The following is a 57,671-nucleotide window of genomic DNA, read 5'->3' as shown; positions in this document are numbered from 1 at the left end:
CTACGATCTTGTTCGCTGCGATCCATGGCATCATAGAACGTAGTTTCTCACCAGTTTGTTCGATTGGGTGAGCTGCGTTGTTACGACGACGTGCAGTCATTGATGGGTAGTTAGTCGCACCTTCAGAGATGAACATCTTAGCGTATTCACCGTCTTGGATACGTTTTAGAGCGTTACGCATTGCTGCACGAGACTGCTCGTTGATTACCTCTGGGCCAGTTACGTATTCACCGTACTCAGCGTTGTTAGAGATAGAGTAGTTCATGTTCGCGATGCCGCCTTCGTACATTAGGTCTACGATTAGCTTAAGCTCGTGTAGACACTCGAAGTACGCCATTTCTGGAGCGTAACCCGCTTCAGTAAGCGTTTCGAAGCCCATTTTAACAAGTTCAACTGCACCACCACAAAGAACTGCTTGCTCACCGAATAGGTCAGTTTCAGTTTCTTCACGGAAAGTTGTTTCGATGATACCAGAACGACCACCACCAACGCCCATCGCGTAAGAAAGTGCAACATCTTTAGCATTACCAGAAACATCACGGTAAACAGCGATTAGATCAGGAATACCGCCGCCTTTAACGAATTCAGAACGTACCGTGTGACCAGGAGCTTTAGGCGCAATCATGATTACGTCTAGGTCAGCGCGTGGTTCAACTTGGTTGTAGTGAATAGAGAAACCGTGTGCGAATGCAAGCGTTTTACCTTGCTGAATGTTTGGCTCGATTTCTTCTTTGTATAGTTGACCTTGGAACTCGTCTGGAGTCAGGATCATAACAACGTCTGCTTGAGCAACGGCATCAGCAACGTCAGCTACTTTAAGACCGTGAGCTTCCGCTTTAGCGCGTGAAGAAGAACCAGCACGAAGGCCTACAGTCACATCAACGCCAGAGTCTTTAAGGTTACAAGCGTGCGCGTGACCTTGTGAACCGTAACCGATGATAGAAACTTTTTTGCCTTGGATGATAGAAAGATTACAGTCTTTATCGTAGTAAACTTGCATGGTAATTCTCCATTAGAAAACTTGTTGTTTTGTGCTGATCATTCAGCTTGTGGATACAATAAAACAAACATCTCATTGCGTAAAATGATATATTTGCAAAACAGTATCCCAAAAAGTGAAACATCAACAAGATTGGTTAAGTTATGGACACTAAGAGTCTCAGAGTTTTCTTACATTTAAGTGAAAGCCTGCACTTCAGCCGCACCAGTGAGGCTCTACACATGAGCGCTTCAACCTTAAGCCGACACATTAAACAGATTGAAGAAGAACTTGGCCAAATCCTCTTTATTCGCGACAACCGCTCTGTTGCACTGACCCAAGACGGCCTAAAATTTCAACGCTATGCACGGGAAACCTTAGCCGGATGGGATGTGTTTAAACAATCCCTTGGCAGCAGCGCCGAGCAACTTAAGGGAGAGTTAAGCCTTTACTGTTCGGTCACCGCCAGTTATAGCTTCCTCTATAGTATCCTGAGTAAATTTCGAGGGCGCTATCCGCAGATTGAAATCAAAATCCACACTGGCGATCCGGTACCCGCCATAGCCCGAGTTCAAAATAAACACGAAGACATCAGCATTGCCGCTCGCCCTAATTCGATTCCTTCGGTTATGGAATTTAAGCGTATTGCCATATCACCACTAGTGTTTATCGCGCCAAATGATGATGCAGTGCTACATAAGCTGGGCATGAATCAATTGGATATGATTGATTGGCAAACGGTGCCGATGATCGTGTCAGAGGAAGGTATTGGCCGCACACGCATTGATCAATGGTTTCGCCACAAAGGCATCAAACCGTCTATTTATGCGCAAGTGTCAGGTAACGAGGCCATTGTCAGCATGGTGTCGCTCGGTTTTGGTGTGGGCGTCGTACCACAACTGGTACTCGATAACAGCCCGTTGGCTGATAGCGTGAAAGTGATTGATGTTCACCCTGAGCTAGAACCTTTCGATGTGGGATTATTTACCTTGAAGAAAAGCTTGAGCAACCCGATTGTCAAAGCCTTTTGGGATCAGGTTAGCGTTTAATCTTACTGCCTAGACACAAATAAAAACGGCCACCCTAGGGCAGCCGTCTCTCTAAATACACTTCAACTTATGATTCGTTGATACCTAGTTTTTCTTTCAATGCAGCAACTGAACGCTGGTAAGACTCACTGATTTCTTCCATGGTTTCGTCATAAGTTTCTTCCGCTTCGGCAAGAGCTTCGTCAGTATCAGCACTTTCTTTTGCTTCTTCATAAGCATCTTTTGCGTTGTCTACTTGGTCTTGGAACTCTTCATGCAGGTCTGCCATTCCCTCTTGGAAACCCTCTTTGATTTCTTCCCAGTTATCCTCTGCATTATCAGCCGTTAAATGCTTATCGATAAAGCATTCCGTCTTAGAGTAAGCAAGCTTAGCTTCAGATGTAAAAATCTCACTCCAATCTTCCTGCGCCTTAGCAATCTCTACTGCAGCCTCATTACCAGCTACTCGAGCACACGCCAAGTCGTCTGCGTAAGCGGAAGTCCCTACCAAGGTTGCGGCAGCAATAGCTGATGCCAAGGCGCCTTTCTTAACCATTGTCGCTGTATTCTTAAGTGCTGTTGAAGTGTTCATAGTATCGTCCTGTTTCAATGAATGTGTAATATCATTGTGGCTACTATTGAGAAAAAATAAACCCAGAATCAGTCAGTTACGCAATTACTCCCAGTAAGAACTAAATGCTATTCGAGATGACAATTCACTCAACAATTGTCAGAAAAATGTTAAAAGACATCAAAAAAATGCAGGTGATAAATCGAATATTGCACGCATAAAAAAACGCGCCTAATGGCGCGTTTTTTAAAGTCAGATGTAGACAAACCTTATAATGACAAGGTTTTCTCGCCACGAGCAATACCCGATACACCAGTACGCACCACTTCGAGAATGTGCATGCCACCTAGCGCTTGCAGGAAGCCATCTAGCTTGTCTGACTCACCAACAATCTGCATGGTATAGATAGAAGGCGTCATATCAATGATGTTGCCACGGAAAATATCCACCGTACGCTTCACTTCGGCACGCTGTGCACCAGAGGCACGAACCTTAACCAACATTAACTCACGCTCAATGTGTTGACCTTCCGTCAAATCCACCAGCTTAACTACGTCGATTAGTTTGTTTAGCTGCTTAGTGATTTGCTCAACCACTTGATCAGAACCAAACGTTGTCAGCGTCAGACGTGACAGAGTTGGATCATCCGTTGGGGCAACGTTTAGCGTTTCAATGTTGAAGTTACGCTGCGAGAACAAGCCTACAACACGCGACAATGCACCCGGTTCGTTTTCCATTAAAACTGAGATAATGTGTCGCATATTAAGTTCGCTCCGTTTTGCTTAGGAACATATCACGCATAGAACCGCGTGGTACTTGCATTGGGTATACGTGTTCCTCTGGGTCTACATAACAGTTGATGAATACAAGCTGATCTTTCATCGCGAACGCTTCTTCCATCTTCGCATCTAGCTCGTCTTTAGTACGGATTTCAACGTACTTGTGACGGTAGGCGTCCATCAATGTTTTAAATTCAGGCAGTGAATCTAGGTAAGAGTTTGAGTGACGACCTTCGTAGTTCATGTCTTGCCACTGGCGAACCATGCCTAAGTAGCCGTTGTTCAAACATAGAATCTTCACTGGCAGTCCGTATTGAAGACAAGTCGATAGCTCCTGAATATTCATCTGGATACTACCTTCACCTGTCACACACACAACCGTCTCTTCAGGGAAGTTCATCTTAACGCCCATTGCTGCAGGCAAGCCAAAGCCCATCGTGCCAAGACCGCCAGAGTTGATCCAACGGTAAGGTTTCGCGAACTTGTAGTACTGAGCCGTGAACATCTGGTGCTGACCTACATCTGATGCTACAAACGCATCACCATTGGTTGCACGCCAGCAGGCTTCCACTGCGGCTTGAGGCTTGATCTTTTCACTGGTTGTGTCATAACGACCACCGTGAACCTGACGCCATTCATTAATTTGCTTCCACCAGCTATTAATTGCTTCTTTGTTTGAACGTGCAGGCGCATCGTCAATCAAGGACAACATTTCTTCCAGAACTTGAATCACTGGACCAACAATTGGCACGTCCGCACGAATCGTTTTAGAAATCGACGCAGGATCAATATCTACATGGATGATTTTCGCGCTTGGACAGAACTTATCTGGATCGTTTGTTACACGGTCGTCAAAACGCGCACCAATCGCTAAGATCAAATCACTGTGGTGCATCGCTTGGTTAGCTTCGTAAGAACCGTGCATACCTAACATACCAACGAACTGTTTATCCGTACCAGGATAACCACCAAGACCCATTAGCGTATTCGTTACTGGGTATTCCAGCTGCTGTGCAAGCTTAGTCAGTAGCTCAGAGCCGCCACCCATAATGACACCACCGCCGGCATAGATCATTGGACGCTTAGCCGCCAACAATAGATCCACCGCTTTCTTAATTTGGCCGCTATGGCCTTTCGCTGGCGGAGTGTAAGAACGCAGCGATACCGACTCTGGGTAGCTGTATTCAAATTTTTCATTTGGCATGGTCATGTCTTTTGGAATATCCACAACCACAGGTCCAGGGCGACCGCTGCTCGCAATGTAGAAAGCTTTCTTCAGAATCATAGGAATTTCCGAAGGATGCTTAACACTAAAGCTATGCTTAACGATTGGACGAGACACACCAATCATATCTGTTTCTTGGAACGCATCTTCACCAATCAAGTAACTCATTACCTGACCACAGATGACCACCATAGGGATGGAGTCCATGAAGGCTGTCGCAATACCTGTTACAGTGTTTGTTGCGCCAGGACCAGAGGTGACCAGTACGACCCCAGGTTTGCCTGTCGCACGCGCGTAACCGTCAGCCATGTGCGTTGCCGCTTGCTCGTGACGGACAAGGACGTGCTTGACATCAGATTGGCGATGCAGTGCATCATAAATGTGCAATGCTGCACCACCTGGATAACCATAAATGTATTCTACTCCCTCGTCTTTGAGGAAGCGGGCGATCATTTCACCACCGGATAATAACTCCACCTTGTAAACCTCTATAGTGTTCATCAATCTGCTATTTTGGTGCGTCTATTGTAACCGCATACCAAGGTCAGATAAAAGTTGATAAAACGATGTTTGCAAAACAAATGAGATGCCTATTATCAAGGAACACTCAAACGCAAGAAATCGCAGTTTTGACACTGCCCGCGTCTTTTCGCGAGGAGAAGTATTGCCAGTTAAAATTCTACCTACAATACTTAGTGCAACGACTATACTGAGTCGTATGGAAGGGGCTGTTGGCCACCATCAGAAGAGATAGTCAGCGGGGTATTGCCGACGTAAGCGGACATTTTGTCAGGCACGCCATAGTGTGTCAATGAAAAAGCCGTATTTATCGCCATTCTTCTTGCTCTAATAGGGCTTTCATGGTGTCATACTTATATTATGAATTAAGGAGTTACCATTATGGCTTCAGAACTAAATCAACAACGTATCATCGATGAATTTTTGCGTTGCTTTCGCAAAATGTTGATGGAACCGGAACTATCAGGCGAATTGGTTCGTATTGCAAAACAACACATCAACGAACCGAATGCTTACCAAGTAATTGCCGAAGCAGTTTCTAGTCAAACGACTCTAAAGATCCCTGAAGAACATTCAGACGCAGATCGCTTGTTCATCAAATTGTTGATGGATACAGTTAAAAGCGACAGCAATCTTTACTAAGCAATACCTCAAAGTAGGAGTCACATACTCCTACTTCGCCTTGCCAAACCCGCACTATTAAAGTGCGCATTTAAAAAACGATTCTATTGTGTCTTCTTTCTCTGATTGCGATTTACACCAGCTTACACAGGATATTAAGCAATGGGCCAAGGAATTTGGCTTTAACGAATGTCGTATTGTCGATCCTGAGCTGGAACAATATCGCACAGACTTTAATGCTTGGTTAGAACAAGGCTATCACGGTGAAATGGACTACTTAGCCAATCACGCTGATTTACGCTTTGCCCCCGCCAATTTGCATGAAGGCACACAACGCGTGCTCAGCTTGAGCATGGCTTACCTACCAGAATCCGTAGAAACGGTTAAACGTCTACAAACCAAAGACAAAGGCTATATTGCGCGTTACGCCTTGGGGCGCGATTACCACAAACTGATTCGCAAGCGTTTAACGCAACTTGCTAAAAAAATTGAGCAGACGGTTGGCGATCATGGCTATCGCGCTTTTGTTGATAGCGCTCCGATATTAGAGCGCCAAATTGCAGAGCAAGCAGGCATGGGCTGGATTGGTAAAAACACGCTACTATTATCACCGAAAGCAGGTAGCTGGTTTTTGCTCGGCGAAATATTCACCAACTTACCCTTACCAGTCGATGCCCCTACCTCCAAGCGCCATTGTGGTAGCTGCAGTGCCTGTTTAGACAAATGTCCGACCGATGCATTTGTTGAACCTTGGGTACTAGACGCCAGCAAATGCATCTCTTATCTAACCATTGAATACGACGGCATTATCCCTGAAGAGCTGCGTCCGAAAATGGGCAACCGGATTTTTGGTTGTGATGATTGTCAGCTAGTATGCCCATGGACCAAGTTTGCCAAGCACACTCAAGAGCTGGACTTTCAGCCACGGCACAACCTTGATAATGAAGACTTGCTGACTTTGTTTAATTGGGACGAAGACACTTTCTTAAAAAACACGGAAGGCTCCCCTATTCGCCGAACAGGTTACGAAAACTGGCGCCGTAACATCGCCGTTGCACTGGGTAATGCCGCCACAAGAATCGATATTATTGAAAGCCTAGAACAAGCTAGGATGGGAGCTTCTGAGAAACTCCTGGTACACATTGACTGGGCTCTGACACAGCATCGAAGACCTCAATAAACTCGCCATCTGCTAGATCTAATTGTGTAGGGTTTTGCTCGTAATAAGCGATAATAACTCGGTTTCGACCAGATCCTTTGGCGTCATATAGGGCATCATCTGCACGTTTTAGCAACTGTGATGCTGTTTCAAACTGATTCAACTGAGCCATACCGATGCTGGTGGTCACTTTAATCTCTTGCTCTTCAAAACGTGCTTTAGCTACGCTGGCTCGCAACGACTCAGCCTTAGCCTCAGCTTTCGTTAAATCAAAATAGGGCAACAGCACAGCAAACTCTTCCCCACCCCAACGCGCAACGACACCATCCTCCCCCACCACGGTTTGAATCAACTGGGCAGCATGCTTGAGCACTTGATCTCCCGCTTGATGACCAAAACGATCATTCACTTTTTTAAAATCATCCAGATCCACTAATAAGATCGATAAGGGCGTGCTGCGCCGCTTAGCATGCTCCACATGCTCTTTGAACAACACGTCGAAGCGGGTACGGTTATACACCTGAGTCAAGGAATCAGTATTAGCAATGATTGATAGTTGCTTATTAAGAATCAGCAACTCTTCATTACGCTCAGCCAAGGACGCGGTCTTTTCTTGGATATGTTTTTCAAGACCAAGGTTGATCTCAGTTAACTCTCCCCTAGATTTGGCCAAAGACAAAACCACACGATTCACTCCCGCCAAAACCTGCCGATATTCGCCAAATTGACCTAAGAATGAATCCGCTTGCAGAGGGGATGGATGACGCAGATTCACTAAGCTCAGCTCACGCATAAAGCTGCTGAACGCTCTAGAAATGCCGCGCCTTACTAAGTACTTCATTAAAATAAGGAGTAATGCCAACTGGCAAAGAAACACCACAACAAACAACCAAAGATCTTGGGTAAAGACGTTTTCCAAAAGAGTTTCAGAGAAAGCAATGGCAAGAGTAAAGGGAGAGTCTTTAAGATTTAATACATTGAAGGTGAGAGAATTCGTATCTGCCACTTGTTGCGCGTCCGGCCATGCGAATAGAACATGACCTTCTTCACTGAGTATCGCGATGGCCTGTAACGGAACCTTTTCTGATTGACTCAAATTAGTGCCAATAGCTAACCACTCTAAGGCTTTTGATACATCATCAGGAGATTGCCTTAGAGCAGCTTCGACTGAAGACTTCAATTGTGTTGCGATGTTATCTCGATGCTGCTCAACATGATGGTAAGACCAAACAATAAACACCGACAAAACAATTGCCATCACAGCAAGGTAGCAAGCGATTAACTTGGTTAATATAAACTGAACCGCACTTCTACGAGGCACCACGATAAAACCCTTATATATCCCTGCTAGAGTAAAAGCCCCAGCGCCAATAAGAATTACCACATTGTTAAAAGACGATAAAAGTTAACACAACCGCAACAAAATTGACCTAAAGGTTACATTTAATTACAAATTATTCTTGCTTAGCCTTATGAGACCTTCTTGGGCTGTCGAAGCGACTAAGTTTCCTTGGCGATCAAAGATTTTTCCACGAACAAAACCACGAGCACCTGAGGCTGAAGGGCTATCTGCGACATACAGCAACCACTCGTCTAAACGAAACGGACGATGAAACCAAATGGAATGATCCAAACTGGCGATATTCAAATTAGGATTACCAATTGAAATCCCATGGGGCTGTAATGCAGTCTCCAAAAAACCGTAGTCAGTGGTATAAGCCAGCATAGATTGATGCACTAACTCATTGTCTGGCAAAGGCGATACACTCTTAATCCACATATGGCGAGCAGGCAAACCTGGTCGTGGTCGGAACGGGTTCTGATTTTCTACAATACGATATTCAATCGGGCGCTCAGCCGTTAATAAACTACGAATCTTAACGGGAATTTCTTCCGCATGTTTCTGAAATAAGCTCAGCTCAGACTTAAAGTTTTCTGGCCCTGGCACATTCGGCATGGATTCTTGGTGTGATAAACCGTCTTCGAACTTCTGAAAAGACACGGTCATCACTAGAATCTTGTCGCCATTCTGTGCTGCGATCACTCGACGCACACTAAAGCTTCCGCCATCTCGTATCAGCTCAACATCGTAATCGATCGTTTGCGTCGCATCGCCTGGACGGATAAAGTAGCTATGTAGTGAGTGAGGCATGCGCTCTTCGGGAACCGTTTGCGCAGCCGCACTCAGTGCTTGTCCTACGACTTGCCCACCAAAGACCTTGGGAAACCCTAAATCTTGACTCTTACCGACAAATTTAGTGTCAGATACCCGATTCAAAGTGAGTAAATCTATCAAATTATGTATAACACTACGCACTGCGTTTCCCCTATTCCAATAGTGGCTGTAACTGCAATCAAATATTGCGCTATATGAGCATAACGCAAGTCGCAGTCAGTACAGAGTTTTTGCCTCTGTCGAGTAATTTTGCTTCTATTAGAAAATTGTAGCGAGGCCAATTCAAGTGTCAGATTCCATGCTTATCGATCCATTCGGACGAAAAATAGATTATTTACGGATTTCAGTGACGGATCGCTGTGATTTTCGCTGTACCTACTGCATGGACGAAGACGCTACGTTCTTACCGCGCCGCGATATCCTGTCGTTAGAGGAAATCGTGCAAGTAGCCACATCATTTGTTGCTCTGGGAACACGCAAAATTCGCATTACAGGCGGCGAGCCTTTAGTGCGCAAAGACATTCTTTGGGCACTTGAACAAATTGCCGCTTTGCCAGGGTTAGAGGAACTGACCATCACCACCAATGGCTCCCAGCTTGAAAAGATGGGGCAACAGTTATTTGATGCAGGTGTATCGCGTATCAATGTCAGTTTGGACACTCTTAAACGCGAGCGTTTTGAGGAGTTAACTCGTCGCGATAAGCTCGATCAAGTACTGCGAGGTATCGAGACCGTCTGCGCTTTGCCATTTAAACAACTCAAACTAAACGCGGTCATTTTAGGCGGCCACAATGACGATGAAATTGAAGATCTCGTCGAATACGCGTTGACACACAAGATGGACATCAGCTTTATCGAAGAAATGCCACTTGGGCAAATCTCTCATCACGATCGAGCTAAAGTCTACATTTCGAGTGATGAGCTAAGAGACCGCTTGGGCAAACGCTGGCAACTGAGCGCCAGTGAGCGCTCGACGGGAGGTCCGTCACGCTATTTCGACATCGCTGGTGAATCACAGCAGATCGGTTTTATCTCGCCGCACAGTCACAACTTCTGCAGCACCTGTAACCGTGTTCGCTTGACCGCAGAAGGCCGTCTGCTGATGTGCCTTGGTAACGAACATTCAAAAGATTTAAAAGCCGTGATGCGTGCTCATCCTGAGAACGTTGAGCTATTAAAACAAACTATTATTGATTCTCTGGTCTTAAAACCGGAGAAGCATCATTTTAATCTAGAAGAAGAACCACAAATTTTGCGTTTCATGAGCGCAACAGGTGGTTAATAAAGGATTTCACTATATGGCTAAAACACCTTCTCCTTTTCGTCCACTTAACATAAATGTGTTAACCGTTTCAGACACACGTGGTTTGGCAGAAGACACCTCGGGCGATGCGCTGATCGAGATGCTGAAAGAAGCCGGCCATACCCTGCATGATCGAGCATTGGTAAAAGACGATGTCTATGCCATGCGCGCGGTTGTATCAAACTGGATTACCGATGAAAACGCGCACGTGGTGCTGATCACCGGCGGCACTGGCTTTTATTCACGTGACAGCACGCCTGAAGCCATCATTCCACTGTTAGATAAGCAGGTAGACGGCTTTGGCGAATTGTTCCGTCAAATTTCTCACGAAGAAATTGGCACCTCAACTATCCAGTCTCGTGCCTTGGCAGGCCTTGCCAACAAGACACTGATTTTCTGCCTGCCGGGCTCCACTGGCGCCTGCCGTACAGCATGGAATGGCATCATCAAAGAGCAACTAGACGCTCGCCATCGTCCATGTAACTTTGTCACCATGTTACTTGGCCCTTACCAACCGCCGGTTCATGAGGTGTGATATGGCACCATTATTGCCATTTAAAGAAGCCATTGAACATATTAAGGGTGCGCTTGAGCGAGTTACTCAGATAGAAACTACTCCACTTAATCAAGCCCTTGGTCGAGTACTGGCAGAAGATGTGATATCAAGTATTCAGGTGCCTCCTGCTGATAATAGTGCCATGGATGGCTATGCGCTATGCGCTAGTGATCTGGAGCACACAGACAGCCTGCTGGTCTCACAACGCATTGCCGCAGGCTGTGCCCCAACACCGCTGACAGCTAATTCTTGTGCGCGCATTTTTACAGGTGCAGAGATTCCTGCTGGTGCAAATGCAGTTGTGATGCAGGAAAATACGGAACTAGTAGGTGATTCAGTTCGCTTTCTGAATCCAGTTAGGATCAACGATAACATTCGTCCAGCAGGACAAGACATAGCCCTTGGCGCAACGGTGTTAGAGAAAGGCAAACGCTTATCCGCCATTGATATTGGAGTGCTGGCCAGTATCGGTATAACCGAAATACAAGCCTTTACACCATTGAAAGTAGGTATTTTAACCACAGGTGATGAACTACAAGTCGCTGGACAACCATTGGCGGCAGGTCAGATCTATAACTCCAATGGGCCACTGATCGAATCACTGGTAACGAGTGCGGGGCATCATGTCAGCTTACGGCTACATGCCATGGACTCCGTCGACGCCACTGAGTCTGCATTAAAACAATTAAGTGAATGCTCGGATGTGATTATTTCCTCTGGCGGCGTGTCCGTTGGCGAAGAAGATCATGTAAAAGCCACCATTGAGCAAAATGGTCAGCTGCACTTGTGGAAGATTGCCATCAAACCAGGCAAACCGTTGGTGTTCGCCAATGTCTTTGGTACGCCATTTATTGGACTACCAGGCAATCCCAGCTCGACGCTGGTAACCTTCCACTTATTTGCTCGCCTTGCCTTAGCAACAGCTGCTGGCGAACAATTAGAGCTGCCCGATCCGATACCCGTAATCTGTGCGTTTGAACGTAAGAGCAATAAATCTCGCGATGAGTTTTTGCGTGTCCATGTGAACCATGGTGTGGCAACGCCTCACTCACAACAAAGCTCTGGCGCTTTGCTAGCTGCCAGCCAAACAGATGGCTATTTACATGTTCCAGCACAACAAGATGTTACATTAAATAGTTACTTTGACTTTTACCCTTTCAATGCCTTCTAAACTACACTCTAAGGCAATAATAGAATGAGTAAAGGAGTCCGTTGTGAGAGATAAAAACTGGGAAATCTCATTGTATGAACATCAACACGCGATGATTAAGCGTCTTGATGTTCATCGTCAAAAAGAGCGCTCAACCCCTTTGACACAAGATGAAATCATGGCAGTAGAGCATACCTTTCAATTGCTTATTGCCTCGATGCTCGATCTTGCTATCTATGTGTTGAAACATCATTACGACGTTACGATTGAGCGTCGCGATCAGGTTCTTGAGTCATTGTTACAACATAAAGATGTGACTTTCGAACAAGGCGAGCAAATTAAAGTATTAATTGAGCTGCGCCAAAAAATCTTATTTGACTATTTGGATCAAAACTTCGAAGAGCTATCCTCTGCGCTTTCTTTGCGCCGCTACGGTCTTGTGGAGGTGCTGACCAAAGAGTGGACTGCTCGTCTGGACCATGATGGTTAAACTCAGATAGCAAAAACCCCCAATGGTTATAGATCTCTTGGGGGCTTTTAGAGCGTCTAGCAGAAAAGTTTACGCATTAACGAGTGAGCTTATTTCATCACTGCTTAAGCCAAGCAAGTATAAAACCCCATCCAAACCTAGCTGATTCATTGGGCAAGGGGCTTGCTGGCGTACAATCGGCTTGGCATGTAAGGCCACACCAAGCGCCGCATCATTCAGCATCAACAAGTCATTGGCACCGTCGCCACAGGCGATAGTTTGATTGGCCGGTATCGCATATTTTTGAGATAACTCAGCTAACAAGACTTGTTTACGCTTGGCATCAACAATCGGCCCCACATAGTTACCCGTTAGTTTGCAATCCACAATTTCCAGAACGTTAGCATGCACTTCCGTCATGCCATGGTCGGTTTGAACTCGATCTGCAAAGTAAGTAAATCCACCGGATAAAATAGCGGTTTTCCAACAAAAATGATGTAATACCTGCATCAACGTTCCGATACCATCCATGTGCTCAATACGTTGATAAACGGAATCCATGACATCACTGCTCAAGCCATTTAACAAGGATAAGCGTTGAGTGAAGCTTTGAACAAAATCGATTTCGCCACGCATAGCACTCGCAGTCACGGCTGCGATTTGTTCGCCAATCCCCATCTCAACCGCTAATTCGTCCATAACTTCCGCCTTGATTAAGGTAGAATCCATATCAAACACAGCTAGACCCGTTTGACGAATATTAGGTGTTGATCGCTGCAATATATGATCAATACCCGTTTGATCAGCCAGTGCTAATAGCGCTGCGCGAAGTTCTCCATATTTACCATCTGTAATGGGAGTGCTAAGGTCGTAGCGCTGAACACAAAAGGCATCTTTCTGATTAGTGAGAACTTTTCGGGAAGCCTCTAGTTGTTGTGTAGAAAGCCAAGCCTGAAAACTTGGCTCATATTGTGCGAGATTATCGCCAATAAGGGTGATCGAAGCTGTCATAGAAACTCCTGATAATGGGGATACTTACTATATCAAATCCCCGTGCTGACGCTAACCACCACAAGGTTCTAAAGAAATAGGCATTAGATCCGACAACAGATTAGAACTTGAACTAATTATTGGTATATCAATTAGATACCTCAAAGCAGAACACACTAGGACGTCGATGGACACCTTAAAAAAACTCTCATCCGGATACCACCAGCTGATCAGAAAATGCTCCTCTGCGAGCATTGTAGTGACGTTTTATTTAGTCTTAATCTTAATCACGCTAGCGGTTCTATGGTTTTCTGTTAATTCAGCGGTCAATAAACACTTAAACCAACAAACAGATATTCTAGGCAGCAGCCTTGCTACGCAAGCCGCTTTTAATGCAACCCAGTCCATTCTCACGAATGACTTGCTCAGCCTAAATGTGTTACTAAACCGTCTTGTGGTAAGCGACAATATTCTTAGCGCAAGGGTTTATAACCGCAAAGATGAGCTGTTAGCGGAAGCCAATCGCAACGGCACTCAAAGTACAAATGAGGGTGAAATGCGTCCGAGCGATACGCATCGAATCTTTAGTTCACCGATTCGTTTTCGTGATGATGTGGTTGGGCATGTACTGATTACCCTAGATAGAACCTCAGTACAGTCGACATTAAGCCATATTAGCAACCTAATGATTGGCTTAGGGATCTTTTTAAGCGCAATCACCAGCCTGATACTGCTTTTGATTGTTCGACGTCTTTTTAACCCTATTACTCGTGCCAGTGATGCCCTTCAGGCCTACACCAACGGTACAAATAATGCGCCATTACCAGAACGTAGCTATTTAGAAGCAGATGAATTAATCAGTCATGTACGCCAGTTACAGACACTTGAGTTGACCGCACCTTTGCCACAAGCCGTCGAACCTGAGCAAAATGACGCCCCTCCTGTTGATGAGGAAGGACAGTTTGAAATTAACTTTGAGCAGATTATCAAAGACACTGAACGTGAATCCTGTGCTTTGTTTATTCAGCTAAAACACCTCAACGAATGGCGTGATGAATTGCCACCTTTACAAGTGGCCAATTTATTAACCCCTATCTATCGCACAATATTCTTAGCCAGCGAGCATTACAACGGCCAGGTACACCAATATGAAAAAGATAGCGTCTTAATTCTGTTTCAAGCAAAAGACTGTGACGACAACCTGTATATGAATGCTGCCAGCTGTGCTCAGCTTATCCATGAACTGCTGAAACAGTTGATGGTTAGCAACCTATACGAAGATATTCCTGCTATTACTTATCACATGGGCTTACACAAGGGTGATGAATCACTATCTCGGATGTATGAAGCAAACCAAATTGATGACAGCATCTCAACATTGATTGAAGCAGCAGATGCTCTAGCCATGTCTGAGACTAATAACCAGTTGGTGCTAACAGAAGACATCATTACGGTTCCTGAAATCCAAAACCGCATTGTGTTGAGCTTGCCGGAAATCATCGAGCTTGAACAAGGTGAAGTACTTGCCTACGCGGTCAAAGGGTTGTCCGAGAAATATCGAGCGCGAATCAAAGATCACATGGACGAACTGAATTTAGAACAGACACCTGAGGAAGAGAGTTAATCTTACTCTAGTATTTTGTTCTACAAGCAAACAAAAAAGCCTAGTTGATGAGGCTCATCAACTAGGCTTTATATTTCTGCTCAGCTTATTAGTGATCTAAATCGATCACATCTGCTAAAGAAAGCCCCCGATTCTGTAACATCATGCGCAATTTGCGCAATGCTTCGACTTGTATCTGGCGTACACGCTCTCGCGTTAGACCAATTTCAAAGCCAACATCTTCTAGGGTACTCGGTTCGTAACCACGTAATCCAAAACGACGAGCAATCACTTCACGTTGCTTATCATTCAACTCATCCAACAATTGTTCGATGTTATGCTGTACATCCCCTTCCTGACGTTCACTTTCAGGGCCGGATTGTTGCGTATCGGCCAGCACTTCAACCAAGCTTTTGTCATTATCTAAACCACCAACTGGAGAATCGATTGAGCTAACACGCTCGTTTAGGCTCAACATTCTTTGAACGTCCTCAACAGGACGATCCAGCATCTGCGCGATTTCTTCTGGGCTAGGCTCATGATCTAGCTTTTGTGTTAATTCACGGGCTGCTCTGAGGTAAACATTAAGTTCTTTCACCACATGAATTGGCAGGCGAATGGTACGCGTTTGATTCATGATCGCTCGTTCAATAGTCTGACGAATCCACCAAGTTGCGTAAGTTGAGAAGCGAAAACCCCGCTCTGGGTCGAATTTTTCCACTGCTCGAATTAGGCCTAAATTACCCTCTTCGATCAGATCAAGCAGAGTTAACCCACGGTTTAAGTAGCGCCGAGAGATTTTAACCACTAAACGTAAATTACTTTCAATCATACGCTTGCGAGCTGCTTCATCCCCTTTCAGAGCAAGACGTGCAAAATACACCTCTTCCTCTGCTGTTAAAAGTGGCGAGTAGCCTATTTCACTAAGATAGAGCTGAGTCACATCGAGAGATTTAGTATCACCGTCTGCATAACGTGCATTGACGGCAGACTCAAAATCCTCGTCCGTGCTGTCATCTTCCTCGATGCTATCCAAATCATCGAAGTCAAAATCATCAGCATTTTGAACTATATCTTCTTGTGATTTATCCATTTCTACCGATTTCATATAGCCCTCCTCAATTCCCAAATTATGATTATTATTTTTTGGGTAGCACTTTTAGTGGATCAATTGGCTGACCATCACGCCTCACCTCGAAATGCAGTAAGGGCCGCTCTGTACCTTTACCACCAATGATGGCTAAGGAATCACCCGCTCGAACACTTTGTTTTTCCTTTACTAGGATACGGTCATTGTAAGCGTAAGCACTAAGATACACTTCGTTATGTTTCACTATGACTAAATTACCATAACCAATCAAGCCATTACCTGCATACACAACGACACCATCTGCGGCTGCTTTAACATGCTCAGCATCCTTACCTCGTATATCTATACCTTTACTACTAACGCCTGCGTTTGAAAAGCCCTTTGTAACTGAGCCTACCACTGGCCAATGCCAAGATGACACATTTTTATCAGGCACCTTTACAGTCGACACTGGCTTTATAGGGGAGTTCACTTTCGCTGTGGAGTTTTTTGTCACAGACACTTCAGGTCGTTTAGAGGCAGGACTTGTCGCAGTTTGTATAATAGGTTTTACTGAACCCGTTAAACGAATTTTCTGGTTTGGATAAATCGTATAAGGGGCTGGAATAGCGTTAATGCTCGCCACTTTTCGATAATCTAAGCCATATGAAAAAGCTATAGAAAACAAGGTGTCACCAGACTGTACTCGGTGAATTCCCGAGCCAGGAATCGATTTAGTTTTAGGGCTACTACTGTAGGAACCTAACTCAGAATAATGAAAGCTATCGTAGGCACAACCGGTCACAAATACACACACCAACAGCGCACCACTGATGCTCCTTGTCAGTGATGCTATAGAATTGGTAAATGCTCTCAGTTGACCTACGCTTAACATTCGAGGGAGCCCTTTTTTACACTTCTCTTACTTTGTTGTCAGAACGTATGCTTTTTGTAATGGAGATGTAATGTGCACCATAAACTAACGCTCCTCCTAAAAGAATCAAAGCACAGGGAATGAGTAAACCATTGACCCATTCATAATTTGCCATATTCCACGGCAACAATAAGTGCTCTTCGCTTGGAATTCGCTTATGGCCAACTTCAATATAAGACAGAGCCTCTTTCCAAGGCCACACTTTGACCAAGGCTCCCATCATGATGCCAGTCAAGAATGCTAAGGTGATGGATTTAGCGTGCTGAAGTAGCCAATTTAATAGCTTAGAAAAACTTAATAACCCCAGTAACGCCCCTAGCGCAAACACAGCAATTACGACGATATTCAAGTCTTTTACAGCTGAAATAACAACGCCATACATACCCATCATCAGCAGAATAAAACTGCCAGAAATTCCCGGTAGAATCATTGCGCAGATGGCGATCATACCTGAAACAAATACCATCCATAGCCCCGTATCTACTTGTGTCGGCACCAGCATAGATAGGGCTGAACCAAGCAAGATCCCTATGAACATCACAGCACCGTGAGCTAATCGGAAGCGTTGCATTTCATGGATTAAGATATAAGCGGATGCTAGGATCAAACCAAAGAAAAAACTCCACAACCACACAGGATAGTCTTGAAGCAAAGTAGTGATCAGACTAGCGATTGCAAAAATACTGGTGACAATGCCCAGCAATAATGTCAGAAGAAAAGCCCCATCAAAATGACGCCAGAGCCCTTTTACATCCCCTTTGCAAAGCATCTTTAAACTGTTGGCATTTACACCACTCAGAGCAGCGATCAAACGGTCATAAATCCCTACAATAAATGCCATGGTGCCACCTGAGACTCCAGGCACGACATCCGCGGCACCCATTAGTACACCACTTAAATAGATCTTGAGCCACTTAGGCATCGACTTTTCCTTCTAGTAACGGCACAAATTGAGCTGGGGCAGATTCCAAACGCTTCCATCTATCACCCACCCTACGCCAACAACCAATAGAAGGCACTTCATCGGCAATCGGCATAATCAGTACACCGTTTTCTTTTAACATATCGGTCAAGGCGGACGGGACCTTACTGGCCATAGCAGTAACAATAATGGCATCCATCTGCACTTTCTGCGGCCAACCTAAATGTCCATCACCATGTAAGAATTCAACGTTATTAATCTGCATTTTACGAAGGCGCTCTTGAGCTTGGACATATAAGCTCTGTTGGCGTTCAATGGTATGCACCTTATTAAAAAAGTGCGCCAAAAGGCATGTTTGATAACCCGACCCCGTGCCAATCTCTAAGACTCGCCCTAAGCGCGAGTACTTTAACAACCACGAGGTCATCCTAGCCACAGTCAATGGCTGGCTAATGGTCTGATTACGTCCAATGGGTAGCGGCGTAGGGCTATAGGCAAGGTGAGAAAAAGCAGGCTCAACGAATTCATGACGCGGCAAGCTTGCCATGAGTTCAAGCAATTCTTTATGACTAACCCCTTCACGAATCAAATGCTCTAACATTTGGCTAGAACGAGGTGATGAACGTTTTAATAGGTCATCCAATGCAATGCTCATGGTGTTAAATCATTTACCCATTGATTTAATTGATGTATCGCCGAATGGCAGGTCATATCCGTATGAATCGGTGTAATCGATACATAACCATTGGCGACTGCGTAAAAATCAGTATCGTCTGCGGCATCATTAGGCTCGGCTAAAGCTCCAATCCAATAGCATTCCAAGCCTTTTGGATGGTTAGCAGGGATAGCTGGGTGAGCCTGATGTCGGTATCCCAAACGAGTGACCCTCATACCCTTGAGTTCAGCATAAGGAATATCTGGAACATTGATATTAAGCAGTACCTTAGGAGGTAATGACAGAGTATGTGCATCGCGCAAAAGTTGTCCGACTACCTTTGCAGCGGTATCAAAGTGGCGATTACCAACCAAGGAAACGGCAATCGCTGGCCGCCCTAGATGGCGCGCTTCCATTGCGGCCGCGACCGTACCGGAATAAATCACGTCATCGCCTAAATTAGGGCCGTGATTGATACCAGAGATCACTGCATCAAACTTACCATCAATCACTTCTGACAAGGCTAGGTTCACGCAGTCGGTTGGCGTGCCGTCCACTTTGTACTGTCTTTCACGTACCAACGTTGGACGTAGAGGGCGCGTCAAGGTCAGAGAATTACTGGCGCCACTGCGATCTCGATCCGGTGCGACCAAGGTACATTCAAAGTCATTTTCCAAGTACCGTACTAAAGTTTGAATACCTTGCGCATCCAAACCATCATCATTCGCTAAAAGTAATCTCATTATGCTTTTCTTGGGATTTGTCATTAATATTAAACAGTTCGCGCAATACGCTGGTAGCAAACGCACCTTTTGGCAAATCAAATTGCAATACTAGCTGGTCCGCTTCACCTTGCTTAGATAGCAATTCCCACGCCATATTATTTGGCACAATACGTGTCGCACGGCTATCACGGGAAAAATCAAACGAGATCAAACCTGCCAACAAGGCTTGATGATTTTGGTAAAGCGTCTGCATCGCCTGCGCTCGCTCAGGATTCGTCCCCATCGGCCAGCCATCGCTAATCAACGGCAAAACTGGTGAAATATCACCGTTACGATTTCGGTAGAGTTGTTCAAGTGTTAACTCTTTGATACGAAACGATTGGCTACCATCTCTAGGCTGAGCTATATCACCAATACTCAGTAGATCCCAACTGCCCTGCTGCACAAAGCTTGACAACGCTTCATTAAAGAACCATGAACGAATCGCAGACAGCCAAAAAGACTGTGTTTTATTCAGTTTGTGAGTACCTTTACGCCCTGGCATAACAAACTCGTAGCCATTTACGAGATTATTGCCCTGTATGCCAAAACGTTGTTCGCCGTAGTAATTTGGCACGCCAAATCGCTCAATCAAACTGAGACGTTGCTCGATCTCCGCACGATCTCCCTGCAGATTGCGTAGACGCAAGACAAAGCGGTTACCTTGCAAGCCGCCGGTACGTAGTTTTTTAGAATGGCGAGTTTGGCGTAACACACGAACCACTTCTGGGTCACGAAACACCTGTTCAATGACTGTCAAATCTGGTGCTTGACCAATAATATGTAAACAGAACCATTGACGTGTGCAGGCGTGCCGATCTTTAACACCAGCATAGCTCACTCGGCTTGGCGAAATATCCGCAGCCTGCGCTAAACGCTTGGCCAGATAATCTGTGTTAACCCCTTGTTTTTCGACCCAAAGATAAACGAATTCCCCTTTCCCTTCCGGCTCAAATCCAAGAACCTCTTCGACCAGAAAGTCACTGGCAAACGCTTTTAAATCCGCGCTGGCCTGAGGCTCAGTCCAAGCATACTGCCACTGTGTGTTCATGTATTGTCTCGATAGAGTAATGCCACGGCCTCAACGGCAATGCCTTCTTTACGGCCAGTAAAACCTAACTTTTCCGTCGTCGTCGCTTTGACATTGGTCGCATCCATATCGATCTCTAGATCAGCAGCGATGTTAGCGCGCATGGCATCAATATGTGGACGCATTTTCGGCGCTTGAGCAATAATGGTCACATCCACATTGCCGACGCGCCAACCCAAGTTTTTCACTTCAGCAAACGCTTGACGCAATAAACCACGGCTATCAGCCCCCGCAAAGGCCTCATCCGTATCGGGAAAGTGTTTACCAATATCCCCTAAGGCTACAGCGCCTAACAACGCATCTGTTAACGCGTGCAGTGCCACGTCACCATCAGAATGCGCCACTAAGCCTTTTTCATAAGGAATAGTGACACCACCAATAACAATGTGATCCCCTTCACCAAACTTGTGGACATCAAAGCCATGACCGACTCGAAATGGAAACATGGAGTTCTCCTATTAATTCTGTGCTTGATGAATGCTTAACAGTGCTTGAGCGATGATAAGATCTTCAGGAACGGTAATCTTTAGATTATGGGATTCACCTTCAATCAGATCCGGCTGCCAGCCCATCAACTCCATCGCCGAGCTTTCATCGGTAATGGCAATGCCTTCTTCCATCGCGTTCGCAATACCTTGATAGAGAGCCATCAATGGGAATTTCTGTGGCGTTTGTGCTTGCCAAATGACGCTGCGGTCCACAGTTGCTGTAGCGCGTTGCTCTTCGGCCAACTTTAAAGTGTCCTTGCAAGGTATAGCTAATAAAGCACCTTGCTCTCCGGTGTGAGCCATAATACGCGTTAACGCTGCTTCACTGATCAAAGGGCGAGCCGCATCATGCACCAGCACCGACGCGTCATCAGCGATACCAATTGCCATCAATACTTGTAAGCCATTAAGTACGGTTTCAGAACGCTCAGCACCGCCATCAAACCTCACTACCTGAGGGTTACCGGCCCATTCCGAATGCTGCCAATACTCGTCATCAGGACTCACGCCCACGGCAATCCCAGCAATTTGCGGATGCTCAAGAAATTTCTCAATGGTGGTATCAAGAATGGTCTTGCCATTAAGCAATAGATATTGCTTAGGCTGCGCACTGGCCATACGTTTGCCAACGCCAGCGGCTGGAATAATCACCCAAAACTGTGTCATTACTTTTCTACTATTCGATAAAAGACTTCGCCGTCTTTAATGTATTGGAGTTCGGTCCGAACATGCTCTTCAATAGCATCCTCGCCACGACGTAGATCGTTGATTTGTGCCCGCAGGGCATCATTGCGCACCTTTAAGCGCTTATTAATTTGCTCTTGATATTCAATCTGTTTGGCGAGCTCCTCTTCACGTTTCACACCTTGCTCCCCCCAATAGGCTTGAAAGAAGAAATAGGCAGACGCGCTTACGAAGACGGCAAGGAAAATACGCAACATCATGTTGGAAGATTCAGACTCTGGACAAATGAATGCCCATTATTTCGCGAAATGACGGAAAAAAAAACAGAAAAGGGAGAACGAATGTTCTCCCTTTGATAAAGAGACCGAAAATTATGCTTGGCCTTTGATCTCTGAACGACCTTTGTATGGTGCTTTACCACCCAATTGCTCTTCAATACGTAGCAATTGGTTGTACTTAGACACACGGTCAGAACGACATAGAGAGCCAGTTTTGATTTGGCCCGCTGCTGTACCAACTGCAAGATCCGCAATCGTCGCATCTTCTGTTTCACCAGAACGGTGAGAGATGACAGCAGTGTAACCTGCCGCTTTCGCCATCTTAATCGCTTCAAGGGTTTCCGTTAGGGAACCGATTTGGTTGAATTTGATCAGGATAGAGTTAGCGATACCTTCGTCAATACCGCGCTTCAGAATCTTAGTGTTGGTTACGAATAGATCGTCACCTACAAGCTGAATCTTGTCGCCTAGGATCTTAGTTTGGTACGCAAAGCCCGCCCAGTCAGACTCGTCTTGACCATCTTCGATCGAAACGATTGGGTACTCTTCGCATAGCTCAGCAAGGTAGTCAGAGAATTCTTCTGATGTGAATACTTTACCTTCGCCTTTCATGTTGTACTTGCCGTCTTCGTAGAACTCAGACGATGCACAGTCCATCGCTAGGGTAATGTCTTTACCTAGCTCATAGCCTGCTGCGGCAACCGCTTCTTTGATCACCGCTAGCGCTTCAGCGTTAGATGCTAGGTCTGGTGCGAAACCACCTTCGTCACCTACAGCAGTGTTCAAACCACGCGCACTTAGTACTTTCTTCAGTGCGTGGAAGATTTCCGCACCGTAACGTAGCGCTTCACGGAAGTTAGGCGCGCCAACTGGCTGAATCATGAACTCTTGGATATCAACGTTGTTATCCGCGTGCTCACCACCGTTGATGATGTTCATCATTGGTACAGGCATTGAGTAAACACCTGGAGTGCCGTTGATGTCAGCAATGTGTGCGTACAGAGGTACTTTCTTAGAGACTGCCGCTGCTTTTGCTGCTGCCAAAGAAACCGCAAGAATAGCGTTCGCACCAAATTGAGATTTGTTCTCTGTGCCATCAAGATCGATCATGATCTTGTCTAATTCAGCTTGTGCTGTCGCATCTTTGCCTAGTAGCGCTTCACGGATTGGACCGTTCACCGCAGCAACGGCCTTCAATACGCCCTTGCCTAGGTAACGGCTTTTATCGCCATCACGCAATTCCAACGCTTCACGAGAACCGGTCGAGGCACCAGAAGGTGCACACGCTGTACCAAATGAGCCGTCCGCTAGGATTACGTCAGCTTCCACAGTCGGGTTACCGCGTGAATCCAGAACTTCTCTGGCCTTGATATCAACGATTTGACTCATAACAAACCCCTTTTAGTAGATGAATAATTCACAAACATCTGTTTGTTAAATCTATTTTTCTTTTCCTGCATACTTCAGCGCAGCGTGCACAAACGCGCTGAACAGGCCGTGACCGTATCGAGGTGTTGACGTAAATTCTGGGTGGAACTGACACGCAACGAACCAAGGATGGTCGGCAATCTCCACCATTTCTACTAGTGAGTTGTCAGCAGACAAACCTGAAATGGTCAGACCTGCTTCTTTTAACGCTGGCACGTAGTAGTTGTTTACTTCGTAACGATGACGGTGACGCTCACTGATCACATCTTGACCGTACGCAGCATGTGCTTTTGTACCTGGTACCAAGTTACAGTTTTGCGCGCCTAGACGCATCGTACCACCAAGATCGGATTCCTCTGACCGGATTTCTTTGGAACCTTCAGAGTTGACCCATTCAGTAATTAGGCCAACCACAGGATTCTCTGTTTTTAAGTTAAACTCAGTGCTGTGGGCACCGGTTAGATTTGCTACGTTACGAGCAAATTCGATAACCGCTACTTGCATACCTAGACAGATACCCAAGTAAGGGATTTTGTTTTCACGAGCGTATTGCGCCGTACGAATTTTACCTTCTACACCACGTTCACCAAAGCCGCCAGGTACTAGGATCGCATCCATACCTTCTAGCACGCCTGTGCCTTCTTCTTCGATTTTTTCAGAGTCAATGTAATGCAGTTTTACTTTTGTACGAGCATGGATACCCGCATGGTCCATTGCTTCGATCAAAGATTTGTAGGCATCCAACAACTCCATGTATTTACCCACCATGGCGATGTTTACTTGCTTCTCTGGGTTCAATTTCGCTTGCGCTACTTTATTCCAGATTTCCAAATCTGCCATGTTGCAATCTAGATTGAAGCGCTGAACGATCAGGCTATCCAGACCTTGGTCAGCCAACATCTGTGGGATACGGTAGATAGTGTCCGCATCAGGAAGAGAGATAACCGCACGCTCATCCACGTTAGTGAACAGGGCAATTTTCTTACGCTCTGGCGCTTCAATAGACACTTCAGAACGACAGATAAGGATATCAGGCTGGATACCAATCGAGCGCAGCTCTTTCACAGAGTGTTGCGTCGGTTTGGTTTTCGTCTCACCCGCAGTACGGATGTAAGGAACTAGCGTGAGGTGCATGAACAAAGCACGGTGCGAACCTAGCTCAACTTTTAGCTGACGAATGGCTTCTAGGAATGGTTGTGATTCAATATCACCGACCGTACCACCAATTTCAACTAGCGCAACGTCGGCGCCTTCAGCACCTTTTAATACGCGGCGTTTAATTTCATCAGTGATGTGAGGAATCACTTGAACCGTACCACCTAGGTAATCACCACGACGCTCTCGTTGTAGAACGTGCTGGTAAACGCGGCCGGATGTGAAGTTGTTAAGCTTTGTCATCTTAGTATCGATGAAACGCTCGTAGTGACCTAAGTCTAGGTCAGTCTCAGCACCGTCTTCCGTTACGAAAACTTCACCGTGCTGGAATGGGCTCATTGTGCCTGGGTCAACGTTGATGTATGGATCCAGTTTAAGCATGGTGACTTTCAGACCACGGGATTCAAGGATCGCCGCTAATGAAGCTGAAGCCAATCCTTTACCAAGTGATGAAACCACGCCGCCTGTGACGAAAATATATCGTGTCGCCATGTGTGTTAAGCCCGCCTTAAATTTGTATGATCAAAATGAGAAAAGGCACTTAAAAAAGCACCTTAGGACGGGAGCAAATAATAGCATCAGACCCCCTTTCACTCAACGTAAAAGGGAATAAGAATTGCGTCTTTTACGAGCTATTTCCGTGAACAGGGGGAAAACGTCAGCTAAGACCTTGATCTAGATATCTAACACTAAGCAATCACTGCGTGAGCGTGAGCAACAGGGCATGATTAAATTGTTTGCGCGGCGTTCATCATCGGAGAGAAATGTATCGCGGTGATCCGGGATACCTTCTAACACTCGCGTCATACAAGTGCCACACCACCCTTCCTCACAGGAAATAGGAATTTCAATACCATTTAATTCCAATGTTTGCGTTATGCTAAGCCCCTTCTCCACATCAAACACTTCGCCAGTACTGGCCAATTTGACTTGAAAGGCTTCTCGAGGAGCGCTGTCTATTTCTGGGGAGCGCTGAACTTTAAAGAATTCACGATGGAGCCTTGCTTCTGGCCAGCCAAGCTCCCGGGCTGTATCCAGCACTTCATGTATGTAATCGTTCGGCCCACAAACATAAATGTCACGCTTGTCAGGCAAAGCAGCTAGTAGTGCACGAATATCTGCACGTTGCCCTTGTTCTTGAGTAAAATGAAATGCGACCTTATCCGCAAACGGCGCCGCCTTAAGCGTGTCATAAAACGCTGCCTGCTTAGAGCTTTTGGCCGAGTAATGAAGTTTAAAATCCGCCCCACTTTTGGCCAACATCTGCGCCATTGGAATCAAGGGCGTGATCCCAATGCCTGCCGCCATTAGTAGCGCCGAAGCTTGGGGATTGCTAAGTAAGAAGTGATTTTGAGGAAGTTTAGACTGCAGTGTATCCCCGACTTTTAAACGATGTAATTCATCCGAACCACCGCGTGAACTCGGCTCACGTAACACTGCAATCTCAAACTCTTTGCCAGAAGTTGGCAGGCGACACAAGGAATACTGCCGCAATTTACCACTCGGTAGTTGCAGCTCTATGTGCGCCCCCGCCTGATAAATCGGTAACGCACCGCCATCGGCTTTAACCAATTCAAGTCGAACCACATTATCCGTTTCCTTAGTAATGCGATTTACGATTAAATCCAACATAACAGCCTTCACTCGATATCCTTTCATTTATCTTCGCTTTAGAGACTAATAATATAGTGGACTCCGATCAAGGAAGAAACCTGAGCGGTATGATTGAAGAATCAGTGTTTAAATGGGTCCCCTAGCGGCACTTCCAATACATTGGTTTGCCCCTCAGGTTGGCCCACCATTTCGTCATAGGCGCTCTGATGCCGTAGCACCATTTTTTCAACGCGTTTACCATCAAATATTTGCTGCAAATCGAGTTTGTTATGACTGGTCAAGAAGCGCCCTTTTTGATCAGTAATATAATGCTCTTCTCCTTCGGTAATAATTGAAAGCTGGTATAAGTTGGACTCTAGAGAATGAATACAGACTTTCTCAATAGTCGATATTTTTGCTAGCTCGGACAGGGTCATTTCGCTAATCTCCTATGGTTAACTCTGTGTTATACGTCACCATAACTCAGCTGGATGAATATTTTTGAACATGACTCAAACAGAACTTTTTAATCAACTCGATCAATCAGAGCGCTACCAAGCGGTGCGAGGAAAGATTGAACAACTCATCAGCAAGCATCCCTCTCGCATTATCATTGCCATTGCTGGACTGCCAGGCTCGGGCAAGTCAACCTTAGCGGATTATCTTGCTGATCGTATCAACCAACAACAGCAAGGCTTAGTCGCTAGCGTAAGCATGGACGGCTTTCATTATAGTAAAGAACAGCTCAATAACTTTCCTGACCCAAAAGCAGCATTGGCTCGCCGTGGCGCGCCTTGGACCTTTGATAGCAAAGAGTTTTGCACACGCTTAGCCAAATTCAAGCAACACCCCGAACAAACCCTGTACTGGCCTAGCTTCGATCACGCCCATGGCGATCCCGTCGAAAACGATATAGCAATCCCTGCTTCAATTAAGGTTTTAATAGTCGAAGGACTCTACGTATTACATCAGCAACATGGCTTTGAGAATGCACAAATTTGGCTCGACGAAAGTTGGTTTATTGATTTGAACATTCAGGACGCATTGAAACAACTAGCTAAACGTCATCAGCAAGCTTGGAGCTTTAGTGAAAAACAGGCGTGGCAAAGAATTGAACAAAATGATGCGCTTAATGCGCAAATTGCCGATCAAAGCAAAACATTCGCTAACCATATCATCAAAGTAAGATGATCGATTTTGACAGCAATATCGCAACAATTTTACATGGAATCTCATCAGGGATGGGTCTATCGTCTAAAGACTTTTATGCTATGGCGTAGCGCGCCAAAGTCTATTGCGTCCCAATTATAACAAGAAGGAAGACAACCTATGACCGCGTTTTTACCGTATAAGAGAACCCTCATTGCTGCCTCTATTGCCCTGTCTACCCTGCAACTCCACGCTGCCGGATTTCAGCTCAATGCACAATCAGCTACTGGCTTAGGACGAGCTTTTGCTGGCGATGCAGCCATTGGCGATAACGCCTCAGTAATTGCTCGCAATCCAGCCGCCATGTCCTTATTCGATAAACCCGCGATGTCTATTGGTGTGGAAACGATTACCACAGACATTAAAGTCAAAGACGCCACCTACACCAACAATTTAACTGCCAGCACGGCATCAGCCAATTCTGATGGTATTGGTGATACTTCAATCGTACCGAGCTTTTACTATGTCCACCCTGTGAATGAGAGTTTCGCTTGGGGTATTAACGCTTACTCTAACTTTGGCACCAAAACGGAATTTGAAAATGGCTACGCAGGCTATGAGTACGGCGGCAAGACTGATGTACTCAGTGCAAATTTTGGTGTCGTGGGCTCCTATAAAATGACCGAGCAATTGACACTCGGTGCAGGCATTGATGCCGTCTACGGGGAAGGTACTTTTACTCGCCCAGCAAACCCTGTCATTGCCGGGCTATATGGCACAGATAATTTACTTGAGATCGAAGCTGATGGCTGGGGCTTTGGTTATAACCTTGGCATGCTGTTTGAGGTTGACGAAAACAACCGTTTTGGCTTGGATTACCACTTCAGTCCTGATATCAAAGCGGATGGAGACGTTTATCGCTTTGGCGCTACTCCAACCAAGCAATCTGATACGGTCGTCATGCCACTGCCTGATATTGCCGAGTTCTCTGGTTACCATCGCATAGCACCTGAATACGCAATTCACTACAGCATTCAGTTTATCCGCTGGTCAGAATTTGAAACACTTACCGCTGATAATGCAGGTCTTATCAACACCTATAACTGGCAAGACGCTTGGCACTACTCCATCGGCGGAACTTACTACATGAATGACAGTTGGCAGCTTCGCGCCGGCTATATGTACGACACCAGTGCGCAAGCTCAAAGACGCTCGATTTCCGTGCCAGATTCTGACCGTCAATGGCTGTCTGCGGGGTTCACTTATAAACCGGACACTTTAAGTAGCATTGATTTCGGTGCTACCTATCTTTTAGGCGAAGATGTTTCCGTCTCCGAAAGTAACAGCGCTTCCAGCATTGTTGGCACCACGCACGCGGATGCTCTGCTACTGGGCGTTCAATACAGCCGCTCGTTCTAATCTTTATGCATAGGCAAATGCCCAGTAGTAAGCTGGGCATTTTTATGTGCGCGACGGATCACTCGGCCAAGGCAGCCGATCATTACGCTGCCATATAACCTGACCAGACCAATCAGGATGCTGCCAAAGTCCTCCAATGGCCACTAACTCCCCTTTAGCAAACACATAAGGCAGTTGCTCTCGCCACCAACTGGGTACTTGTTGATCCTGTAGAAACTTCTTTAAAGGCCGATGCTTACCATTGGGCAAACATAATTGAACACCCTCTGGTCTTGGTTTTAATTGGACATCTTGATCACAGTAAACACGATCAAACTCCCGCTCTATCCATGTACCAGCGACCAAGGCCTGCTCCACTGCTCTTTGATCTTTGGGCAGTATATACATAGCCGCTTTAAAGCGAACCAGACGATAATGATGACGTATGTATTCTGGCTGTTTATCTTGCGAACTAAAGAACATGTCCACTAGCGACCTTTGCTGTTGCTGTGTCACAGAGATACCCTGCTGGTTTAGAAAAGCTGACAGCCAAAAACCACGCTCAGACTCAGGCAGTAGCGATAATCGCAAACCACCATCACGATTGATAAAGCCCGCTAATGTTTCCACAAGCAAGCGTTCTAGGACACTACTCTCCGCCTGAATGCGCTCAACGCTTTGGGCGACCTGTTTCGCAATGTCGGCGTTATTTGCCTGCCAAGGCGCCAAGACTTGGTGGCGTAAAAAATTGCGACGAAATTGCAGCTCTAAGTTGGATTCATCTTCCACCCATTCCAGCTGATGGGTCTTAGCGTAAGCCTCAATCATCGATCGCGATGTTTTTAATAACGGTCGAAAGACATTAGCATCACCTATGCGACGACAAGCAGGAATGCCTTGAATACCACGCCAACCGCAACCTCGTTCTAAGCGAAACAGCACCGTCTCAGCTTGATCATTGGCATGATGTCCTTGCAGTAGCACGTCTCCAGCCTGGAGGTGGTTCGCAAACACTTGATAGCGCTTTTGTCGTGCCTGTTCTTCAATTGAACCTGTTTGATCAATCTGTATCCGCTCAAAATAAAACGGCACATCATAACCTTTACAAGTCGTTTGGCAGTGGCTTAACCAATGATCTGCATGCTGACTCAAGCCATGATGCACATGCAGTGCCGTCAGTCGCTGACGTATGGCTACCGGAGCCTGATGCGTGAGTATATGCAGCAACACCATAGAATCCATGCCACCACTGAGGGCAAGCCACACTTTCCCCTGCTCGCCGAGCAAACGTTCTAGCTGTTGCCAATCAATAGTGATCATGGATCGTGATCCTCGCTCAATCTATTTATTTTGATAAGTCATAAAACAGAAAAGGCGCCGAAGCGCCTTTAGAAGCATAAATCGAATGCATTATAGTGCAAACAGGTGGTGCTTTTTCTTACCTAGTTTTACTAGGAAGTATTTGCCGTAGTAACCATTGTCTGCAGTAAAGATGTCCGCCGCAGCCATGTTGTCATCCATACCCTTCGCCACACCGTTTACAAATACAGAATTGCGCTGTAATGCGTCTTTTACTTGCTTACCGCTAGCAGCCAAACCAGCATCCGCCAACAAGGTAGTCAACGGAGTTTCCGAAAGATTAATACCTACTAACGAACTACTTGGTAGACCATCTAGTTGGATTTGCTCTAGATCTTGCTCACTTAGTTGATCCGTTTCACCACTGAACAATGCTTGAGTGATACGTTCCGCCGCTGCTAAACCTTCTTCACCGTGAACAAGGCGAGTCGCTTCACGAGCAAGGATAGCTTGCGCCTGTGGCTTACCACCATTTTCTTGGTCCGCTTTTTCAATGGCATCGATTTCTTCTACAGACATGAACGTGAAGTACTTAAGGAACTTGTACACGTCTGCATCCGCAGTGCCTAACCAAAATTGGTAGAACGAGTACTGGCTGGTTTTCTTCGGATCAAGCCATACTGCACCTGATTCTGTCTTACCAAATTTCGTACCGTCTGCTTTGGTAACCAGAGGCACGGTTAGACCAAACACTTGCGCTTGGTTTTGACGACGGGAAAGGTCAATACCACCAACAATGTTGCCCCATTGGTCACTACCACCTACCTGCAAAGTACAGTCGTATTGACGATTCAGCTCGGCAAAGTCCATCCCTTGCAGCAAGGCATAAGAGAACTCAGTAAAAGAAATACCCGCGCCTTCACGGTTCAGACGCTGCTGTACTGACTCTTTGTTAATCATGGCATTGACGGAGAAGTGCTTACCGATTTCGCGTAGGAAATCGATCACATTCATATTGCCAGTCCAGTCTAGGTTGTTTACTACGCGCGCTGGGTTATCAACACCTTCGAAGGCAATAAACTGGCTTACTTGGCCTTTGATTTTATCCGCCCAGCTCGCCACCACATCGGATGTGTTCAATGAGCGCTCTGCGGCCTTAAAACTAGGATCTCCGATCATGCCAGTAGCACCGCCCACAAGAGCGATTGGATTGTGGCCTGCGTCTTGGCAACGCTTAAGAACCAATAGCGGCACTAGGTGACCTAGGTGTAAACTGTCGGCGGTTGGATCGAAACCACAATACAAAGTACGACGACCGGATGACAAGTGAGCACGTAGCTCTTCTTCTGCTGTCATTTGAGCAATAAGCCCACGAGCCTGTAAGTCAGCTAATAGGTCGATGTTCTGTTGTGTCATTTTACGATCCAAATCCTAATTGAGTGAAAATAAATTGGCGTTCAATTATAGCCACTTAGTTGATAGGATTACACGGCTTTCTATTGAAAATTGGACCTGTATATTGGACAAATCATTGCTTTCTAAAAGCCTGTTAGGGGCTTCTTTTACATTATTGGCTATCGGTACAGGACTATTGCTGTGGCAACCAGCTTCACTGGATAGCTCACCTTTAAGTGACAACACTCCTATTCGCCAATCTGCAGGCCCCATTCCCGAGAAAGCCGAGCTGCCAACGTCCGAATATTTACAAGACCGAAATCAACCGCAAACCTTGCAATCCACCACAGCTGTGTTGCAAGCAGGTGATTCGTTATCTCGAACCCTGAGTCGTTTAGGCGTCAACAATCGCCAAATTGCTGAGTTGTTGCAGAGCGATGAACATCAAGTGTTGAGCAGCTTAAAACCTGGGCAAAAACTCACGACTGAGATTTTGACACCGTCTGATGATTTACAACGGCTGACCTTATCTGAAACCCGTGAACAAACCCATGTTTTTACCAAATCAGCTCAAGGCTTCAGTTACCAACTTGATATTACGCCCATGGAAACCGTATTGGCTTACAAAGAAGCCACTATTCAAAGCTCTTTATTTGTTGATGGGGTCCGTGCCGGCATTAGTGAGAAACTACTTGCGCAAGTGACAGATATCTTTCGCTGGGACATCGACTTCGCTCTGGATGTACGTAAGGGAGATCGCTTTGCCTTACTTTATGAGCAAAAAATGATTGATGGTGAAAAGGTTGCCACTGGCAACATTATTGCTGCGCAATTTGTAAACAATGGCCGTGTGTTCGAGGCCATGCGCTACCAAGCCGGTGAGCGTACTGACTATTTCACCCGCGATGGTTTATCCCTGCGTCGCGCTTTTATTCGCTCACCAGTGGATTTCACCCGAGTTTCCTCTCAATTTAACCCGAATCGGTTACACCCCATTTTCAAAACAACACGTCCACATCAAGGGGTTGATTACTCTGCTCCAATTAATACACCGGTACAGAGTTCGGGAGATGGTAAGGTGTCTTTTGTCGGGGAGATGAAAGGCTATGGCAATACCGTGATCATCGATCACGGCCAAGGCTACACAACCCTATATGCCCACCTTAATGGCTTCGCCGAGAATCTGATTGCAGGTCGCTCGGTCGCACAGGGGGAAACCATCGCCTATGTTGGACAAACTGGCTGGGCCACAGGGCCACACCTACACTATGAGTTTCGCATCAACGGCGTCTATCAAAACCCGGAAACGGTCGATATTCCGTTTGACAGCCCCATGACAAAAGATGAACTCGTGGCTTTTTTACCGTACGCACAGAAACTATCAAAGCGCTTGAAAGGGTCACACTCACAAGACTTTTCCGAGTATTTGGCCCGCTTAGAACGTTAACCCCCTACGCAAAAACAAAAAAGGCCGCAGCTGCGGCCTTTTTAATGTTTCAGAGCTCTAAATTATAGAGCGCCTGCAACGAAGTCTACTAGCTGAGACTTAGAAACAGCGCCAACTTTCGTTGCCGCCACTTCACCACCTTTAATCACAAGCAGTGTTGGAATACCACGTACATTGTATTTCGGTGCAGTTTCAGTGTTTTCATCAACGTTGATTTTAACAACTTTTACACGGCCAGCGAATTCTTGTGCAACATCTTCAAGAACTGGGGCGATCATTTTACAAGGACCACACCATGGCGCCCAAAAGTCTACGATAACTGGTAGATCAGATTTTAGAACTTCTTCTTCAAACTGAGCATCTGTTACGTTGATAATATTTTCGCTCATCGCAATTTCCTTAAATTCGGTTATTCAATTAATGAGGCTAGTGTAACACTAATCTTGCGACTGCAAAATCAGAATACTTAACTAGAACGATAGCAAAAGGCTATAAGTTCATGTTCTCAATTAAGGTAATCAACTCTGGCAAAGAATGCACTTCCGCGTCTGGCGTTACCGCCCATTCCGCGCGCCAACGGCGCGCACCATGACGGTTAAACCATACCGCACGCGCGCCAGCATTGACTGCGCCTTGCACGTCGTCAATCGGATGATCGCCCACATGAATGATACGATCCATTGGTGTCTTAGTACGCTCAGCTAAACGCTGAAAAATCTCTGGATCGGGCTTAGCAATGCCTTCTTTGTCAGCACGAATCACGGTACCAAAGTAGTGTTCAAGCGCAATGTAAGGATGGTAAACATCCGCATTACCATTGGTTAAAGCAGCCAGTTCATAGCGTTGCGCCAACTTGGTCAGCGTTGGATGAACATCAGGATACAAATCAATACGCTGACGCCAATCATAAAATACATTAAACGCCTGTTCCGCTCGCTGCTCAGCTTCCTCTGCGGGCAAACCATAACGCTGAAGAGCCAATTTATATTGCGCCAAACGCACCTTAGTAACATCGTGTTTAATTTCTGGGTAGAGCTCGTAGATCTCGTATTTGATCGGATCCATGGTAGGCGTGTAAAAACGCTCTGCAAAACCTGGAAAGTTATCTTCAAACCACTTTTCCATAGCATGTTCTGCGCGGGTAAGCGTTGGATCGACATCCCACAATGTATTATCTAGATCAAACGAAATAAGGGTTTTCATGGTAATAACCTAAGTAGTAGCGCACTCAGTAAGTCAGCCAAAAAGTCTAGGAATAACAGACCTTTTTCCTTATCAAAATGATTTAAGCGGCTAGAACCAAGCGCCAGCACACCGTGATAAATCACCTGCCCACCTTCTCGTGACACTAATGGCATGATCGCCGAAGACATCACTGAATCACTTTGTGATTGGAATAAGAATTCCGATTCAGCGACCGATAGTACGCCGCAATAGCAGCCAGACTGTGCCAGCATTTCTTTTAAGATTGGCTCAGCTGCTTCCCAGCTGGCCGTGCGAATGGAGGTATCGAGTTCGTGTTCACTGAACAACACCATCGACATGTAGTTGACCGCAAAGTCCTCGCGCATCACTTCCTCTACGACTCCGGCGAAATCGTCTAACGATTCGCAACTGAGGCATTTAAGAACCAATCGACGGCTTTTCTTCATGATGGCTTCGTTTTCTCTGGCAATGGCTACCAGACGCTCGAACTCACCACGATACTCAGCCACCGATTTGCGCAACATAGAAACTTGGCGCTCTATTAACGAGATCGCTCCACCATGCAACGGATGAGGAACACTTAATGTCTCCAGTAACGCAGGATTTCGCTCAAAAAACTCTGGCGTATTTTGCAAATACTGGACTACTTCCTCTTCCGTCATGGGATCCCTCTTATAGGTAGATTTGACCTTCAAACACTTTCTCTGCAGGTCCAGTCATTTGAATGGAATGGCCGGGGCCTTGCCAAGAGATACGTAAATCGCCACCTGGTAGATGCACAAGCACATCTGCAGCAAGCCAGCCTTGCTTAATACCAGCGACTACCGCAGCACAGGCACCTGTACCACAGGCTTGCGTTTCCCCCACTCCACGCTCATAAACTCGCAAGTTCACCTCATCAGAAGACAAGACTTGCAGAAAACCTACGTTAACATTGTTTGGAAAACGTTCGTGATCTTCGACAATCGGACCGACTCGCTCAACAATCGCATCGCTAAGTTCTTCAACACGAATAACAGCATGCGGGTTGCCTACCGATACAGGTGTTAATTCAAACGTTTCGCCTGCCACATCGATTGGGTACAGATCCATCAGACCTTCTGCAACAAACGGTAGATCCGCTGGTACAAAACTTGGCTCGCCCATATCGACACAGACTTGACCATCGTCCAGCACTTTCAGCTGAATTTGTCCACGTTTGGTTTCGACATCAATGATTCTCTTGTGAGTCAGCTCACGATCCAAGACAAACTTTGCAAAGCAACGTGCGCCATTACCGCAATGCTCCACTTCAGAGCCATCACAGTTGTAAATGCGGTAGCGAAAGTCCATGTCAGGATTCGATGGTGGTTCAACCACTAACAACTGATCAAAGCCAATGCCACGGTTACGGTCCCCAAGGCGCTCAATCTGCGCCTTGTTGAAATACACTTTACGAGACACCGCATCGACCACGACAAAGTCGTTGCCAAGACCATGCATCTTAGTAAACTTTAACAACATGCTGATCTCCTCAAGCTGGCAGCAATTGCTCACCAGCCAATTGGTGATCGATGTCTTCACGCTCACGGATCAAATAAACCTTATCGCCGTCAACCATGATCTCTGCGGCACGGCCACGGCTATTATAGTTTGACGCCATGGTAAAACCGTACGCCCCAGCAGAGCGAACCGCTAACAAATCACCAGGCTGGATATCCAATTCACGGTCTTTACCTAGGAAATCACCGGTTTCACAGATAGGACCTACTAGGTCGTAAACGCGTTTGCCTTCTGATGTTGGCTCCAAGCTCACTGGCACGATGTCCATCCAAGCGCCGTACAATGATGGACGAATCATATCGTTCATAGCACCGTCAATGATGGCAAAGTTTTTATGCGCAGTGCATTTTAGGAATTCCACTTTCGTCATTAGAATACCAGCGTTCGCAGCAATAGAACGACCTGGCTCAAAAGCCAATGACAGGTTACGGCCTTTCACTTTTTCTAGTAGCTGATCTGCATAATCTTTTGGCTCTGGTGGCACTTCATCACGGTAACGCACACCTAGACCACCACCCAAATCAAGATGCTTGATGGTCATACCTTGCTCAGCCAGTTGGTCAATCAGACCGATTAAGCGATCAAAGGTATCTAAAAATGGCTGAAGCTCTGTTAACTGCGAGCCAATGTGACAGTCAACGCCCATGACATCTAGATTCTCTAGAGCGTTGGCCACACTGTAAATACGTACCGCATCTTGAATATCGATACCAAACTTATTATCTTTTAGACCCGTTGAAATATAAGGGTGCGTTTTCGCATCCACGTCAGGGTTCACGCGCAGTGATACTGGCGCTACTTTGCCCATTTCACCTGCAACTTTGTTCAGACGGTATAACTCGGATTCAGACTCAACATTGAAACAATGAATGCCCACTTCCAATGCGCGACGCATTTCGTGCTCTTGTTTTGCAACGCCTGAGAACATGACCTTGCTCGGATCACCACCGGCACGCAATACACGTTCAAGTTCGCCAATTGAGACAATATCAAAACCAGAACCTAGACGTGCAAGTACATTAAGAATAGCAATGTTTGAACAGGCTTTTACCGCGTAGCAAATCAACGTCGGATGGGACGCAAACGCATCAGCATACGCTTTGTAGTGACGTTCAAACGTAGCGCGAGAATAAACGTAAGTCGGCGTACCGTATTGCTCAGCAATATCAGTTAATGAAACGTCTTCAGCATGAAGCTGGTGGCCAGAGTAGTTAAAAAAATCCAAGGGGGATACCTCAATATTCTGCGGATGATGACGCTGTCTCAGTTGGCGAAGCTTGATTAGGTAAGTAAAGTGGACCTTTGTTTCCACACCCCGAAAGCATCAGGGTTGTGACCAACAGTAAAACAAGCTTTGACACAGTGACGACCATCCATTAATACAATTTGTTGACAGTATACTGATCCCCTATCTTATTCCCACCCCCACTAACGACTTTGACCAAAAATCTTTACTTTCTGACGGTATTTTAAATTTCTCGATTTGTTATAGTAAGTCCCTGTAAACATGAAGTTTTGCTTAGCTGTTGTTGCTCGAATAAGGTTGTGATCTAAAGAATGAAACGTCTGCTCAAACCATGGATATTTGCTTTGACTGCAGCGTTTTGTCTTCATGCAGGGGTATTTCTATGGTTCAAGGATCGCCACTGGTCGATAAACACCCAAGCGCCAGCACAAGTCCCCAATTTTGAAGTGTCTTTGCTTCCCGCAAATTCAGAGCCAGAAATTGCTCCCGAACCGGCCAGTGAAATCACAAGCGAACCGAGCAATCGCCCTTCGCCTGAGCCTCCTGCTCAAGCCGCCGTCGCTGCGCCAGCAAAAGACCACACTTTATCAGATACCGCCAAGCCATCTGAGACAAAGCCACAAAAAGCGTCCACAGCAACCCCCTCTTCGCCTGCTAAAAACTTTTCTTTAGATGAAATTTCTCAAGCGATCTCGCAGCCGATTTCTGAACATGACTGGAAAAGTAATAGCCTACTTGATATCGGCCCAGTCAATGCCGAACGCCCAAAAGTCGACCCCAGTAAAGATCCTTTTTCACCACAGTTTCGCCAAGCTATTCTTCAAGCTAAGAATTTACAAGATGAGTATTCCAAGGGGATCGTTGAACAAACCGAGTACCCGATTACAGAAGACGCAGACGGCACCCGTTACGTAAACATTAAAGGAATTTGCTGGAAGCTACCGCGTCCCGGCTCAAGGGAGGAGTGGCAAGTAGTCTTGTCGGGCTGCTCAGGGCAAAAACAAACATTCCGTTTTGAGCTGAATATCACTACGGATATTTTGCAGAGCGAATTATTCCAAGACTTACATTTTGGTGCGCGACAATAAAAAAACCCGCATGTTTTATGCGGGCTTATCGGATATCATGTGCAGAGTTTATTAACGAGCTGCTAACTCTGATTTCGCACGTTCAATGGCAGCTTTAACTTGAGCGGGTGCAGTACCACCGATGTGATCACGAGCCGCTACCGAACCTTCCAGTGTGAGCACTTCGAATACGTCTTGCTCGATCATATCGCCAAAGCCTTTTAGCTCTTCTAGAGTCATTTCAGCCAAATCACGGCCTTCCTTAACGCCAAAACCTACCGCTTTACCAACGATTTCGTGAGCATCACGGAACGCCACACCTTTACGTACCAAGTAGTCAGCTAGGTCAGTTGCCGTACTGAAACCGCGACGCGCTGCTTCGTACATATGTTCTTTACGAGCTTCTATCGCAGGAATCATATCGGCGAACGCACGCAATGAACCGCGCAGTGTGTCCACAGTGTCAAACAATGGCTCTTTGTCTTCTTGGTTGTCTTTGTTGTATGCCAAGCACTGAGACTTCATCAGCGTTAGTAGGCCCATTAGGTGACCGTAAACACGACCTGTTTTACCACGTACTAGCTCTGGCACATCTGGGTTTTTCTTCTGCGGCATGATCGATGAACCGGTACAGAAGCGATCCGGTAGGAAAATGAAGTTAAATTGAGCCGACGTCCACATAACCAACTCTTCAGCCCAACGTGACAAGTGCATCATGGTCACAGAGGCTGCCGCAGTGAACTCGATAGCAAAATCACGGTCACTAACAGAATCTAGAGAGTTATACGTAGGACGCTCGAAGCCTAGTAAGTCAGCGGTCATAAAGCGATCAATTGGGTAAGTCGTACCCGCAAGTGCCGCCGCACCTAGTGGCAGAATGTTCACACGCTTACGGCAATCAGCTAGACGCTCGTAATCACGTTGCGCCATTTCGTACCACGCCATTAGGTGGTGACCAAAGGTCACAGGCTGAGCGGTTTGTAAGTGAGTGAAGCCGGGCATAATGGTGTCAGTGTTACGCTCAGCCAGAGACAAGATACCTTGTTGTAGGCGTGTTACTTCTTCTAGCAAGAAATCGATTTCATCACGCATGTACAGACGAATATCGGTTGCTACTTGGTCGTTACGTGAACGGCCTGTATGAAGCTTCTTGCCAGTAATACCAATTTTTTGTGTTAAACGAGCTTCGATGTTCATATGAACGTCTTCTAGCTCAACTGACCATTCAAACTCACCACGAGCGATCTCTTGCTCGATTTCCGTTAGACCTTGGATGATTTGGTCGCGTTCTTCGTCTGTCAATACGCCCACTTTCGCAAGCATAGTCGCGTGTGCGATCGAACCTTGAATGTCCTGTTTCGCCATGCGCTGGTCAAATTCAACAGATGCTGTAAAACGTGCGACAAACGCATCAACAGGCTCAGAAAAACGGCCACCCCATTGCTGGTTAGTGGTTTTGTTGGTATCAGTCATTTCTTCATTTCCCAGTGTGAGATCAATGTTGCGGCAAGATTACCTGATGACGCGTCCTTTATAAAGGGCTCTGGGATGACGCCTACTAGGCAAGCGAGTATGATATAGCGAAATTTTATCGTTATTTTCGTGCTCGATGTCGACTCTAGGAGAGAATGTGAGAAATAAAATCATCATTGCAACCCGTGAAAGCCAGCTGGCCCTTTGGCAAGCCAACAACGTCAAAGCGTCACTGGAAGCCCTCTACCCTGAGATCAAAGTCGAGCTAATGGGTATGACTACTAAAGGTGATCAAATCCTAGACTCGCCCCTGTCGAAAATCGGTGGCAAGGGTCTTTTCGTGAAAGAACTCGAAAAAGCCTTGCTCGATGGCGAAGCCGACATCGCTGTGCATTCCATGAAAGACGTGCCGATGGAGTTCCCTGAAGGTTTAGGCCTAAGCGTTATTTGTGAGCGCGAAGACCCAACCGACGCCTTCGTCTCCAACACATACCACAGCATTGATGAGCTACCGCAAGGAGCCGTAGTGGGCACATCTAGCTTACGTCGTTCTTGCCAATTACAAATGCACCGCCCGGACCTTGTTATCAAAAACCTACGTGGCAATGTGAATACACGCCTTCGCAAACTGGACGACGGTGAATACGATGCGATTATCTTAGCAACGGCGGGCTTGGTACGCCTTGAAATGGCCGATCGCATTAAGGTTCGCATCAGCGATGAGTTCTCTCTCCCTGCAGGTGGTCAAGGCGCCATGGGCATCGAATGTCGCAGTGATGATGCCGAACTCATCCAGTTATTAGCGCCCTTGCAACACCAAGAAACCGCTTACCGAGTGATCGCAGAGCGTGCCGTAAATAAACGCCTTAACGGTGGCTGCCAAGCGCCAATTGCCTGCTTCGCATTACTTGAAGGCGAAGAGCTATTTATTCGTGGCCTAGTAGGCAGCACCGATGGCAAACGCATGGTGCGCGGCGAGATTCGTGGTCATCAAGACCATGCCGAAGCACTGGGCACTCAATTGGCTGAACAATTGCTAGCCGACGGTGCACAAGCTCTTTTGGACGAAGTCTACCAACACTAATCGCTGATCTTTTGGGGATACCATCACCATGCAAGGCGTAAAAGTATTGGTCACCCGACCAGAACCTGAAAATGCTTTGACTTGCCAAGCGCTTATTGCGCTTGGCGCTGCACCAATCTCTTTACCCATGTTAGAGATTAGACCGCTTTCCAGTGATACTGAGCTAGCGGCCCTTCGTTCACAGTTGTACAACCTCGACCTGTATCAATTCGTCATTTTTGTCAGTAAGAATGCCGCTCGGCTTGCAATTGAGCTGATTGACGAGTGCTGGCCGATGATTCCAGTTGGTATCCACTGGTTAGGCATTGGACAAGGCACCACGCAAACTCTGAACGAATTAAATATTCCAGCCCTAAGCAACCCCGGCAACAACACGGAAGCCATGCTAGACTGGCTGAAGCCTGTCAAAATGCGCGATCAAAAAGTCTTAATTGTTCGAGGTGCAGGCGGTCGACCAGATTTAGCTAAGGGCTTGGAAGAGCGCGGGGCGATTGTCGACCATTTAGAACTCTATAAACGACATACGCCGACATATACAGCACAAACTTTTTTATTCTTAGAGCGTCCTGACGTAATATGGGCGACAAGTGGTGAAAGTGTGACAAATCTGACAACTTATGTTGATCAGTTTGACCCAGCTCTAAAAAACACTGCCTTATTTGTTCCAAGCGAAAGAGTGGCGCAACTAGCAAAGTCCCTTCGCTGGAATCAGGTAATCTGTGCACAAGGTGCTGACGACCAACGATTAATCGCAGCCACACAGCAGCATTTAGGACGATAACATGACTGATAAAAACGACAAGGCTTTAACCGACAACACGGAAAACAGCGTAGACACTACGTCCTTAGAGTCCGCTAAAGAAAACTCTTCTGCACCGACTGGTGACGCAGCAAGTGCCTCAGTTACTTCTCAACAGAACACTAACGCTTCCTCCACGAACAGCAAAGCATTACCCGCTGTTGCGTTGTTGTTCGGTGTCGCTGCGCTAGGCTTAAGTGGTTGGCAATTTTATCAGAGCCAATACTCAGGTAGCCAAGCATTAACAGACGCGCAAAATCAAGTGATCGCATTAGAGCAAAAAGTTGAGCGTTTAAACCGCAGTGTCGAAAGCAACTCAACCACAGCGCAACAACTTGGCGACATGAACAGCACATTGAGCGCCGCCAAAGCTCAGTCTGATGAACTGAAAGCGCAAACCGAACAAGCTTTAGTAGATCTCTCTTCAAAAATTAACAAGCTCAATAATGCTGATAAAAACGATTGGTTGCTGGCTGAAGCAGAATACCTCATTCGTTTATCAAACCAACGCTTGTTACTCGAAAAAGACACTAAAAGTAGCCTATCTTTGCTTGAAAGTGCTGACAATATCTTAGCAGGCCTTGAAGACCCGCTAATGTTTGAAACTCGCAAAGCGATTGCGCAAGACATGCAAGCACTGAAGTCCGTGGCTAGCTTCGACTTAGAAGGCCGCTACCTACAGCTGTCGGCCCTGTATGAACAGGTTGCAAAGCTGCCTCAACGGGAGCCGTCGAAACAATGGCAAGAACAGCAAGAGCCTGAAGCAGAAGCCGCACAAACCAGCCGTTCAGCCCTAAAACAATTGTTTAATGAGGCTTGGCAAGGACTGAAATCCTTAGTGGTGATCAACTACAATCACAAGCCAATCAAACCATTGCTACCACCAGCAGAATACCAAGAGCTGGTTACTGGTATCCAAATTCAATTGGATGTGGCACAAGTTGCTCTCTTAAAAGCCGAACCCGCTATTTATGAGAAATCATTGAGCCGTGTGGCGGAAGCGGTAAACCAGCACTTTGACACCACCTCACAGGCAACTATTGCATTTATGACCACGCTGACTTCGTTGCAGCAGGTCAACCCGAATCCAGATGTGCCCATGCCGCGTGCGTCCCTACAAGCCATGCGTAACTTGATGCAAAACTGGAAAGCCACCACCCCCGCGCCTAGCAAGCAAGGAGATAACGCTCTATGAGAAAAGTTCTCCTCTCAATCATCGTCGTACTGCTCATTGGTGGCGCTATTGGCTTGATCATGAAGCAAGACCCAGGCTATGTGATGATCTCCTTTAAGGCTGTCACCATTGAGATGAGCCTTTGGGTTATGCTGCTGTTTGTGGCACTTGGCTATGCGGCCATCATGATTACCCTGCGAGTCATTTGGATTCTGATGCATCCAAACTCCTCATTATCAAAATTGACAGGCACCATGTCCCATAAGCGTGCACTGAAATCGACCATCAAAGGCATGCTAGAACTAGCGGGGGGCAACTGGGGCAAAGCCGAAAAACTTCTCACTACATCCGCTAACAAGGTTTCCTACCCTTTGCTCAACTATATTGGAGCCGCTTACGCAGCCAGCGAGCAAGAGGAACATGAGCGCTCTAAAGAACTGCTGCGTAAAGCACACCAGACATCACCTGATGCAGAGTTTGCTATCAGCTTTGTCCAAAGCCAGCTACAGCTTAAACAAGGCCATTACGAAGGTGCTTTAGCAACGCTAAAACGCCTCCATGATATGAAACCAAAGCACCGTCAAACTTTGAAGATGCTGGTAACGGCGTACACTCAGCTAAAAGACTGGGAAGCGTTGCAAGAACTCACGCCAGCACTTAAGAAACACGGTATTTATAACGAAGCCAACTTGCTCGAACTTGAGAAAAATTCGTTCGTGGCACTGTTAGAGAAACTACGCTTCCGTGAGAAAACCGGTCTAAGCAAAGAGGTTCTACTGGATGAGCTTCAAGGCATTTGGAAAAAACTAGATGGCCTAGCTAAAGACGAAGAAATGCAGGCTCTGTATGCCGCGACCTTAATCGAATTTGGCAGCGAAGCCAAGGCTGAAGCCTTTATACGCACAGCCCTTAATGATCATTGGTCCGACACGCTAGCCGGTGTCTATGGACAACTCACCGAGGTGTCTCTACAGAAGTCCCTTGGCAATGTAGAAACTTGGATTCGTCGTCATCCAGACAGTGCACCACTCTACCTAAGCGCTGGACGCATCTGCCAACGCTTGCAACTATGGGGCAAAGCACGCGATTACTACGAAAAAGCACTGCGTCTAGATTCCTCTTCCGAAGCGATCGTGGAGTTAAGTTTATTACTTGAATCCATGGGAGACTTGGACGAAGCGCAGGACCTGATCATTAAACGCATTCGCCATGACAGTAAGTCTGTTAAAGCATTGCCTCTACCACACTAGAGAAAAGTTGATAAAAAAGCCGAGCTTAGCTCGGCTTTTTTATGCGTTCAGCTATGCTACTTTTTGAAGCGCACCACCAATTCATGCATATCCGATGCAACCCCCCGCAAAGTCACCATACTCTGCATCGCTTGCTCTGCTTCCTCCTTGCTAGCATTTGCCAAGTTCGAAATACGCACTAGCTGCTGGTTGATATCCTCAGAAACATGGGCCTGCTCTTCGACTGCCGCCGCCATTTGCATCGACATCTCAGAAATACTGGTAACCGAGGAAACAATTGCCGTAAGCGATTGCTGCGCATCAGACATTTTATGTAAGCCGACCTTAGCGCTTTGTTGCCCATCACTAGCCACTTTAACGGCGTCTTGAGCGCCATTGCGTAGACGCTCGATGATACTGTGTATTTCTTGAGTGGAGCCCTGAGTACGCTGAGCCAACTGACGCACCTCATCCGCCACCACCGCAAACCCTCGACCATGTTCACCCGCACGCGCCGCTTCAATGGCAGCGTTCAGGGCTAATAAATTGGTCTGCTCCGCAATTTGATCAATCATAACTGCCACTTCGGCAATACTCTCCGACTGGCTAGATAAATTGCTGACAGCTTGACCAATTTGCTCAACTAAGTCAGCTAACCCACTAATCGCATGAGTTGTCTCTTCAATCGTTTGATTACCTCGCTCTGCTAAGGATTTGGACTCTTCAGAGCTGAGAGCTGTCTGTTGCACATGCTTAGATACATCAGAAACGGTGGTAGTCATTTCCTGCATCGCTGCGGCGACTTCTTGGGTTTCATGTAACTGTTGTTGAATCTTATCTACCGCATTTTGGGTCTGCTTTAAACCATAATCGGATTTGTGTGAGACCTCTTTTGACTCCGCCTCAATTCGAGTCAAAATTGTATCGATATGCATATTTTGACTTTTAATCGCCACTTCTAGCTTGGCTAAATCAAGGTTGTGATCGGAATATGTCTTCGCAGCAACAGGATGAGTGAAAGCCCCACCTAATGATTTTTCTAAGCTACGCCGCATGTTACGCTGCTGAATGCTGCAATAACCCACCATCAACAACGAAGCTAGCAACGCTGGTGCTGCGACATACTCTACATTTAATAGATACATCGCCAACGACGCTAACCAAGCAGCAATAACCAATGCAGGTACAATTGTTTGCATAGGGATATTGAAAGATTTTCGGCCATCGCGAAGCCCTTTATAGAGCTTTTCCGCACGCGCCACCGCTGCGCGATCTGGTGCAGAGCGCACCGACTCATAGCCAACTACTTGCCCCTTTTCCGTAATTGGCGTGACATAAGCGTCAACCCAATAATAATCACCGTTTTTACTGCGATTTTTGACTAACCCCATCCACGGTTTGCCTGCCTTTAGGTGTGACCACATAATATCAAATGCTTCAGGCGGCATATCAGGATGCCGAACCAAGTTATGAGGCGCCCCCAACAGTTCGTCATAATTGAAGCCACTGATATCAATAAAGGCTTGATTGCAGTAAGTAATTTTCCCTTTCAAATCGGTCGTGGTAATCAAGCGCACATCTTTTGATACAACTCTTTCCACAGTTGTAATGGGCAGGTTTTTTCTCATAATTCCCTCATGCACATCCGTTTCAAAGCCATCTATAACCAACGGTCTATAACGTCTAGCCTAAGACCACATTCCGTACACACTTCTATTGAAGCGTAGTCAAAGGTTAGAAAATTTGCATATATGGTCAGGAATTATTGAGGACGGCAATTCAAGTAACGCGCTAAGCGACGGGTAATTACAGGCAGGATATAAGTAGGCACTTGCATGGCCCCAGCCAAAGGAAGAAAGGCCGGCCCAAGCAGCGCACCAGCAATAGAATACGTGAGCAAGACATTACGATTACCGGAGGTAATGGCCGCCGTCAACGCTTCCTGCACACCGGATTGGCGATAAGCGAAAAAGGTACCAGCGAAGAAAAACAGCACCAATGCCACCGCAATCAGTAAATACACCAATGCTTGCGTGATACTTTGATCAAACATCCCACGATAGCTACCGATGAGACCAAACGGGAAAGCAAACACCAATAAAATGGTGTAGGGCGAAATTTTTAACAAAGCCCGCTGCAAGGTTTCCTTTGGCATTAGACGATGCAGAGAGAAAGAAATGAAAATCGGGCCAACAATAAAGATCAGCAATCTTAAACCGTAAGTGACGAAGTCTAAGCTACCTTGGCTCATTGGTAAGAAATGTATTGGTATAAATAATGCGATTGGAAGCAACAAGGTGGTCGCAATGGTCATGGCCATTGCCTCTAGCGCATCAAAGCCCAATGCTCTAACAATCGCAGGAGTTGCAAACAGAGAGCCAGTTGCCCCAACCCCCAATATGGCCAACAAAAGTTCATCAGATACACCAATTAAAACTCCCATCAGCGTAAAAATCAGCATATAAAAAGCACTGTGAAGTAAAGCGTAGAGCCAAATCGCACCCTGGCACAAACGCTTAACTAAACGCTCCATAGGCATCCCCACTAATGTCAGCATCATCAGCGTAAACAACACATAAGGCAGGAATGGAAACAAGGCGTTGGAGGCCGCAGGAAAAGCAAACCCCAACAGAGCACAGATAAACATCCCGATTAGGGAATGCTTGACGAGAAAAGCTAACACAGAATGGTCTTCCTTGATTAAAACTATCTTTTACGGGCGGCGACTTGCTTGCGGTTTTGCTCAGGCAGTTCAGACATTTCAACAGGCCAAAGCTTCCGCGCTTCGTCAAAAGCATGGCGCAGTTCATCTAGGCGTTTTTCAGAAGTTGTATCCACTACAGATTCCACAGCCATATCATCAGCGTGCTTTTTCGATGAAATTGGAAATAGAATGATGTTGTCCTTCATACCCTTTCTCTATCAAGGCAATAAGTAGATATCTGTTACCACTCTATGGATAATCTTAGAAAAACGCAACGATATGCCAAGGTAAGATAATGAAATATTTGATATCACCAGCGAAAACGTTGGATTTAGACAGCAGCCTTCCCATTTCCGATTACTCCGAGCCGAATTTCCTTAACCAAGCTCAAACACTGATCGATACCATTAAGCCGTACTCTCCAGCCGATATCGCCTCATTAATGAAATTGAGCGACAAATTGGCCACCTTAAATGTTGAGCGTTACCAAACTTGGCAACAACAGCATACACAAGACAACAGCCGTCCTGCGCTGTTTACCTTTATGGGTGATGTCTACACTGGGCTTGATGCTTATTCTCTCAGCGAAGCACAGATTCAATACGCGCAGTCTCATTTACGTATTTTGAGTGGCCTCTATGGCTTATTAAAGCCTCTCGATTTAATGCAGCCTTACCGCTTAGAAATGGGCACTAAGCTTAGCAGCCCGAAAGGAGATAACCTTTATCACTTCTGGGCGGATACCATTGCTCCGGCCCTGAATGAAGAACTTGAAGAAGATGAACTGTTGGTGAATTTAGCGTCGACAGAGTATTTCAAAGCGGTTGATAAAAAAGCCATTAACAACACTATCGTCACACCAAATTTCTTGGATGAGAAAAACGGTCAATACAAGGTGATTAGCTTCTATGCTAAGAAGGCGCGAGGCTTGATGGTTCGCTATCTAATTGAAAGCGGAGCAGAGTCCATTGAAGACATTAAAGGCTTTAACTTGGCGGGGTATCGCTACGATGCTGAGCGCTCAAAACCATTAGAACCCGTCTTTATCCGACCAGAAAGTGCCCAGTAATCTCTTAGCCACCGTTCAAACGACCTACTGTAACACGATCATTGCCACCTAAATCCTGATAGGTGGCAACTTCGACAAAACCTTTCTCTTGTAACAAGTCTCGCACTGTTTGCCCTTGATCGTAACCATGCTCAAACATCAGCCAACCTTTAGGCGCTAAATAATGTTTGGCTTGTTCGCTAATATGGCGAATATCGGCTAAGCCATGCTCTTCAGCAATTAACGCCGTCAACGGCTCAAAACGCACATCCCCTTGGGATAAATGCTCGTCTTCTGGATCGATATAAGGCGGGTTCGAGATAATCAGATCAAATGGCGCCTCATCAGCTAATGCCAAGAACCAATCACTCTGGAGAAACGACGCATTGGCAATATTATTTCGCATAGCATTACGCTGTGCCAAGGCCACCGCTTCGGTCTGATAATCCACACCAATGACGCTTGATGCCGGCCATTCTTTGGCCAACGCCAAGGCAATCGCACCGGTGCCAGTTCCCATATCCACAAGCTTATGTGCTGTTTCAGGCAACAGTTCCAGCGCAACCTCCACCAAGCGTTCGGTGTCAGCACGGGGAATCAACGTACTGGGTGACGTTTCCAGCGAAAGACTCCAAAAATCCTGTTCACCTAGTATATAGGCAATCGGTTCACCGGTTTCGCGACGCTTAAGCAAGGCTTCAAAGGCCATTTGATTAGCTTCAGAAACCTCTTTATCCGGCCAAGTAAAGAAATGCGTCGTAGACACGTCGAGCACATGGGACAACAGCAGCTGGGCATCCAGCTGCGCAGTGTCGGACAGCGCGGAAAGCCGCCCATAAGCCTGTTTTAATAACGATTCAATGGTCATGGACGGCCACGCTGAAAGATAGGAAATAGCGCTTAGTTGTCGCCACTTAGCGCAGCAAGCTGCTCCGCTTGGTATTCATTTATCAATGGATTAATCAAAGCATCCAAATCCCCTTGAACAATCTCATCCAGCTTGTACAGGGTAAGGTTAATACGATGATCGGTCACACGCCCCTGAGGGTAGTTGTAAGTACGAATACGCTCCGAACGGTCACCACTACCGACCAAAGAACGACGTGCTTCAGATTGTTCAGAAGCCGCTTTCTCTTCTTCTGCGGCTTGCAATTTTGACGCTAGCAATGCCATCGCTTTAGCACGGTTTTTATGTTGCGAACGTTCATCCTGACACTCTACGACCACACCCGTTGGAATATGTATGATGCGGATCGCTGAGTCAGTTTTGTTAACGTGCTGACCACCCGCTCCCGAAGCTCGGAAAGTATCGATACGAAGATCTGCTTTATTAATATTGATCGCCGCCACTTCATCCATTTCTGGCAGGATCGCAACGGTACAAGCCGACGTATGAATACGACCTTGTGACTCCGTTGCTGGCACACGCTGTACACGGTGGGCGCCAGATTCAAACTTGAGCTTAGAGTAGGCACCGTCCCCCACGATACGTGCGATGACTTCTTTGTAACCGCCGTGCTCACCTTCACTAGCGCTGACGATTTCCACTTTCCAACGTTGTGTTTCCGCGTAACGAGAATACATACGGAATAAGTCGCCCGAGAAAATCGATGCTTCATCACCACCAGTACCCGCACGAACTTCCAAGAAAACGTTTCTAGAATCGTTTGGATCTTTTGGTAGCAATAGTTTTTGCAGATCTAACAACAGCTCTTCTTTCTGCTCATTTCCTGCTTTCAGTTCCTCTTGCCCCATCTCTTTGATGTCTGGATCAGAGTCCGTCAGCATTAACTTTGCTTCTTCAATGTTTTCCAATACCTGCTGGTACTCGGCAAAACATTTCACCACAGGTTCAAGCTCAGCGTATTCTTTGCTGTAATTACGGAACAGATCTTGATCCATAATCACATCCGCTTCACTCAACAGAGCGGCCAATTCTTCGTAACGCTCAGATAAGCTTTCTAACTTAAATTTAATCGAGTCTTTCATTCTAGGATTCTTTCGTATCGGTTATGCCCAACACTTCGGCGGCTTGCTGTAAGGCCGTTTGGTCAGCCTCTGCACCGGCTTGGCGCAAAAACTGGGTTGGGGTATGGATCAGTTTATTCATCAATCCATGTGCTAATTTAGTCATCACCTGCTCAGGCGTCTGACCAGATTCCAGGCCTTTGAGCGCTCGCTCTAGCTCGGACTGTTTTATTAATTCCGCTTGGGCGCGGTAGCTTACAATTAGATCCGCAACTTTGCGAGACTCTTGTTTACGCTTAAACTCTTCAATGCCCTGTTCAATGATTTTTTCTGCGGCTTGCGCAGCTTCTTGTCGGGCGCGGACGTTTTGCTCAATCACCGAGTGCAGATCATCGACGGTGTACAAATAAGCGTCTTCTACTTCCTGAACTTCAGGCTCGATATCTCGCGGTACAGCAATATCGACCAACAGCATAGGCTTGCGGCGACGCTTAATGGTCGCACGCTCAACCATCCCTTTACCGATAATCGGCAATTGGCTAGCGGTGGATGAAATGACAATATCTGCTTGATGCAAATAATCCGTGATATCGCCTAATAGAATCGCTTCCGCCCCTAACTCATCCGCCAACACCTGAGCACGCTCTAAGGTACGGTTGGCAACAATGATTCGCTTAATGCCCGCTTCTTTTAAATGTCTTGCAACTAGCTCAATGGTCTGACCGGCGCCTATCAAGAGTGCTGTGCTACGTTTTACATCAGCAAAGATACGCTGCGCTAAACTTACGGCTGCAAACGCAATAGATACTGGGTTTTCCCCTATCGCGGTGTCAGTTCTTACTCGTTTCGCAACCGAAAATGTTTGCTGAAACAGTGACTGTAGCTCAGACCCAATGCAGCGGCCTTCTTGTGAAACCGCATAAGCAGACTTCACTTGGCCGAAAATTTGCGGTTCACCTAGGATCAGAGAATCAAGTCCAGCCGCAACACGCATCACATGACGTACACCGTCATCTCCTCGATGCGTATAGCAAAAGCGGCCAAGTTCATCCGGCGAAACATTATGATATTGTCCGAGCCAGCTGATGATTTGCTGTTCACTTGCACCTTCATCCACCGCACAATAAAGCTCTGTACGGTTACATGTGGAGACGATGACAGCTTCTTTTGCCTGAGCGTCAGACACAAGAGAATTGAGCGCCTCAACCATTTTTTCAGGGGCAAACGAAATTTTCTCTCGAATAGATACTGGTGCAGTTTTGTGGTTTACGCCCACAGCAATTAGCGGCATTCAGGAACTCTTCTCACGACTTGAGATCGAACAAGTGTTTTCAGAAATGGGCCAAACTTTCTGACTCATAAATAAATGCCCCTATTATAAGAGGAATTTTTAGCTCTTCGCACCCCATCAAATCAATAAATATGTCGATTCCTTACATTCAACATTCCGTTATTAGGCTGACAACACGACTCAAGCAAGGCTACCATAGGAGCTAGGACATGATTTTGGCCCATAAGGCAGGTACTTATGCAACGACTGCGACACCCTATCCCGCTTAAAAGCGTTTTTTTATCGATAACATTTGGCCTGTCACTTAGTGCTTGCTCATCTGTTTCCAATCATGTCACACCATTACAAGCAGATAGCCAATGGGCACCGGTGGCACAGTCGACACATGCCAAGCAACTAGAGCAGGTGCTGGGTGCTGAGTTCACTCTACAACGTCAAGGTAGCCAACAAGCGAGCACTTTATATCTAGAAGTTGCCCAACAAAGCAGCGATGAGGGCATCGCTAAACGTGCCACCTCCACTGCCGTTATGAGCGACGACACACAAGCCATTCTTAATGCGAGCCAGCGTTGGTTGGAATTGAACCCGAGCGCAAGCGAGGCCTACCCAGTTCGACTGCAAGCTTTATTAAACACAGAACAGACTGACCAAGCCGCCGAGCTACTCATTCAAGCGACGCAGCACAACGCTGCACTAGGTTTCTTACCTAACTTTGTTGACCAAAATGTGCGCCACGAGAATATCACCTCTCAATTAGAAGACATTTTGAGCGCACCTGAGCTGTCGAAGGATTTGTATGTTGAGATCGCTCAATATCATCTACTGTTTATCAATGGTGGCTACCCATACATTGTTGAAAATATCGGTCAACTCATAACCCGTAGTCCGAAGTCTGAGCTAGAAGGCTTAATCGTTATCAAAGCACTTAGCGAAGAACAGCTGGGATTCAAAAACAAGGCGCAGCGAACTCTCGTACAAGGCCTCAAACAACACCCTAATAGTCAGCGCATTCAAGCTAACTTACTAGAAATCTTGATCAAAAACGGTAAATCTCAGCAAGCCTTGGATGCTTTTTACGACGCTGACTTCCCTCCTTATCTCGCTCAACAGATAGGCTTAGGGATGGGGCAACTATTAATACAACAGGGCCATCTTGAGCAGAGCATCGCACTCCTGTCTGACTTACCCCGTCACGGTGTATTACGCGATCAATTACTGTTTATGCTGGCCAACGCACAGCACGAAGCAGGACAATTTGATGAGGCTTTGAATAACCTCATTAATGTCTTCGGCCAGCTTAGCTGGACCGCCTCCGAAACAATCGTGAAATGGCTCTACTCGGTTCACCAAGCCGACCTTGTAAATGGTATTATTTTAAAACGTGCGGCATTGGACTCCGAACCAGGCCATATCATGGGCGTGGCGGATTTACATGTACAGCAGCGACAACCTGAGTTAGCCATCGACTTATTGACTCGCTCATTATCCGTTTTTCCCGATGTTGACAGTCTACGCTATAAACGCGCTATCACTTACGACATGCAGGAACAGTGGGCAGCCGCCCTTGACGACCTGAAACTGCTCTTGGAAAAGCATCCAAATGATCCAGCCTATCTAAATGCCTTGGGATACACCCTGATGGTTCGCTCACCAGATGACTTTGACGAAGCTTTCGAATTAATTCAGCAAGCCTACGCACTGGACGATGAAGATCCCGCCATTCTTGACAGCATGGGCTGGGCTTATTACCTAAATGGAGACATAGACAGCGCCCGTGATTTGCTTGCGCAAGCATGGAACGAGATGCAAGATGCCGAAATTGGCGCACATTTTGGTGAAGTGTTATGGCATAAAGGTAAACATGAACAAGCCTTAGCCATTTGGCATCAAGCTCTCAAAGATAACGCGTCTTTGCCAACTTTAATCAAAACGCTAGAAAAGTACGCACCTCAGTTATTAGAAGGTGCGTAAGGATTACCGATGAATATAAAGCACTTATGGCTAAGCAGCTTAGCCGCCGCATTATTGGCAGGTTGCAGTCTTTCACCTACTACTCCCAAGCCGCCAACACCTGAGCGCGTTGAGGACATTAGTGCCTGGCAAACCGAAGGCCGTGTTGGCATTCGCACCGAACAAGATGCCATTTCAGGCAATTTTAATTGGGATCAGAATCCTGAGCACTATGAACTCAATATTTATGGGCCATTTGGGCAAGGTGCGACTCGCCTTAAAGGCATTCCAGGCCAACAAGCCAGCCTAACTTACGACGACAAAGAGCTCACTGGCCCAAACGCAGAAGCCTTGCTGTACCATGAATTAGGATGGCACTTCCCGGTTACGAATGTACAGTATTGGATTCGTGGTTTAGTCTCACCCAATTCGCCTGCAGAAATAGCTTACCAGGCAGATGGCACTACGCCCGAACAGATTATTCAAGATGGCTGGACGGTGCTTTATCGCGAGTTCACCGATTTAGATGGCTTAAAATTACCACAACGTATGCAGGTAACCCATGCCCCCTATCGCGTCAATCTAATCATTACTGACTGGACAGTACAATGACCGTGTTAACGCTCCCCTCCCCAGCTAAACTGAATCTTTTTTTACACATCACCGGCCGTCGCGATGATGGTTATCATGAGCTGCAAACTCTATTTCAGTTTATTGATGTCTGTGATGAGTTGAGCTTCACTTTGACAGAGAACTCGGACATTAGCCTGACTCCTGAGATCGACGGAGTCGCTCACGAAGACAACCTGATCGTGAAGGCAGCTCGTATTCTTGAGCCCTATAAACACACCTCTGGCGGGGTAGCGATCTCACTTACCAAAATACTTCCGATGGGCGGCGGTATTGGCGGCGGCAGCAGCAATGCAGCGACTACATTGCTTGCCTTGAATCATCTATGGCACTGCAACCTTTCCTTGCAGGCCTTAGCTCAATTAGGTAAACAACTTGGCGCGGACGTTCCGATCTTTGTTTTTGGTCATTCGGCATTCGCTGAGGGAATTGGTGAGAAGCTTACTGAAACGACGCCTGAAACCCCGTATTACCTGCTTTTGAAGCCAAATTGCGAAGTGCCAACTGTTCAAATTTTTACCGATAAATATTTGACAAGAGACACCCCTGCCATCAGAATATCGCACGCCTTGAAACTGGAGGGGCATAACGATTGCCTTGAAGTCGTTAGAAGACTTTATCCAGAGGTGGATGAAGCGTTTCTTTGGCTATCGCAATTTGGCGACGCAAAGCTGACAGGCACTGGCGCGTGTTTGTTTTTGGCATGTGAGTCAATTGAAGACGCAGAGCGAGTGAGAGCGTCTGCACCAGAGCAGTGGCAAACATGGGTTTGCCGTGGTTGTAATACCTCTCCCACTCATGACGTACTGAACCAGTGGATTGCATCTCAGCATACGTGATGCTGAACAAAACGCCAGTCTATTTTTCATCGCTATAAATACAAAGGGTATACACAGTGTCCAAGTTGATGGTTTTTACCGGTAATGCCAACCCTGAACTAGCTCGCAGGGTCGTTCGCCGCCTAGGTCTACCGATCGGCAACGCTACGGTTGGAAAATTCAGCGACGGAGAGATCACAGTAGAGATCAACGAAAATGTTCGTGGTAAAGACGTTTTCATCATTCAGTCTACCTGTGCTCCAAGTAACGATAACTTGATGGAACTGATTGTAATGGCTGATGCGCTGCGTCGTGCGTCGGCTACCCGTGTCACAGCGGTGATCCCATACTTTGGTTATGCCCGCCAAGATCGTCGCGTACGTTCTGCGCGAGTGCCAATTACCGCAAAAGTGGTAGCGGATATGATTTCTGCTGTTGGTATTAATCGTGTATTGACCGTTGATTTGCACGCAGATCAAATTCAAGGTTTCTTTGATATTCCAGTAGACAACGTTTACGCAACGCCATTGCTACTGGATGATTTACAGCGTCAAGGCCATGAAAATATCACTGTCGTCTCGCCAGATGTAGGTGGTGTAGTTCGAGCTCGCGCTTTCGCAAAATTACTCGATGATGCAGATCTTGCGATCATCGACAAACGTCGTCCACGTGCTAACGAAGCGCAGATCATGCACTTGATCGGTGACGTTGAAGGCAAAACATGTGTCCTTGTTGATGACATGTGTGACACCGGTGGCACTCTATGTGCTGCAGCAAAAGCGCTTAAAGAACACGGCGCTTCTAAAGTTTTGGCTTACTGTACTCACCCAGTACTGTCAGGCAAAGCGATTGAGAACATCAGCAATTCTGTGCTAGACGAACTGGTAGTGACGGATACGATTCCACTATCACAAGCAGCACTGAACTGCCCACAAATCCGCCAATTGTCAATGTCTGACATTATGGCTGAGGCTGTTCGTCGCGTTTGCAACGAAGAGTCAATCAGTGCCATGTTTGGGGCCTAAGCCAAACATTTACGCTCGGAACGGGTCGCAGTTCTGGGCAAACTTAACTTAATTTAGGATATTCAAAATGTCTCAAGTACTAAACGCTTCTGTACGTAACGAAGAAGGTAAAGGTGCGAGCCGCCGCCTTCGTATCGCAGGTTTTGTTCCAGCTGTAATCTACGGTGGCAACACTGATGCGGTTTCTGTAACGTTCAAGAACAACGAAGTAGCGAAAGCTGTTGAAAGCACTGCTTTCCTAACAGGCGTAGTTAAAGTATCTGTTGATGGCACAGAGCAAGAAGTTATCGTTAAGTCTCTACAACGTCACCCAGCATCTGGCGAAGTTATGCACATCGACCTACAACGCGTTGATTCTGCAACTAAGCTTGTTACACGTGTTCCTCTAGAATTCGTGAACGCTGCAAAATCTGACGGTGTTAAGAACCAAGGTGGTCGTCTACAAGTTGAAGCGAAACTTGCTGAAGTTCGTTGTCTACCAAAAGACCTACCAGCTTCTTTGATCGTTGACGTTGTTAACGGCCAACTAGGCGAAATTTTCCACCTTTCTGACGCTCAACTACCAGAAGGCGTAGAATTGGTTGCTCTTCTTAAAGGCGAAGACCACAACCAACCTATCGCTCGTATCGGTAAAGCTAAGCGTTAATCATTGAGGCAAGTCTGTGGCAGGTTTTAGATTACTCGTTGGCTTGGGCAACCCAGGCGCAGAATATGAAGACACCCGCCACAATGCTGGCGCACAATGGATAGAGGCACTGGCTCGCATGAGCCAGTGTTCTCTTTGCACTGAAAAGAAATTTTTCGGTCAGTTCGGAAAAGTTTTTATAGGTGGGCAGGAATGCTATCTGCTGATTCCTACGACCTATATGAATTTAAGTGGTAAAGCTGTTCAAGCGGTTTGCCAGTTCTACAAAATCTCTCCCCAAGAAGTTCTTGTCGTTCACGATGAACTGGATATCGCCCCTGGCACCGTTAAGCTAAAAAAAGGCGGCGGTCATGGTGGCCACAATGGCCTAAAAGATATCATCAGTAAGCTTGGTAACAACCGAGACTTTGGTCGTGTGCGCATCGGTATCGGTCATCCTGGGCATGCTAGCCAAGTGGCGAGCTATGTTTTGAAAAAAGCACCAAGCGATGAGTACCAAAAAATCGAACAAACCATCGATGAGTCATTACGCTATTACGAAGACATTGTCGCGGACAATTGGAATAGTGTCATGAATCATCTTCATAGTTTTAAAGCATAATCTACCAGCTTTAGGAAATCTTTATGGGCTTTAATTGCGGTATCGTCGGCTTACCAAACGTCGGCAAATCAACTCTATTCAACGCGCTAACCAAAGCCGGTATCGGCGCGGAAAACTTCCCTTTCTGTACCATTGAGCCAAACGCTGGTGTGGTGGCTATGCCCGATCCACGCTTAGATGCTCTGGCAGAAATCGTAAAGCCTGAGCGCATTCTTGCGACCACCATGGAGTTCGTTGACATCGCAGGTCTTGTAGAAGGTGCCTCTAAAGGTGAAGGTCTGGGTAATAAATTCTTAGCTAACATCCGTGAAACGGATGCGATTGCCCACGTGGTACGCTGTTTTGAGGATGACAACGTGATTCACGTTGCCAACCAAGTTAACCCGAAAGCAGACATTGAAGTAATCAACCTCGAGTTGATTTTTGCTGACATCGAATCGGTTGATAAGCAAATTCTACGTACCGCTAAAAACGCGAAAAGCGGTAACAAAGAAGCCATCGCGCACAAAGAGTTTCTAGAACGCATTAAAGCGCACTTAGAAGATGGTCTACCTGTGCGCTCTATGGAGTTCACTGACGACCAAAAGAAAGCGGTTAAACAACTTCATCTACTAACTATCAAACCGACCATGTACATTGCCAACGTGGCTGAGGACGGCTTTGAAAACAACCCTCACCTTGATGTCGTGCGTGAAATTGCCGAAGCAGAAGGCGCCATGGTCGTACCAATTTGCAACCAGTTAGAAGCTGAAATTTCTGAGCTGGATGCCGAGGAAATGAAAGACTTCCTAGACGAAATGGGCATGGAAGAACCTGGACTTGACCGTGTAATCCGCGCTGGCTACGAGCTGCTAGGTCTACAAACTTACTTCACAGCAGGCGTAAAAGAAGTTCGTGCTTGGACTGTGAAACAAGGCGCAACCGCTCCACAAGCAGCGGGCGTGATCCACACAGACTTCGAGAAAGGCTTTATCCGTGCTGAAGTGGTCGCCTACAACGACTTTATTCAGTACAAAGGCGAGAGTGGTGCTAAGGACGCAGGTAAATGGCGTCTAGAAGGCAAAGAGTACATTGTCAAAGATGGCGATGTAATGCACTTCCGTTTTAATGTTTAAACTTTTTAGAAAAAAACCTTGACCCATGAATGGGTTATATGAATAATATCGCGCCACAGACGTACTGAAGCAAACGTTTTAATTCGTCTGTGTTGCGAGATTGTTGGGGTATAGCCAAGCGGTAAGGCAACGGGTTTTGATCCCGTCATGCGTTGGTTCGAATCCAGCTACCCCAGCCA

The 57,671-nt window shown here is 46.4% G+C and carries 59 protein-coding genes and 1 tRNA gene (1 of these 60 only partly in view); 25 read left to right on the top strand and 35 right to left on the bottom strand.

The window, feature by feature from the left end; translation table 11 throughout:
* Positions 1–1,000, bottom strand: the 5' portion of a protein-coding gene (gene ilvC / locus ASC49_RS04910) for a ketol-acid reductoisomerase (protein WP_055462097.1). 17 nt of this gene lie to the left of the window's left edge; only the first 1,000 of its 1,017 coding nucleotides appear in the window; it begins with the start codon at positions 998–1,000; its stop codon lies beyond the left edge, outside the window.
* Positions 1,001–1,143: 143 nt separating this feature from the next.
* On the opposite strand from ilvC, the gene ilvY reads away from it, so the two are divergent.
* A complete protein-coding gene (gene ilvY, locus ASC49_RS04905) occupies positions 1,144–2,028 on the top strand; it encodes an HTH-type transcriptional activator IlvY (RefSeq protein WP_055462096.1) in 885 nt (294 codons plus the stop codon).
* A 67-nt stretch (positions 2,029–2,095) separates the two neighbouring features.
* Here ilvY and ASC49_RS04900 read toward each other — a convergent pair whose 3' ends face one another.
* The 3 genes from ASC49_RS04900 to ASC49_RS04890 form a co-directional block, all read right to left on the bottom strand.
* Positions 2,096–2,599 carry a hypothetical protein gene (locus tag ASC49_RS04900; RefSeq protein ID WP_055462095.1) on the bottom strand — a complete coding sequence of 168 codons (504 nt, stop codon included), beginning with the start codon at positions 2,597–2,599 and terminating at the stop codon, positions 2,096–2,098.
* A 248-nt stretch (positions 2,600–2,847) separates the two neighbouring features.
* Positions 2,848–3,339 carry an acetolactate synthase small subunit gene (gene ilvN, locus ASC49_RS04895; RefSeq protein ID WP_055462094.1) on the bottom strand — a complete coding sequence of 164 codons (492 nt, stop codon included), beginning with the start codon at positions 3,337–3,339 and terminating at the stop codon, positions 2,848–2,850.
* A gap of 1 nt (position 3,340) precedes the next feature.
* Positions 3,341–5,059, bottom strand: a complete 1,719-nt coding sequence (locus ASC49_RS04890) for an acetolactate synthase 3 large subunit (protein ID WP_055462093.1) — start codon at positions 5,057–5,059, stop codon at positions 3,341–3,343.
* 423 nt (positions 5,060–5,482) lie between these two features.
* Here ASC49_RS04890 and ASC49_RS04885 point away from each other — a divergent pair, with 423 nt between their 5' ends.
* Together ASC49_RS04885 and queG are read left to right on the top strand one after the other, a co-directional pair.
* Positions 5,483–5,743 (top strand): hypothetical protein, encoded by a 261-nt coding sequence (locus tag ASC49_RS04885; RefSeq protein ID WP_055462092.1) that lies wholly within the window; start codon positions 5,483–5,485, stop codon positions 5,741–5,743.
* Positions 5,744–5,831: 88 nt separating this feature from the next.
* Positions 5,832–6,902 carry a tRNA epoxyqueuosine(34) reductase QueG gene (gene queG / locus ASC49_RS04880; protein ID WP_245624635.1) on the top strand — a complete coding sequence of 357 codons (1,071 nt, stop codon included), beginning with the start codon at positions 5,832–5,834 and terminating at the stop codon, positions 6,900–6,902.
* On the opposite strand, the gene ASC49_RS04875 is transcribed toward queG, so the two are convergent.
* Together ASC49_RS04875 and tesB are read right to left on the bottom strand one after the other, a co-directional pair.
* Positions 6,829–8,202 carry a GGDEF domain-containing protein gene (locus tag ASC49_RS04875; protein WP_141656791.1) on the bottom strand — a complete coding sequence of 458 codons (1,374 nt, stop codon included), beginning with the start codon at positions 8,200–8,202 and terminating at the stop codon, positions 6,829–6,831. The two genes, queG and ASC49_RS04875, sit on opposite strands and share 74 nt — an antisense overlap.
* Positions 8,203–8,328: 126 nt before the next feature.
* Positions 8,329–9,198 carry an acyl-CoA thioesterase II gene (gene tesB / locus ASC49_RS04870; RefSeq protein ID WP_055462089.1) on the bottom strand — a complete coding sequence of 290 codons (870 nt, stop codon included), beginning with the start codon at positions 9,196–9,198 and terminating at the stop codon, positions 8,329–8,331.
* A 145-nt stretch (positions 9,199–9,343) separates the two neighbouring features.
* On the opposite strand from tesB, the gene moaA reads away from it, so the two are divergent.
* The 4 genes from moaA to ASC49_RS04850 are packed head-to-tail and all read left to right on the top strand — an operon-like array spanning position 9,344 to position 12,556.
* Entirely contained in the window at positions 9,344–10,339 is a 996-nt protein-coding gene (gene moaA, locus ASC49_RS04865) for a GTP 3',8-cyclase MoaA (protein ID WP_055462088.1), read from the top strand.
* Positions 10,340–10,355: 16 nt separating this feature from the next.
* Positions 10,356–10,895, top strand: coding sequence for a molybdenum cofactor biosynthesis protein B (moaB, locus tag ASC49_RS04860; RefSeq protein WP_055462087.1), 540 nt, complete (start codon positions 10,356–10,358; stop codon positions 10,893–10,895).
* Position 10,896: 1 nt separating this feature from the next.
* Positions 10,897–12,087 (top strand): molybdopterin molybdotransferase MoeA, encoded by a 1,191-nt coding sequence (locus tag ASC49_RS04855; protein ID WP_055462086.1) that lies wholly within the window; start codon positions 10,897–10,899, stop codon positions 12,085–12,087.
* A gap of 43 nt (positions 12,088–12,130) precedes the next feature.
* Positions 12,131–12,556, top strand: coding sequence for a hypothetical protein (locus ASC49_RS04850; RefSeq protein ID WP_055462085.1), 426 nt, complete (start codon positions 12,131–12,133; stop codon positions 12,554–12,556).
* Positions 12,557–12,625: 69 nt separating this feature from the next.
* Here ASC49_RS04850 and serB read toward each other — a convergent pair whose 3' ends face one another.
* Complete coding sequence (serB, locus tag ASC49_RS04845; RefSeq protein ID WP_055462084.1) at positions 12,626–13,546, bottom strand: phosphoserine phosphatase SerB; 921 nt, start codon at positions 13,544–13,546, stop codon at positions 12,626–12,628.
* A 166-nt stretch (positions 13,547–13,712) separates the two neighbouring features.
* On the opposite strand from serB, the gene ASC49_RS04840 reads away from it, so the two are divergent.
* A complete protein-coding gene (locus tag ASC49_RS04840) occupies positions 13,713–15,149 on the top strand; it encodes an AhpA/YtjB family protein (protein ID WP_055462083.1) in 1,437 nt (478 codons plus the stop codon).
* Positions 15,150–15,237: 88 nt separating this feature from the next.
* On the opposite strand, the gene rpoS is transcribed toward ASC49_RS04840, so the two are convergent.
* From rpoS to ASC49_RS04775, 13 genes are all read right to left on the bottom strand, one after another.
* The gene (gene rpoS, locus ASC49_RS04835) at positions 15,238–16,236 is read right to left on the bottom strand and encodes an RNA polymerase sigma factor RpoS (RefSeq protein WP_055462082.1); all 999 of its coding nucleotides are present in this window, start codon (positions 16,234–16,236) and stop codon (positions 15,238–15,240) included.
* A 31-nt stretch (positions 16,237–16,267) separates the two neighbouring features.
* A complete protein-coding gene (locus tag ASC49_RS04830) occupies positions 16,268–17,092 on the bottom strand; it encodes a peptidoglycan DD-metalloendopeptidase family protein (protein WP_082443700.1) in 825 nt (274 codons plus the stop codon).
* Between the two features lie 16 nt (positions 17,093–17,108).
* Positions 17,109–18,053, bottom strand: a complete 945-nt coding sequence (locus ASC49_RS04825; RefSeq protein ID WP_055462081.1) for a DUF368 domain-containing protein — start codon at positions 18,051–18,053, stop codon at positions 17,109–17,111.
* Positions 18,046–18,708 (bottom strand): protein-L-isoaspartate(D-aspartate) O-methyltransferase, encoded by a 663-nt coding sequence (locus tag ASC49_RS04820; protein ID WP_055462080.1) that lies wholly within the window; start codon positions 18,706–18,708, stop codon positions 18,046–18,048. The genes ASC49_RS04825 and ASC49_RS04820 overlap by 8 nt, the downstream gene beginning before the upstream one ends.
* Positions 18,705–19,451, bottom strand: coding sequence for a 5'/3'-nucleotidase SurE (gene surE, locus ASC49_RS04815; RefSeq protein ID WP_055462079.1), 747 nt, complete (start codon positions 19,449–19,451; stop codon positions 18,705–18,707). The genes ASC49_RS04820 and surE overlap by 4 nt, the downstream gene beginning before the upstream one ends.
* Entirely contained in the window at positions 19,429–20,523 is a 1,095-nt protein-coding gene (gene truD, locus ASC49_RS04810; RefSeq protein ID WP_055462078.1) for a tRNA pseudouridine(13) synthase TruD, read from the bottom strand. The genes surE and truD overlap by 23 nt, the downstream gene beginning before the upstream one ends.
* Positions 20,520–21,008, bottom strand: coding sequence for a 2-C-methyl-D-erythritol 2,4-cyclodiphosphate synthase (gene ispF, locus ASC49_RS04805; RefSeq protein WP_055462077.1), 489 nt, complete (start codon positions 21,006–21,008; stop codon positions 20,520–20,522). The genes truD and ispF overlap by 4 nt, the downstream gene beginning before the upstream one ends.
* A gap of 12 nt (positions 21,009–21,020) precedes the next feature.
* The gene (ispD, locus tag ASC49_RS04800; protein ID WP_055462076.1) at positions 21,021–21,716 is read right to left on the bottom strand and encodes a 2-C-methyl-D-erythritol 4-phosphate cytidylyltransferase; all 696 of its coding nucleotides are present in this window, start codon (positions 21,714–21,716) and stop codon (positions 21,021–21,023) included.
* Complete coding sequence (locus ASC49_RS04795) at positions 21,716–21,994, bottom strand: FtsB family cell division protein (RefSeq protein WP_245624634.1); 279 nt, start codon at positions 21,992–21,994, stop codon at positions 21,716–21,718. The genes ispD and ASC49_RS04795 overlap by 1 nt, the downstream gene beginning before the upstream one ends.
* A gap of 111 nt (positions 21,995–22,105) precedes the next feature.
* Positions 22,106–23,401 (bottom strand): phosphopyruvate hydratase, encoded by a 1,296-nt coding sequence (gene eno / locus ASC49_RS04790; protein ID WP_055462075.1) that lies wholly within the window; start codon positions 23,399–23,401, stop codon positions 22,106–22,108.
* A gap of 51 nt (positions 23,402–23,452) precedes the next feature.
* Positions 23,453–25,087: a CTP synthase gene (locus ASC49_RS04785; protein ID WP_055462074.1), complete on the bottom strand. Its 1,635-nt coding sequence runs from the start codon at positions 25,085–25,087 to the stop codon at positions 23,453–23,455.
* 183 nt (positions 25,088–25,270) lie between these two features.
* Positions 25,271–26,254, bottom strand: coding sequence for a PDR/VanB family oxidoreductase (locus ASC49_RS04780; RefSeq protein WP_245624633.1), 984 nt, complete (start codon positions 26,252–26,254; stop codon positions 25,271–25,273).
* 74 nt (positions 26,255–26,328) lie between these two features.
* The gene (locus tag ASC49_RS04775) at positions 26,329–26,625 is read right to left on the bottom strand and encodes a DUF6482 family protein (protein ID WP_055462073.1); all 297 of its coding nucleotides are present in this window, start codon (positions 26,623–26,625) and stop codon (positions 26,329–26,331) included.
* A 70-nt stretch (positions 26,626–26,695) separates the two neighbouring features.
* Between ASC49_RS04775 and ASC49_RS04770 the strand changes: the two genes are divergently transcribed.
* Both ASC49_RS04770 and ASC49_RS04765 read left to right on the top strand, forming a co-directional pair.
* Positions 26,696–27,379, top strand: a complete 684-nt coding sequence (locus ASC49_RS04770; RefSeq protein WP_055462072.1) for a nucleoside/nucleotide kinase family protein — start codon at positions 26,696–26,698, stop codon at positions 27,377–27,379.
* A 138-nt stretch (positions 27,380–27,517) separates the two neighbouring features.
* Complete coding sequence (locus tag ASC49_RS04765; protein ID WP_055462071.1) at positions 27,518–28,756, top strand: outer membrane protein transport protein; 1,239 nt, start codon at positions 27,518–27,520, stop codon at positions 28,754–28,756.
* A 42-nt stretch (positions 28,757–28,798) separates the two neighbouring features.
* Here the strand turns inward: ASC49_RS04765 and tilS are convergent, their stop codons facing one another.
* Both tilS and tyrS read right to left on the bottom strand, forming a co-directional pair.
* The gene (gene tilS, locus ASC49_RS04760; RefSeq protein ID WP_055462070.1) at positions 28,799–30,055 is read right to left on the bottom strand and encodes a tRNA lysidine(34) synthetase TilS; all 1,257 of its coding nucleotides are present in this window, start codon (positions 30,053–30,055) and stop codon (positions 28,799–28,801) included.
* 90 nt (positions 30,056–30,145) lie between these two features.
* On the bottom strand, positions 30,146–31,450 hold the full coding sequence (gene tyrS, locus ASC49_RS04755) for a tyrosine--tRNA ligase (RefSeq protein WP_055462069.1): 1,305 nt from the start codon (positions 31,448–31,450) through the stop codon (positions 30,146–30,148).
* A 103-nt stretch (positions 31,451–31,553) separates the two neighbouring features.
* On the opposite strand from tyrS, the gene ASC49_RS04750 reads away from it, so the two are divergent.
* Positions 31,554–32,876, top strand: coding sequence for a peptidoglycan DD-metalloendopeptidase family protein (locus ASC49_RS04750; protein ID WP_055462068.1), 1,323 nt, complete (start codon positions 31,554–31,556; stop codon positions 32,874–32,876).
* A 62-nt stretch (positions 32,877–32,938) separates the two neighbouring features.
* Here ASC49_RS04750 and trxA read toward each other — a convergent pair whose 3' ends face one another.
* The 6 genes from trxA to lptM all read right to left on the bottom strand — a co-directional run bounded on the left by trxA (position 32,939) and on the right by lptM (position 36,997).
* Entirely contained in the window at positions 32,939–33,265 is a 327-nt protein-coding gene (gene trxA, locus ASC49_RS04745; protein WP_055462067.1) for a thioredoxin TrxA, read from the bottom strand.
* Between the two features lie 100 nt (positions 33,266–33,365).
* Positions 33,366–34,079 carry an HAD family hydrolase gene (locus tag ASC49_RS04740; protein ID WP_055462066.1) on the bottom strand — a complete coding sequence of 238 codons (714 nt, stop codon included), beginning with the start codon at positions 34,077–34,079 and terminating at the stop codon, positions 33,366–33,368.
* Positions 34,076–34,744 carry a DUF484 family protein gene (locus ASC49_RS04735; RefSeq protein WP_055462065.1) on the bottom strand — a complete coding sequence of 223 codons (669 nt, stop codon included), beginning with the start codon at positions 34,742–34,744 and terminating at the stop codon, positions 34,076–34,078. Before ASC49_RS04735 ends, ASC49_RS04740 begins: the two co-directional genes overlap by 4 nt.
* A 10-nt stretch (positions 34,745–34,754) precedes the next feature.
* A complete protein-coding gene (gene dapF / locus ASC49_RS04730; RefSeq protein ID WP_055462064.1) occupies positions 34,755–35,585 on the bottom strand; it encodes a diaminopimelate epimerase in 831 nt (276 codons plus the stop codon).
* Positions 35,586–35,595: 10 nt separating this feature from the next.
* Positions 35,596–36,849: a diaminopimelate decarboxylase gene (gene lysA, locus ASC49_RS04725; protein ID WP_055462063.1), complete on the bottom strand. Its 1,254-nt coding sequence runs from the start codon at positions 36,847–36,849 to the stop codon at positions 35,596–35,598.
* 10 nt (positions 36,850–36,859) lie between these two features.
* Positions 36,860–36,997 carry an LPS translocon maturation chaperone LptM gene (lptM, locus tag ASC49_RS19560; protein ID WP_082443698.1) on the bottom strand — a complete coding sequence of 46 codons (138 nt, stop codon included), beginning with the start codon at positions 36,995–36,997 and terminating at the stop codon, positions 36,860–36,862.
* Positions 36,998–37,181: 184 nt separating this feature from the next.
* Between lptM and ASC49_RS04720 the strand changes: the two genes are divergently transcribed.
* Positions 37,182–37,958: a hypothetical protein gene (locus ASC49_RS04720; RefSeq protein WP_055462062.1), complete on the top strand. Its 777-nt coding sequence runs from the start codon at positions 37,182–37,184 to the stop codon at positions 37,956–37,958.
* Positions 37,959–38,009: 51 nt separating this feature from the next.
* On the opposite strand, the gene argH is transcribed toward ASC49_RS04720, so the two are convergent.
* Positions 38,010–39,410 (bottom strand): argininosuccinate lyase, encoded by a 1,401-nt coding sequence (argH, locus tag ASC49_RS04715; RefSeq protein ID WP_055462061.1) that lies wholly within the window; start codon positions 39,408–39,410, stop codon positions 38,010–38,012.
* Between the two features lie 157 nt (positions 39,411–39,567).
* Here argH and hemC point away from each other — a divergent pair, with 157 nt between their 5' ends.
* The 4 genes from hemC to ASC49_RS04695 are packed head-to-tail and all read left to right on the top strand — an operon-like array spanning position 39,568 to position 43,717.
* A complete protein-coding gene (gene hemC / locus ASC49_RS04710; protein ID WP_211262011.1) occupies positions 39,568–40,494 on the top strand; it encodes a hydroxymethylbilane synthase in 927 nt (308 codons plus the stop codon).
* 28 nt (positions 40,495–40,522) lie between these two features.
* Positions 40,523–41,275: a uroporphyrinogen-III synthase gene (locus ASC49_RS04705; RefSeq protein WP_055462059.1), complete on the top strand. Its 753-nt coding sequence runs from the start codon at positions 40,523–40,525 to the stop codon at positions 41,273–41,275.
* A 1-nt stretch (position 41,276) separates the two neighbouring features.
* Complete coding sequence (locus ASC49_RS04700) at positions 41,277–42,488, top strand: uroporphyrinogen-III C-methyltransferase (RefSeq protein ID WP_055462058.1); 1,212 nt, start codon at positions 41,277–41,279, stop codon at positions 42,486–42,488.
* Positions 42,485–43,717, top strand: coding sequence for a heme biosynthesis HemY N-terminal domain-containing protein (locus tag ASC49_RS04695; RefSeq protein ID WP_055462057.1), 1,233 nt, complete (start codon positions 42,485–42,487; stop codon positions 43,715–43,717). Before ASC49_RS04700 ends, ASC49_RS04695 begins: the two co-directional genes overlap by 4 nt.
* A 56-nt stretch (positions 43,718–43,773) precedes the next feature.
* Here ASC49_RS04695 and ASC49_RS04690 read toward each other — a convergent pair whose 3' ends face one another.
* The 3 genes from ASC49_RS04690 to ASC49_RS04680 all read right to left on the bottom strand — a co-directional run bounded on the left by ASC49_RS04690 (position 43,774) and on the right by ASC49_RS04680 (position 46,606).
* Positions 43,774–45,324: a methyl-accepting chemotaxis protein gene (locus ASC49_RS04690; RefSeq protein ID WP_055462056.1), complete on the bottom strand. Its 1,551-nt coding sequence runs from the start codon at positions 45,322–45,324 to the stop codon at positions 43,774–43,776.
* A 134-nt stretch (positions 45,325–45,458) separates the two neighbouring features.
* The gene (locus ASC49_RS04685; RefSeq protein ID WP_055462055.1) at positions 45,459–46,379 is read right to left on the bottom strand and encodes a hypothetical protein; all 921 of its coding nucleotides are present in this window, start codon (positions 46,377–46,379) and stop codon (positions 45,459–45,461) included.
* A 23-nt stretch (positions 46,380–46,402) separates the two neighbouring features.
* Positions 46,403–46,606 carry a hypothetical protein gene (locus tag ASC49_RS04680; RefSeq protein WP_055462054.1) on the bottom strand — a complete coding sequence of 68 codons (204 nt, stop codon included), beginning with the start codon at positions 46,604–46,606 and terminating at the stop codon, positions 46,403–46,405.
* A gap of 89 nt (positions 46,607–46,695) precedes the next feature.
* Here ASC49_RS04680 and yaaA point away from each other — a divergent pair, with 89 nt between their 5' ends.
* Positions 46,696–47,469 (top strand): peroxide stress protein YaaA, encoded by a 774-nt coding sequence (gene yaaA / locus ASC49_RS04675; RefSeq protein ID WP_055462053.1) that lies wholly within the window; start codon positions 46,696–46,698, stop codon positions 47,467–47,469.
* A 4-nt stretch (positions 47,470–47,473) separates the two neighbouring features.
* On the opposite strand, the gene prmC is transcribed toward yaaA, so the two are convergent.
* Genes prmC through hemA form a run of 3 tightly spaced genes read right to left on the bottom strand, consistent with a single transcriptional unit; the run spans position 47,474 to position 50,707 of the window.
* Complete coding sequence (gene prmC, locus ASC49_RS04670) at positions 47,474–48,316, bottom strand: peptide chain release factor N(5)-glutamine methyltransferase (RefSeq protein ID WP_055462052.1); 843 nt, start codon at positions 48,314–48,316, stop codon at positions 47,474–47,476.
* Between the two features lie 32 nt (positions 48,317–48,348).
* Positions 48,349–49,437, bottom strand: a complete 1,089-nt coding sequence (prfA, locus tag ASC49_RS04665; RefSeq protein WP_055462051.1) for a peptide chain release factor 1 — start codon at positions 49,435–49,437, stop codon at positions 48,349–48,351.
* A gap of 1 nt (position 49,438) precedes the next feature.
* Positions 49,439–50,707, bottom strand: coding sequence for a glutamyl-tRNA reductase (gene hemA / locus ASC49_RS04660; RefSeq protein WP_055462050.1), 1,269 nt, complete (start codon positions 50,705–50,707; stop codon positions 49,439–49,441).
* 237 nt (positions 50,708–50,944) lie between these two features.
* Here hemA and ASC49_RS04655 point away from each other — a divergent pair, with 237 nt between their 5' ends.
* From ASC49_RS04655 to ASC49_RS04620, 8 genes are all read left to right on the top strand, one after another.
* A complete protein-coding gene (locus tag ASC49_RS04655) occupies positions 50,945–52,678 on the top strand; it encodes a tetratricopeptide repeat protein (protein WP_055462049.1) in 1,734 nt (577 codons plus the stop codon).
* 9 nt (positions 52,679–52,687) lie between these two features.
* Positions 52,688–53,269 (top strand): lipoprotein insertase outer membrane protein LolB, encoded by a 582-nt coding sequence (gene lolB / locus ASC49_RS04650; protein WP_055462048.1) that lies wholly within the window; start codon positions 52,688–52,690, stop codon positions 53,267–53,269.
* Positions 53,266–54,126: a 4-(cytidine 5'-diphospho)-2-C-methyl-D-erythritol kinase gene (ispE, locus tag ASC49_RS04645; RefSeq protein WP_055462047.1), complete on the top strand. Its 861-nt coding sequence runs from the start codon at positions 53,266–53,268 to the stop codon at positions 54,124–54,126. The genes lolB and ispE overlap by 4 nt, the downstream gene beginning before the upstream one ends.
* Before the next feature lie 56 nt (positions 54,127–54,182).
* The gene (locus tag ASC49_RS04640; RefSeq protein WP_055462046.1) at positions 54,183–55,130 is read left to right on the top strand and encodes a ribose-phosphate diphosphokinase; all 948 of its coding nucleotides are present in this window, start codon (positions 54,183–54,185) and stop codon (positions 55,128–55,130) included.
* Positions 55,131–55,197: 67 nt separating this feature from the next.
* Positions 55,198–55,776, top strand: a complete 579-nt coding sequence (locus ASC49_RS04635) for a 50S ribosomal protein L25/general stress protein Ctc (RefSeq protein WP_055462045.1) — start codon at positions 55,198–55,200, stop codon at positions 55,774–55,776.
* A gap of 16 nt (positions 55,777–55,792) precedes the next feature.
* Positions 55,793–56,377: an aminoacyl-tRNA hydrolase gene (gene pth, locus ASC49_RS04630; RefSeq protein WP_055462044.1), complete on the top strand. Its 585-nt coding sequence runs from the start codon at positions 55,793–55,795 to the stop codon at positions 56,375–56,377.
* Positions 56,378–56,400: 23 nt separating this feature from the next.
* Positions 56,401–57,492 (top strand): redox-regulated ATPase YchF, encoded by a 1,092-nt coding sequence (ychF, locus tag ASC49_RS04625; RefSeq protein ID WP_055462043.1) that lies wholly within the window; start codon positions 56,401–56,403, stop codon positions 57,490–57,492.
* A gap of 104 nt (positions 57,493–57,596) precedes the next feature.
* Positions 57,597–57,671, top strand: a tRNA-Gln gene (locus ASC49_RS04620).

This window comes from Marinomonas fungiae (genome assembly GCF_001418205.1).
Lineage (GTDB): Bacteria > Pseudomonadota > Gammaproteobacteria > Pseudomonadales > Marinomonadaceae > Marinomonas > Marinomonas fungiae.
Note: the sequence above shows the minus strand (reverse complement) of the source record. Positions and strands in the feature narration are given on the sequence as shown.

What these genes read in the sequence shown, in the direction of transcription:
- ilvY (WP_055462096.1), top strand. Translation starts at nt 1,144, where the DNA reads ATGGACACTAAGAGTCTCAGAGTTTTCTTACATTTAAGTGAAAGCCTG.
- ASC49_RS04900 (WP_055462095.1), bottom strand. Translation starts at nt 2,599, where the DNA reads ATGAACACTTCAACAGCACTTAAGAATACAGCGACAATGGTTAAGAAA.
- ilvN (WP_055462094.1), bottom strand. Translation starts at nt 3,339, where the DNA reads ATGCGACACATTATCTCAGTTTTAATGGAAAACGAACCGGGTGCATTG.
- ASC49_RS04885 (WP_055462092.1), top strand. Translation starts at nt 5,483, where the DNA reads ATGGCTTCAGAACTAAATCAACAACGTATCATCGATGAATTTTTGCGT.
- moaB (WP_055462087.1), top strand. Translation starts at nt 10,356, where the DNA reads ATGGCTAAAACACCTTCTCCTTTTCGTCCACTTAACATAAATGTGTTA.
- ASC49_RS04855 (WP_055462086.1), top strand. Translation starts at nt 10,897, where the DNA reads ATGGCACCATTATTGCCATTTAAAGAAGCCATTGAACATATTAAGGGT.
- serB (WP_055462084.1), bottom strand. Translation starts at nt 13,546, where the DNA reads ATGACAGCTTCGATCACCCTTATTGGCGATAATCTCGCACAATATGAG.
- ASC49_RS04840 (WP_055462083.1), top strand. Translation starts at nt 13,713, where the DNA reads ATGGACACCTTAAAAAAACTCTCATCCGGATACCACCAGCTGATCAGA.
- rpoS (WP_055462082.1), bottom strand. Translation starts at nt 16,236, where the DNA reads ATGAAATCGGTAGAAATGGATAAATCACAAGAAGATATAGTTCAAAAT.
- ASC49_RS04830 (WP_082443700.1), bottom strand. Translation starts at nt 17,092, where the DNA reads ATGTTAAGCGTAGGTCAACTGAGAGCATTTACCAATTCTATAGCATCA.
- ASC49_RS04825 (WP_055462081.1), bottom strand. Translation starts at nt 18,053, where the DNA reads ATGCCTAAGTGGCTCAAGATCTATTTAAGTGGTGTACTAATGGGTGCC.
- ASC49_RS04820 (WP_055462080.1), bottom strand. Translation starts at nt 18,708, where the DNA reads ATGAGCATTGCATTGGATGACCTATTAAAACGTTCATCACCTCGTTCT.
- surE (WP_055462079.1), bottom strand. Translation starts at nt 19,451, where the DNA reads ATGAGATTACTTTTAGCGAATGATGATGGTTTGGATGCGCAAGGTATT.
- truD (WP_055462078.1), bottom strand. Translation starts at nt 20,523, where the DNA reads ATGAACACACAGTGGCAGTATGCTTGGACTGAGCCTCAGGCCAGCGCG.
- ispF (WP_055462077.1), bottom strand. Translation starts at nt 21,008, where the DNA reads ATGTTTCCATTTCGAGTCGGTCATGGCTTTGATGTCCACAAGTTTGGT.
- ispD (WP_055462076.1), bottom strand. Translation starts at nt 21,716, where the DNA reads ATGACACAGTTTTGGGTGATTATTCCAGCCGCTGGCGTTGGCAAACGT.
- ASC49_RS04795 (WP_245624634.1), bottom strand. Translation starts at nt 21,994, where the DNA reads ATGATGTTGCGTATTTTCCTTGCCGTCTTCGTAAGCGCGTCTGCCTAT.
- eno (WP_055462075.1), bottom strand. Translation starts at nt 23,401, where the DNA reads ATGAGTCAAATCGTTGATATCAAGGCCAGAGAAGTTCTGGATTCACGC.
- ASC49_RS04785 (WP_055462074.1), bottom strand. Translation starts at nt 25,087, where the DNA reads ATGGCGACACGATATATTTTCGTCACAGGCGGCGTGGTTTCATCACTT.
- ASC49_RS04780 (WP_245624633.1), bottom strand. Translation starts at nt 26,254, where the DNA reads ATGAAAGGATATCGAGTGAAGGCTGTTATGTTGGATTTAATCGTAAAT.
- ASC49_RS04775 (WP_055462073.1), bottom strand. Translation starts at nt 26,625, where the DNA reads ATGACCCTGTCCGAGCTAGCAAAAATATCGACTATTGAGAAAGTCTGT.
- ASC49_RS04770 (WP_055462072.1), top strand. Translation starts at nt 26,696, where the DNA reads ATGACTCAAACAGAACTTTTTAATCAACTCGATCAATCAGAGCGCTAC.
- ASC49_RS04765 (WP_055462071.1), top strand. Translation starts at nt 27,518, where the DNA reads ATGACCGCGTTTTTACCGTATAAGAGAACCCTCATTGCTGCCTCTATT.
- tilS (WP_055462070.1), bottom strand. Translation starts at nt 30,055, where the DNA reads ATGATCACTATTGATTGGCAACAGCTAGAACGTTTGCTCGGCGAGCAG.
- tyrS (WP_055462069.1), bottom strand. Translation starts at nt 31,450, where the DNA reads ATGACACAACAGAACATCGACCTATTAGCTGACTTACAGGCTCGTGGG.
- trxA (WP_055462067.1), bottom strand. Translation starts at nt 33,265, where the DNA reads ATGAGCGAAAATATTATCAACGTAACAGATGCTCAGTTTGAAGAAGAA.
- ASC49_RS04740 (WP_055462066.1), bottom strand. Translation starts at nt 34,079, where the DNA reads ATGAAAACCCTTATTTCGTTTGATCTAGATAATACATTGTGGGATGTC.
- ASC49_RS04735 (WP_055462065.1), bottom strand. Translation starts at nt 34,744, where the DNA reads ATGACGGAAGAGGAAGTAGTCCAGTATTTGCAAAATACGCCAGAGTTT.
- dapF (WP_055462064.1), bottom strand. Translation starts at nt 35,585, where the DNA reads ATGTTGTTAAAGTTTACTAAGATGCATGGTCTTGGCAACGACTTTGTC.
- lptM (WP_082443698.1), bottom strand. Translation starts at nt 36,997, where the DNA reads ATGGTCGTCACTGTGTCAAAGCTTGTTTTACTGTTGGTCACAACCCTG.
- ASC49_RS04720 (WP_055462062.1), top strand. Translation starts at nt 37,182, where the DNA reads ATGAAACGTCTGCTCAAACCATGGATATTTGCTTTGACTGCAGCGTTT.
- argH (WP_055462061.1), bottom strand. Translation starts at nt 39,410, where the DNA reads ATGACTGATACCAACAAAACCACTAACCAGCAATGGGGTGGCCGTTTT.
- ASC49_RS04705 (WP_055462059.1), top strand. Translation starts at nt 40,523, where the DNA reads ATGCAAGGCGTAAAAGTATTGGTCACCCGACCAGAACCTGAAAATGCT.
- ASC49_RS04700 (WP_055462058.1), top strand. Translation starts at nt 41,277, where the DNA reads ATGACTGATAAAAACGACAAGGCTTTAACCGACAACACGGAAAACAGC.
- ASC49_RS04695 (WP_055462057.1), top strand. Translation starts at nt 42,485, where the DNA reads ATGAGAAAAGTTCTCCTCTCAATCATCGTCGTACTGCTCATTGGTGGC.
- ASC49_RS04690 (WP_055462056.1), bottom strand. Translation starts at nt 45,324, where the DNA reads ATGAGAAAAAACCTGCCCATTACAACTGTGGAAAGAGTTGTATCAAAA.
- ASC49_RS04680 (WP_055462054.1), bottom strand. Translation starts at nt 46,606, where the DNA reads ATGAAGGACAACATCATTCTATTTCCAATTTCATCGAAAAAGCACGCT.
- yaaA (WP_055462053.1), top strand. Translation starts at nt 46,696, where the DNA reads ATGAAATATTTGATATCACCAGCGAAAACGTTGGATTTAGACAGCAGC.
- prmC (WP_055462052.1), bottom strand. Translation starts at nt 48,316, where the DNA reads ATGACCATTGAATCGTTATTAAAACAGGCTTATGGGCGGCTTTCCGCG.
- prfA (WP_055462051.1), bottom strand. Translation starts at nt 49,437, where the DNA reads ATGAAAGACTCGATTAAATTTAAGTTAGAAAGCTTATCTGAGCGTTAC.
- hemA (WP_055462050.1), bottom strand. Translation starts at nt 50,707, where the DNA reads ATGCCGCTAATTGCTGTGGGCGTAAACCACAAAACTGCACCAGTATCT.
- ASC49_RS04655 (WP_055462049.1), top strand. Translation starts at nt 50,945, where the DNA reads ATGCAACGACTGCGACACCCTATCCCGCTTAAAAGCGTTTTTTTATCG.
- lolB (WP_055462048.1), top strand. Translation starts at nt 52,688, where the DNA reads ATGAATATAAAGCACTTATGGCTAAGCAGCTTAGCCGCCGCATTATTG.
- ispE (WP_055462047.1), top strand. Translation starts at nt 53,266, where the DNA reads ATGACCGTGTTAACGCTCCCCTCCCCAGCTAAACTGAATCTTTTTTTA.
- ASC49_RS04635 (WP_055462045.1), top strand. Translation starts at nt 55,198, where the DNA reads ATGTCTCAAGTACTAAACGCTTCTGTACGTAACGAAGAAGGTAAAGGT.
- ychF (WP_055462043.1), top strand. Translation starts at nt 56,401, where the DNA reads ATGGGCTTTAATTGCGGTATCGTCGGCTTACCAAACGTCGGCAAATCA.